This is a genomic window from Mesorhizobium sp. WSM4306, from assembly GCF_007003975.1.
Lineage (GTDB): Bacteria > Pseudomonadota > Alphaproteobacteria > Rhizobiales > Rhizobiaceae > Mesorhizobium.
In genome coordinates this window covers 55,834-109,881 of the sequence record NZ_VFTC01000010.1, presented here as the reverse complement: position 1 = coordinate 109,881, position 54,048 = coordinate 55,834, and the positions used below count along the sequence as shown (strand labels likewise).

The following is a 54,048-nucleotide window of genomic DNA, read 5'->3' as shown; positions in this document are numbered from 1 at the left end:
CGGATAGCTCGCCGCCCGCTTCAGAAGCTGCGTGTGCATCGGCTTCCACAGCCTGTCCTTTACCAGATGCGTCTTGTCGTCGACCATCAACGTGGCGCTGATGTTTTCGCGCTCCTGGGTGGTAAGCTTGCGGCCGGGCATCGGCGTCAGCCAGATGTCGGCGTCGAGGCCGATCTGGTGTGAGGCATGCCCGGTCAGCATCGGGCCGCCGCGCGGCTGCGAGATATCGCCGATCAAAAGCCCCGGCCAGCCGTCGGCTGCGGCGTCGCGCGACAGTTTCTCGATCAGCGCGATCATCGCCGGATGGCCCCAGCGCCGGTTGCGCGAGGGGCGCATCACTTCCCAGTTCGAGCCGTCCATGGGCAAAGCGACACCGCCGCTAAAACAGCCCTTGGAATAAAAGCCGAAGGATTGCGCCGCCGCCACCGCCGGCAGCTTCTTGGCGCCAAACAGCTCTTTTGCCCGCGGCTCGGCCGTGATGGCGGCTGCCGCCAGCCCGGCCAGCGCCACGATCGCCAGCGCCGCCGTCAGGAACGGCCGTCTGCCGGCCAAGGATCGCATCGAAATCGTCATGAGCCCCCTCTGCACAAGCCGCGCAACTCGGCGAATCATACCACGCCCGACGCCGCGTTTCGATTATCCACCCTTCATCGGACTGCGCGGCTCGCCGTCGCGCCACGTGCCGTCAGCCCACATCCGGTCGAAGGCCTGGCGGTAGTCCGGAAAGCGGAACCGATAGCCCACCGTCTTGATCGCCGTGTTGGCGACGCGCTTGTTCTCGCCATAGAAGGACCGCGCCATGGGCGAAAGTTGGGCGGTCTCGAAAGGAATTTCCGGCGGCGGCTCGATGCCCATCAGTGAAGCGGCATAGGTGACGACATCCTGCGGCGGCGCCGGCTCGTCATCGGTTACGTTGAAAATGCCACCTTTATTGCCGCCGATGAGATGCCACAGCGCGCCGGCAATATCGTCGCAATGGATGCGGTTGAACACCTGATCGGGCTTGACCAGCCGCCGTGCGGTGCCGTTCTCCAGATTGACCAGCGCATTGCGGCCCGGCCCGTAAATGCCGGACAGCCGCAGGATTGCCACCGGCGTGCCGATCTCGCGGCCAAGCTCCAGCCAATCCTGCTCGGCATCCACCCGCATGACGGACCGCTTCGACACCGGCCGGCATGCCGCCGTCTCGTCGACCCAGCCGCCGCCATAGTCGCCATAGACACCGACGGTGGAGAGATAGCCGATCCAGCGAAGGGCAGGCATCGCCGCAATCGCCTGGCGCGCTGCATTTAGCACGGGGTCACCGGCCTCCTCCGGCGCCACCGAGATGATGAGATGCGTGGCTTTCTCCAGCGCATCGCGGATCTCAGGGGTCAGTGCGCCGTCGAACAGTAGCGGCGCGATGCCAGCCTGTTTCAGTGATTCGAGTTTTTCAGGCGAGCGCGAGGTGCCGAAAACCGTCGCCTTTTCCTCGTTGGCCCGAGCAAACGCCTTGCCGGAATAGCCGGCGCCGAAGATAAAGATCTGCTTTTCGCTCATGCATGCGCCTCAATTGGCAGCGCGGACAGCCATTCGTCGCGCACTGTCGCGTCGGTTTCGGTGTTCGAGCCGATGGCGGCCAGCTCCCTGAATTCGGCCTCCGCCACCAGCCGGGCCAGTGCCCATATGGCAGCACCCCGCACCAGCGGCGAGGCATCGTCCAGCAAAACGCGCACCGAACTGGCCAGCGAAACATCGCCGGAATTGCCAGCTGCGATCAGCACGTTACGGACAAAGCGGTCGCGGCCGATGCGTTTGATCGGCGAGCCCGAGAAGAAAGTGCGGAACGTGGCATCGTCCAACTGCAACAGCTCCGCCAGCGATGGCTCGCGCAATTCGGCGCGGGCGGCGAGTTTTGCCTCGGAAGCGGCGCGGGCGAACTTGTTCCAAGGGCAGGCGGCCAGGCAGTCATCACAGCCATAGATGCGGTTGCCGATCTTTTCGCGGAACTCGTGCGGGATCGGACCTTTGTTCTCGATGGTCAGGTAGGAGATGCAGCGTCTGGCATCGAGCCGGTAGGGCGCCGGAAAGGCGTCGGTCGGACAGGCATCGAGGCACGCGCGGCAGGAGCCGCAATGGTCCTCTTCGGCCGCGTCAGGCTCGAGTTCGGCGGTGGTGAAGATGGTGCCGAGAAACAGCCACGAGCCATGCTCGCGGCTGACCAGATTGGTGTGCTTGCCTTGCCAGCCGAGCCCGGCGGCCTCGGCAAGCGGCTTCTCCATCACCGGCGCGGTGTCGACGAACACTTTGACGTCGCCGCCGGCCCGCGCCACGATCTTGCCGGCGATCTCCTTCAGCCGGCCCTTCATAATTTCGTGATAGTCGCGGTTTTGCGCATAGACCGAGATCGCGCCGCGGTCGCGCTTTTCCAGCACGCCGCGCGGATCGTGGTCGGGGCCGTAATTCATCGCCAGCACGATGATCGAGCGCACGTCGGGCCACAGCGTCGAGGGCTCGCTGCGGCGCTCTAGCGTCTCGGCGATCCAAGCCATCGAGCCATGAAAACCGTCGGCGACGAATTCGGCGAGCCGTCCCGGCGCCAGAGGGATCGCGTCAGGCCTAGTGACGGCGACGGCATCGAAGCCGGCGCGCCGCGCCTCTGCGTCGATCAGCGCGCGCAGGGTTTCGCGTTTAGAAGTCGAGGTCCGCATAATGCGACACCGGCGACAGGCCGCGCACCCGGTCGGAGAGCAGCGGCCTAAACGAGGGCCGCGATTTCACCCGTGTGTACCATTCGCGCGCCGCGGCATGCTCGCGCCAGTCGATCTCGCCGAGATAATCCAGCACCGACAGCGTCGCCGCCGCTGCCAGGTCGGCATAGGTCACCTTGCTGCCGGCCAGCCAGTGGCGGGTGCCGGCCAGCCAGTTGGTATATTTCATGTGCTGGCGAATGTTGGCGCGTGCGGCACGGATCGCGCCCGAATCGGGCGAGCCGCCGCCCGCCGTTTCCGGCATGATAGGCTTAAGCACGCGTTCGCGCACCAGGTGCCGCGTTACCTCGCTCTCGGCTTTGTTGAGGTACCAGTCGGTCAGCCGACGGATTTCGGCGCGCTGCATCGGGTCTTCGGCAAACAGGCGCTTATCGCGCTTCAAGACGCCGCGCGTCTCGTCGAGATATTCGGCGATGACCATGGCGCCGACGATCGGCACATCCCCTTCGGCCAGCAGGATCGGCAGAGTACCGGCCGGGTTCAGCGCCAAAAACTCCTTGCGCCGCGTCCACGGCTTTTCCTCGATCAGCGCCAGCTCCTCGCCATATTCGCCAAAGGCGAGGCGAACGAAGCGGCAGGTGGCAAACATCGGGTGATGGAAAAGCGTCAGCATGGTTCCGCGATAATTCAGCGCACTGGCCAATCGCAGGGCGCACCGGTAAGTCTTGGCGGCCCGTCATGCGGCCGTCACGGTGTTGCGACCTATAGGGGGACTTCCGCGCCGTGACAAGCAAGCCATTTGCAAGCCGTTTCCTTCCGTCACTTGAATCCTGAGGTTGCCATGGATAGCCACACCATTGTCGAAGCCCTGCTGCTCGGCCTGCTGGAGGGGCTGACCGAGTTCATCCCGGTGTCCTCCACCGGCCATATCCTGCTTGCCGGTCATTTCCTCGGCTTCCATTCCACAGGTAAGGCCTTCGAGATCCTGATCCAGCTTGGCGCCATCCTGGCGATCCTCAGCGTCTATTTCCGCCGCCTGTGGCAAATGCTGCTCGACCTGCCGCATGACCGGCTGACACGGCATTTCGTCATCGGCATCTTGATCGCCTTCCTGCCGGCGGCCATCATCGGCGCGCTGGCGCATGATTTCATCAAGACCATCCTGTTCGAATCGCCACGGCTGATCTGCATCATGCTGATCATCGGTGGCGTCGTCCTGCTGGCGGTGGACCGCATGAACCTCAAACCGGTCTACCGCGACGTCGAACGGTTCCCGACCCGGCTTTACCTGCAGATCGGCCTGTTCCAATGCCTGTCACTGATCCCCGGCACGTCGCGTTCCGGCTCGACCATCGTCGGCGCGCTGCTTCTGGGCGTCGACAAGCGCGCGGCGGCGGAATTCTCCTTCTTCCTTGCCATCCCGACCATGGTCGGCGCCTTCGCCTTCGACCTGTTCAAGAACCGCAACGTCCTGACGACAGCCGACCTGCCGATCATCGCCATCGGCTTCGTCGCCGCCTTCGTCGCCGCACTGATCGTCGTCCGCTTCCTGCTCGATTACGTCTCGCGCAACGGCTACTCGCTGTTCGGCTGGTGGCGGCTGGTGGTGGGTGGCGTCGGGCTGGTGGCGTTGATGATTTGGGGGTGAGGAGCGGTCCGCGTAGCGGACGGAAAGCCAACTGCTTGGCTTTCCGAGCGACGAACGCCCTGAGCCAGCGAAGGGCGAGCAACGCTTGTCAGTAAGCCGCCCTCAACTCCGCCCATAAAACGCATTCTCGACATGCACCGGCCAGCGCCACGGCAGCACCGCAACCATGTCGAAACGCATCGACAACCGCCCGTAGTCCGGCTGGCGCGACAGCCAGATATCTGCAGCACCCTCGATACGCCGCTCGGATTCATGGCCGATCGCCTCCATCGCCTCCATCAGCGTGCGCCGCGCCTTGACCTCGACGAACAGCACCAGGTCACCGCGCCGCGCGATCAGGTCGATTTCACCGAAGCGCGTGCGATGACGGCGCGCGAGAATACGGTAGCCCTTCAGCATCAGCGCCGCTGCCGCCAGCCATTCGCCGCGATGGCCGCGCCGATTGGCCCTTTGGCGGCTGGCGCTCGGGCGCTCAGCCACCTTCGCCTTCTCCAGCGGCATCCCTGAGCTCAAGCAGCCGGCGGTACAGCGCCTGCTTCTGCCCGCCGGTCATCTTTGCGGCTTCCGCCGCTGCCTTCGAAGCCGGCATTTCGGCGGCTAGTGACAAAAGCAGCCGGTCGATGTCGGCGGGTTGGTCGGCCTTGACCTCGGCGGGACCGACGCAAATGACGATCTCGCCCTTCGGCGTGTCGGCCGCCGCATAGTGGTCGGCCAGAACCCGCAGCGTACCGGTGCGCATCTCCTCAAAGGTCTTGGTCAGCTCGCGGCCGATGGCTGCCTTGCGCTCGCCACCCAGCGCCTCGACCATGGCGACCAGCGTCTCGGCCAGCCGGCGCGGCGATTCGAAGAAGATCAGTGTTGCCGGCACCGTCTTGAACGTCTCCAGCTTGGTCAGCCGCTGCCCCGCCTTCACCGGCAAAAACCCGGCGAACAGGAAGGCGTCGGACGGCAGGCCCGACGCCGTCAACGCCGCCAGCGGCGCCGACGGGCCGGGGATCGGCACGACGCGCAGGCCGCGTTCCTGTGCCTCGCCGACCAGCCGGTAGCCGGGATCGGAGATCAGCGGCGTGCCCGCATCCGAGATCAACGCCACACTCTGCCCGGCCTCAACCGCTGCGATCAGCTTCGGCCCTGCCTCTTGCGCATTGTGCTCGTGATAGGCGGTGGTGCGGCGGCGGATGCCGTAGCGGTCGAGCAGCACGCGCGAGACGCGGGTGTCCTCGCAAGCGACGATGTCGGCGGCGGCCAGCGTTTCCAGCGCGCGCAGCGTGATGTCGGCGAGGTTGCCGATCGGCGTCGCCACCAGATACAGCGCCGGCTCCAGCGGCCGGGCCGGCATCTCGGTCTGGCCGATCACATAGCTGCGTTTTTCGCCGGTCACCGCTCATTCTCCGTTCGGCCCTGTTTGGCACGGCGCAGGCCCGGTTGCAAAACGCCTGGCGTCCAGGTCCGAACCTCACGCCCCAAATCTCACGCGGAAGTAATCCGGCCGCCATGTCTTTGCCATAGTGGGGAACGAAACCGTGGCCGGCGGATTGAATACCTGAGTCTCTTGAGGAGGAGGACAGGATGGACAGCCTCAAATTGCAGGACGTTTTCGAGCCCTACTATGCCGGGCGCAAGCGCGTGCCCGCGCCAAAGGACAAGCGTCTGCTTGCCAAGAGCGACACCAGCCTGACCAGGCGGGCCATCACCCCCTTGCCGACGAATGTCAGGCTTTCCGACAATCAGCCCCAGCCAAGCAGCACGACGGAGCACTGACCGGACGATGCCCAATCGCTTCGATATCTTCATCACCCGTCTTGAAACCAAGAGCGCCAGAGAAGGCGTGCCGCCGCATCCGATGAACGACCAGCACAGCGTCCGCCGCGACAAGGCCGACGCCAAGCCAGTTCGCGCCGGTCAGTCGCTCGCCGAGAAAGATCGCACCAAACACCGCCACAAGCACGATGCCTAGAGCACGCGGTAGCTAAGCAATTTCAAGAGGACGTTTCTCAAGGGTTACCGCGCCAGATCCGCCACCACGGCATCGAGCACGATCATGCCGGCCGGCGTGGCGCGCAGCCTTGCATTGCCGATCGGCGCCACCAGCCCCTCGTCCTGCAGCACCGACAGCCGCGCGCTGGACAGGCCGCGCCCGGAAAACGCCTCGTAACGGGTGAGGTCGATGCCCTCGGCCAGCCTGAGCCCCATCAACAGGAACTCGTCGGCCTCCTCCGAACGCGTCAAGACTTCGCCGCCGGTGACGCCATGGCCCTTGGCCTCGACCAGATTGGCCCAGGTCTCCGGCATCCGCTCGGCGATGGTGACGGTGCGGTGGCCGTTCTCAATGAAGCGGCCATGCGCGCCCGGCCCGACGCCGACATATTCGCCATAGCGCCAGTAGGTCAGATTGTGCCGGCTCTCGGCGCCCGGCTTGGCGTGGTTGGAAATCTCATAAGCTGGCAAACCATGCGCCGCGGTGACCTCCTGCGTCAGCGCATAGAGGTCGGCCGCCCGGTCATTGTCGGGAATGGTGAATTTGTGTGCCGCATGCAGTGCGTGAAATGGCGTGCCTTCCTCGATGGTCAGCTGGTAGAGCGACAGATGGTCGGCGGCGTGGCCAATCGCCTGTTCGAGCTCCGCCTGCCAGGCGTCCAGCGTCTGGCCGGGACGGGCATAGATCAGATCGAAGGAGAGGCGCGGAAAAATCTCCCGCGCCAGGCCAATGGCATGCAGCGCCTCGTCGACATTGTGCAGCCGGCCGAGAAAACGCAAATCCTTGTCGTTCAGCGCCTGCACGCCGAGCGACACCCGGTTGACGCCGGCGGCGCGATAGCCGCGAAAACGCTCGGCCTCGACCGAGGACGGGTTGGCTTCCAGCGTCACCTCGATGCCATCGGGCACGGTCCAGTTCTTGGCCACCGCATCAAGCACCGCCGCCACCGTCTGCGGCTGCATCAGCGACGGCGTGCCGCCGCCGAGAAAAATGCTGGTCACCTCGCGCGGTCCGGTGCGCCCGCGCATCGTCGCGAGCTCGGTCTCGAAGGCGTGGGCAAAGCGCTGCTGGTCGACCGGCTGGTGGCGGACATGGCTGTTGAAGTCGCAATACGGGCATTTGGCCGCGCAGAACGGCCAGTGGACATAGACGCCGAAGCCCGGGCTGCGGTCCAGCGGCATCAGGTTGAGCCTAACCTGGCGCGGGCGAATTTCTGGAAGGCGCGGGCGCGATGCGACAGCGCGGTCGGCTGGCCGGGCTTCCAGCCATGCTTTTCCTCGGCGCTCATCTCGCCGAACGTCTTGTCGAAACCGTCGGGCAAAAACACCGGGTCGTAGCCGAAGCCGAGCTCGCCGCGCGGCGGCCAGACCAGCGTGCCCTTGGCCTCGCCGCGATAATATTCAGCCTCGCCGTCGGGAAAGGCGAGGCAGATGACGGCAACGAAGTGGCCCTTGCGCTGAGCCGGCTCGGCCGCGCCGACCTCCTGCAGCGCCACTTCCGTGCGCTGCATGGCCATGCCGAAATCGCGCGTGCCTTCCGGGGTTTCGGCCCAGTTGGCGGTGTAGACACCCGGCGCGCCGTCAAGCGCGTCGACGCAAAGGCCCGAATCGTCCGACAGCGCCGGCAGGCCTGTGGCTTTAGCCGCCGCAACAGCCTTGATGTAGGCGTTTTCCTCGAAGGTGGCGCCGGTCTCGTCCGGTTCCGACAGCCCGTAGTCCTTGGCCGATTTCGCCTCGAATCCGAACGGACCCATCAAATCGGCGAATTCGCGCAGCTTGCCTTCATTGTGGCTGGCGACGACGATCTGCTTTCCATCGAGAGAATGCATCAAAGGCCCCAGATCCGTGGCTCGGCGAATTCGATCGAATTGCCCGAGGGGTCGCGTATATAGATCGAACGCCCACCTTGCGGCCATTCGAATTCGCTTTCGATGGCGATGTTTTTCGCCTCAAGCTGCGCCTTCCAGCGGGCGAACTCATCAGCGCTTGCGGCAAAGCAAAGATGACCCTCGCCGACCGTGCCATGCGGCGGCACTTTCAGCCGCGCATCCGGCGCCGGCGGGATTTTTGTGGCTTCGGCGTTGAAGAGGAGGAGAACGCCAGCGCCGCAGCGGAAGAAGACGTGACGGTTTTCGACCTTGCCGAGTGGTTCGAGGCCGATCACATCGCGGTAGAAGATTTCGGCCGCATGCAAGTCGGTGACATAAAGCGCGGACTCAAGAATAGCGGAGGGAGTCACGAGGCGCCCCCCTCTGCCCTGCCGGGCATCTCCCCCACGAGGGGGGAGATCAGGCTCCATCGCGGATTTTGCCAATCACTTGCGCTGGACGCGTGAACGGAGCGCCGAAGCTGCCAATCTCCCTCCTTGTGGGGGAGATGTCCGGCAGGACAGAGGGGGGCACTCAAGCTCGACATTTCGAAATTACGCCACAGCCATCTGTTGCAAACTCACCAGCCGCTGGATGCCCTTCTTCGCCAGCCCCATCAACTCCGCGAACTGGCCTTCCGAAAAAGGCTCGCCCTCGGCGGTGCCCTGGATCTCGACGATGCCGCCCTTGCCGGTCATGACGAAATTGGCGTCGGTGCCGGCGGACGAATCCTCGACATAGTCGAGATCGATGACCGGCTGGCCGTCATGGATGCCGCAGGAAATCGCCGCGACATGGTCTTTCAGCACTTTGGCAACGCTGGCCATCTGCCGCGCTTCCATCCAGCGCAGGCAATCGTAAAGCGCCACCCAGCCGCCGGTGATCGAGGCCGTGCGGGTGCCGCCATCGGCCTGAATGACATCGCAGTCGACGGTGATTTGCTGTTCGCCGAGCGCCTGCAAATCGACCACGGCGCGCAAGCTGCGGCCGATCAACCGCTGGATCTCCAGCGTGCGGCCGCCTTGCTTGCCGGCCGAAGCCTCGCGGCGCATGCGTTCGCCGGTCGAGCGCGGCAGCATGCCGTATTCGGCGGTCACCCAGCCCTTGCCGGAATTGCGCATCCAGCCCGGCACCTTTTCCTCCAGGCTCGCCGTGCACAGCACATGCGTGTCGCCGAATTTCACCAGGCACGACCCCTCGGCGTGTTTGGACACGCCACGCTCGAAGGAGATGGCGCGCATTTCGTCGGCTTGGCGCTTGGAGGGGCGCATCGAGGCCTCTTTCTGTTCTTTTTGCGGTTGCGTCGGCGGCTTGTAGACGCATGCAGCCCATGGCGCAAAGGAAAATGGCCGCAAACGCGGCAGCCCGCGATCGCAAGAGCGACGCCGGGTTGCGCGGGGGTGATGGAAGTCTATATCCTTGGGACGGAGGTTTTTGGCCCGAATGACCAAGGCAGTCACCGAACCCAGTCTGCTGGCGCCCGCGCTGCAGTCGCTCGACATGCGCTCGCGCGACATTTTCCGGCGCATCGTTGATTCCTACCTCAAGGATGGTGAGCCTGTGGGATCGCGCAGCCTGTCGCGCATCCTGCCGTCGTCGCTGTCGCCGGCCACCATCCGCAACGTGATGAGCGATCTCGAACATCTCGGCCTGATCTATGCCCCGCACATCTCGGCCGGGCGGCTGCCGACACAGACCGGCCTGCGCTTCTTCGTCGATGCCTTCATGGAACTCGGCGATCTCTCCGACGAGGAACGCCGCGTCATCGAGGCCCAGGTGCGCGCCTCCGGCTCGGGCGCGACGCTGGAACACATGCTGACCGAAGCCAGCCAGATGCTGTCGGGCATGTCGCGCGGCGCCGGGCTGGTGCTCGCCACCAAGAACGAGGTGGCGCTGAAGCATATCGAATTCATCCAGCTCGAGCCGACCAAGGCGCTGGCCGTGATGGTGTCGCAGAACGGCGACGTCGAGAACCGCGTCGTCGACCTGCCGGCCGGCATCACCGTGTCGCAGCTGCACGAAGCCTCGAACTTCCTCAACGCTCATATCAGGGGCCGCACGCTGGCCGAGGCGCGCATAGAGATTGCCCGCATCAAGGACGAGACCCGGGCCGCCCTCGACACGCTGTCGCAGGATCTGGTCGAGAAAGGCCTGGCGGTATGGGCCGGCGCCGACAGCGGCCTGCCGGCGCGCCTTATCGTGCGCGGCCGCGCCAACCTGCTCGAAAACGTCACCGCCCAGGCCGACATCGAATTGCTCAGGCACCTGTTCGAGGATCTGGAGACGCAGGACGGGCTGATCCAGCTGCTCGACCTCGCCGAAGAGGGGCCTGGCGTGCGCATCTTCATCGGTTCGGAAAACAAGCTGTTTTCGCTGTCGGGCTCGTCGCTGGTGGTGGCGCCCTACCGCGACAAGGACGCCCGCGTCGTCGGCGCGCTCGGCGTCATCGGCCCGACCAGGCTGAATTATGCCCGCATCGTGCCAATGGTCGACTACACTGCCCAATTGATTACCCGGATGTTGAGATAAGTACGAAGCCGGGATCACCGCAAAGGAGGGCGCAGAATGGCGCTTGAATCGTTCAAGGCCCAGATCAGCCTGCTGCTCGAGGAAATGGTCAACCAGCCGGAAGACGAGCACGAGATCCAGGAGCAGCTGCGCGAAAAACTCCGCGAAATGCGCGCCATGGGCCTGCCGCTGCCGGACGATCTCGTGAAGCTGGAAAAGCGTCTCGATGACGATCTGGACGTCGAAGAGGAAGGTTGAGCGGTTCTGCCTTGAATCTGTGCCCGCACGCTTCTCTTTTGCGGCACGCGCACAATATCTCCTCTGTGCACCACGCGCCGAGCGGCGTGAATTCGAGGAGAACAGCATGGTTCGGATTGCCGGCTTGGCGGGCCTTGCCCTGCTTGTGGCCACCAGTGCCTTCGCACAGCAGGCCGATCAGCCGCTGCTAACGGGCAAAGACGCCTTCGGCGATTGGAAAGCCGACAAACCGGGCGTGCGCCGGCTGATCAAGCCGGATGATCTGCAAAAGCCCTATCTCACCGAATCCGCCTCCAACGGCGCCGGCCTCGGTGATCGGCCGGAAGGCACCAAGCCTGTCCTGCCGCCCGGCTTCTCGGCCGAAATGGTCGCTTCCGGTATCGCCAATCCGCGCGTGGTGCGCGTGGCACCCAATGGCGATCTGTTCGTCGCCGATAGCGACGCCAACCAGATCCGCGTCTATCGACTGACCAAGGGCAGCGCTAAGCCTGCCGAGCAAGGAATCTTTGCCGGCGATCTCAACCAGCCCTACGGCATCGCCTTCTACCCGCCGGGTGACAAGCCGCAATGGGTCTATGTCGCCAACAACGACAGCGTCGTCCGCTTCGTCTATCGCGACGGCGACCTGAAGGCCTCAGGCGAAGCGGAGACGATCGTGTCCAGCATCCCATCGGGTGGCCACTGGACCCGCGACATCGCCTTCTCGCCCGACGGCAAGGCGCTGTATCTCTCGGTCGGTTCCGGATCGAATGTCGCCGAGGGCATGGAGAAGGAACCGGATGGCGGCCTCGATACCTGGGCCAAGTCCATGCCGCTCGGCGCCGCCTGGGGCGACGAAGACGGCCGCGCCGACGTCCTCGCTTTCGACCCCGACGGCAAGAATGGCCGCATCCTCGCCACCGGCCTGCGCAATTGTTCAGGGATGACCGTGCAGCCGGCGACCGGGGCGCTCTGGTGCGTCGTCAACGAGCGCGACGGGCTGGGTGACAATGTCCCCTTCGAATACGCCACGTCAGTCAAGGACGGCGCCTTCTACGGCTGGCCCTGGTATTACATCGGCGCCAACGAAGACCCGCGCCACAAGGGCGCGCGGCGTGACCTCGCCGGCTCGGTCACGGTGCCGGACGTTCTGATGCAGGCGCATTCGGCGCCGCTCAACATCGCCTTCTATGACGGCGGCAATTTTCCCGCCGAGTATCGGGGCGATGCCTTCGTCGCCCTGCACGGCTCCTGGAACCGCGGTGTACGCACCGGCTACAAGGTGGTGCGGTTGAGATTCAGCGATGGCAAGCCGACCGGTGAATACCAGGATTTCGCCACCGGCTTCGTCCTCTCCGATGACACCGTCTGGGGCCGGCCGGTCGGCGTCGCGGTGGCCAAAGACGGCGCGCTCATCCTCACCGAGGATGCCAATGGCACCATCTGGCGCATCATTCATGTCGACGGACCGTCTTGAGCCCACCGATTTGGCAAAGAGCTGCCCCAGTGCACGTCCCGATGTATCACCTTGGGATAGGTATGGATGACCTCGGCCGCTGAAGCGCGGTCGTCGAAACCGGTATCCCTGAGATTGAAGAGGCCGACCGAGCCGAAGGACTTCTTCGCCCCTTGCGCGAAGCGGCTGTCGCTGAAGTCGTGTTCGTAAAGCGTCACCGTGACGTGGCCGGCATTGAGCTTCGGCACGTAAACGCTGCTGATCGTGTCGTTGGCGACGCCCAGCTGGTTGACGTTGAAGCGATAGACGTCCTGCACCATGCGCCGGGCCGCATTGCCATTGATCATCCAGTATTCGCGGCGCGATGCGCGGTTCTGGTCGACAAGCTTGAGCGCTGCCTTGCGGCCAAGCCCGAGCCAGTGTTCGAACACCATCACTTCCGCGCCCCATGGATAGGGATAATTGGACTTGTCGATGATGCGCGGCACGCCGGTGTCGGGGATCTCGTTGGTGTCGACATAGTCCAGCCATTGCAGCTGGAACGAGGCTTCCACGTTGAGGTCGCTGTTGCGCGGATCGGCAGCAATGATGCGCCAGTCGGAAACCGGCGGATATTTGGTGTCGAGGTCGATGGTGAATTCGCCCTTGGCCGTGTCGTCGGGGTCCGGGGAGTCGCGCCCCAACGCGACCAGCCGCACCTTGAAGCGGTTGTTGACGACCAGCGGATAGATCATCGGATGAACCGGGTGAGCGCCGGGGTTCCGGCTGTCGGTAAAGTACCCAGGCGCTGGGACGATATCGCTCGCGCCCTTGTCGAACAGGCTGAAGGCCTGCCGCCCCTCGAACCACAGATACCATTCCAGCTCGTGCCCGCGCGCCTCGGAATAGGGCTTCCATTGCATAAGCTGGATGTGAAGTCGTTTCGCTAGCATGGGCAGCTCCTGTCGGTGTAGCTGCGCAAGAACGCAGCTATTAGGGATTGCAACGTGCGGTGGGGCGGATGGGGGATAGCCGCTCTTCCTCGGCGCGTAAGTGAACCATCTCTCGTTTTCGGCCATGCCCTGACGACCGTCCGAACCCCTGGCGCAATCGAATCCGTTTTACCCCTGCCGGCTTTCATGGCATCAGGGGCCCTTCACGGGGTGCAACCGTCATGACCCTCACCGGCTTTCTCGCCTATAGCGCCGCCCTTGGCATCGCCGCCGCCATTCCCGGCCCTGGCGTCACCGCGCTTGTGGCGCGGGCGCTCGGCTCCGGCTTCCGCTCGTCGCTGGCCATGTCCTTCGGACTGATGCTCGGCGACCTCACTTATCTCACCGCGGTGGTGCTCGGCCTTGCCTTTGTCGCGCAGAGCTTCGGCATGGTCTTCCTCGCCATCAAATGGCTGGGCGTCGCCTATCTCGCCTTCCTCGGCTGGCGGTTCTGGACCGCCGGGATCACGCCGGAGACCGTCGAGGCCAGAAAAGGCAAGGGTGGTCTCGTATCGAGCTTCCTTGCCGGCCTCACCGTGACGCTCGGCAATCCGAAGACGATGATCTTCTATCTCGCCATAACGCCGACCATCGTCGACCTGAAGACCATCACCCTCGCCGATTACGGCATTCTGGTCGCGCTCACCGTCATCGTGCTCTTCGTGGTGCTGGTGCCTTATCTGGCGCTGGCCGCCAAGGCGCGCTGGTTTCTGAAATCGCCGCGCGCGCTGAAGGCGCTGAACCGCACCGCCGCCGGCTTCATGGTTGGAGCTGCGGCAGCCATTGCGGCGCGTCAGTAAGCTTTCGTCATCCCTGGGCGGAGCGACGCAAAGCGGAGCGCAGACCCTGGGATCCATGCCGTGACGCTTGTCTAGGAATGCAGCGGCGGGGAATGACATTCCTGCGGGAACCATGAATGACAACGGCACTACAAAATCTCCTGCCGCCGCGGCGCTCGGCGGTCACGGCATGGATCCTAGGGTTCTCCGCGACGTCGCTTCGCGACTGCTACGCCCCAGGATGACGAAGCTGAGGAGCATCGGCTAATCTCCAACAGTCCGTTGAAAGGAAATAAGTTTCCAGGTGCGGGGTTGGTTCAGCAAGCGCCCCACTCGATATTTTCGGCCGGCAGCCTATCTTGCGCGGTCGAAAGCCCTATTCTGTCCGCCGATGTCAATTGCCTGATCTGGGAGCGAAACCAATGAACAAGCCCGTCTCTTCGCCGCGCGTGCCCGGCCGCGGCCGCGTCTACAATTCGATCACCGAGACGATCGGCGACACGCCGTTGGTGCGGCTCGACAAATTCGCCAAGGAGAAAGGCGTCGTTGCCAACCTTCTGGCCAAACTCGAATTCTTCAACCCGATCGCCTCGGTCAAGGACCGTATCGGCGTTTCGATGATCGAGGCGCTTGAAGCGTCGGGCCGCATCAGGCCCGGCAAGACGACGCTGATCGAGCCGACCTCCGGCAATACCGGCATTGCGCTCGCCTTCGCCGCCGCCGCCAAGGGCTACAAGCTGATCCTGACCATGCCTGAAACCATGTCGGTGGAGCGCCGCAAGATGCTGGCGCTGCTCGGTGCCGAACTGGTGCTGACCGAAGGTCCCAAGGGGATGAAGGGCGCCATCGCCAAGGCCGATGAACTGGCCGCCACCTTGCCCGACGCCGTCATTCCGCAGCAGTTCGAAAACCCGGCCAATCCGGAGATCCACCGCCGCACCACGGCCGAGGAGATCTGGAACGACACCGATGGCGGTGTCGACATCTTCGTCGCCGGCATCGGCACCGGCGGCACCATCACCGGCGTCGGCCAGGTGCTGAAGCAGCGCAAGCCTTCGGTGCATGTCGTCGCCGTCGAGCCTGAGGCATCGCCGGTGCTGTCGGGCGGCCAGCCCGGCCCGCACAAGATCCAGGGCATCGGCGCCGGCTTCGCGCCAAAGATCCTCGACACCTCCATCTATGACGAGATCGTCAAGGTCTCCAATGAGGATTCGGTCGCCAATGCCCGCCTCGTCGCCCGCCTCGAAGGCGTGCCGGTCGGCATCTCGTCGGGCGCCGCACTCCAGGCGGCCATCGTCGTCGGCTCGCGGCCGGAGAACAAGGGCAAGAACCTGGTGGTGGTCATCCCGTCCTTCGCCGAGCGTTATCTCTCGACCATCCTGTTCGACGGGTTGGGGGCTTAGGCCTCGCGTCTGCGAACGACCGTCCGCGCTGGACCGCTGAAAAACCGCTGGTGGCTTCAGCCGCCGGCTTGAGCGGAGGACGGCTTCCGGGTCAAATCGCCCCGGCCTGCTTCGTGCGGCCAGGGAGGATTTTGATGTACAGACTTTATACGCGCCCGGGCAGCGGCGGCTTCGTTGTCGAGGCGGCTTTGGCGCTGGCAAACGCGCAATTCGACCAGATCGATGTGCGGAAGAAGGACCCGCCGGACCCGGCTTTCCTCGACATCAGCCCGCTGAACCAGGTTCCGGTGCTGACCTTGCCCAACGGTCAATCGATAACCGAATCGGCGGCGATCTGCATCCTGCTTGCCGAGCGCCACCCGCAGGCGGGTCTGGCGCCGGCCGCCGGATCGCCGGACCGCGCCGACTTCCTGCGCTGGATGGCGTTCATGTCGTCGGCGCTCTACCCCGCCATCCTGCGCCTCTACTATGCCCATCGCTACACCACCGATGCCGATGGCAAGAAAGCCGTCAAGCAGGCAGCCATTGCCGAGATGGACCGCGGCTTCGCCGTTCTCGATGCAGCACTTGAGGGGCGCGACTGGCTGGTCGGCAACGCGATGTCGCTGGCCGACATCTATCTCGTCATGCTGGTCGCCTGGCACCCTTATATCGACAAGGCGCGGTCCGACTGGCCGAACGTCGAACGCCTATGGTCGGCGTTGCGCGCGCATCCGCTGATGAAGCGGCTCAACACTGCGCACGAGATGTGGCCGGCCTGAGCGGACGCTTCAATTTCGCAATATCGCCCGCTTGGCCTGCAGGAAACGGCGCACGGCCGGGTCGCGTTCGAGGCCGATCGCCCGGTCGTAGGCTTCGCTGGCCTGTGGCACGTTGCCGAGCCTTGCCAGCAGGCCGGCGCGGGCGGCCCAATAGGGCTGATAGTCGTTGAGCCGCTTGTCGTCGCCCAGCACGTAAAGCGCCGCCAGCCCCGCCGCCGCCCCATCGGCCTCGGCGATCGCCACGGCGCGGTTGATCGCCACCACCGGCGAGCCTGATATCACCGACAGCGCATCGTAGAAATTGCGGATCGCCGCCCAGTCGGTCTGGCCGGTCCGCCGCCGTGTCGCGTGCACCGACTGCACCGCGGCTTCAAGCTGGTAGCGGCCGATGACGCCCATGGTCGCAGCGTGGCCGAGCAGCGCCTCGGCTTCATCGATCAGGGCGTGATCCCAAAGCCGGCAATCCTGATCGGCCAGCGGCACATAGTCGCCGTCGTCGCTGCGCCGCGCCGCGCGCCGCGCCTCCGCAAACAGCATCAGCGCCAGCAGGCCGAGCGCTTCCGGCTCGTCCGGCATCAGCGACGCCACCAGCCGTCCGAGCCAGATGCCTTCCGTCGCCAGATTGCGTGTCCGAGTCTCCGTGCCGGCGGGATCGGTCCAGCCTTCGGCGAAAGCGGCGTAGATCGCCTCCAGCACCGTATCCAGCCGCTCGCCGAGTTCGGCCCGCTCCGGTACGCGAAACGGAATGCCGATCTCGCGGATGCGGCTCTTGGCGCGCACCAGGCGCTGGCTCATCGTCGCCGGCGAGACCAGGAAGGCCGAGGCGATTGCTCCTGCGTCGAAACCCAGAACCGTCTGCAGGATCAGCGGCGCCCGCACGCTGGCTTCGATCGCCGGATGCGCGCAGGCAAACATCAGCCTGAGCCGCTCGTCGGGCAGGTCTTCGTCTTGCATGCTTGCCTCCATCTCCTCGGCCATCAGCTTGAGATGGTCGCGGCTCGCCTCGCTGGTCAGCCGACGGCGCACCGCATCGACGCCACGGCGGCGCGCCACGGCCAGCAGCCAGGCCTCCGGCTTTTCGGGCACGCCGGCTTTCGGCCAGCGCTCAAGGGCCGCCGCGAAGGCATCGGCCAACGCATCCTCCGCCCCCGCGACATCGCGCGTGCGCGCAGCGAGCCAGGCGACGAGCTTGCCGTAGCTTTGCCGGGCGGCCGCCTCGGCCGCCGCGCGCGCGATCTCCGGTCGACTGTCCATCACGGGGTCATTTCTGAGAGGGGTACTCGGTCATTTCCCAGATCGGCCGAACCTCGATGGTGCCGGCGCTGGCGCCTGGACAGCGCGCTGCCCATGCGATCGCCGCGTCGGCGTCCGCGGCCTCGATCATGTAGAAACCGGCAAGCTGCTCCTTGGTATCGGCGTAGGGGCCGTCGAGCACATTGGTCTTGCCGTTGGCCGTCCGCACTGCGGTGGCAAGCTGGGTCGGCTTCAGCCGGTCGCCGGCGAGCCACGCTCCGGATTTCTTCAACGCTTCGGTGTAGGCGCCGTAGGCGGTGCTGATCTCGTAGGTCTTGTCGCTCGGTGCGGCCGCCATCGCGGCTTCGTTCGCGTATATCAAAAGCATGTATCGCATGGGTCTTCTCCCGTTTTTAGGAAGGCCGCGTCGTTGCGTGCCGGACGTATGTCGTGCGGCCATGCCCGATTTCGACAGGCTTCGGAAAAAACTTTCGCCTTCGCCGGGAGATTTCGCAAGCACCCGCCTCTGCCTCGTCGGCTGGACGACGGCTGGCGCAGCACTATCCTCTGCCATGGCGGGCACGTCACGCGAGAGATGGGAGAAGCGAATGAACCTCGTGACTCACAAGAAATTCAAGAACGGCCGGCTGATGCCATGGGGCAAAGGCACCGTCGTCAGCGGCGCGAAAGGCACCGTCTATCTCTGCGGCAACACCGCGACATCGGCCGACTACGATCCAGCCGGCAAGAAGGGCGGCGGTTTCGCCGGCGATGCGGCGGCGCAGTGGCGTGAAGTTCTCGGCAACATCAAATCGGATCTGGAGGAACTTGGCAGTGGCCTCGACCACCTCATCAGGCTGACCTTCTTCGTCAGGGGTCCATTTCCGGACGGTGGCGTTCTCAACTCTCCCAATTTTCGTCTCGACGTGCTGGACGCGTTCTTCGCCGAGCATTGTCCGAAGCATTGCAGCTACAACAATCCGCCGCCTTCGGAGGTGATCGGTGTCGCAGCGCTTGCCCAGGCCGACATCCTCATCGAGATCGTCGCCGTCGCGGCGCTGCCGGACTGAGGGGGGCCGGATGGATTAGCCTTTTGGCGCGGCTCGCTCTCCAGCAATTGCACGATGCGGCCGCCGAAAATGCCGTAGCCGCCGACGACCAGAAGCCTCATCGCGCGGTTGCCTCCATGCATGTCGTTTCCCCAAAACCGAGGTCACTTTTGGGCGACATGGGATCAGCCGATCATGCGCGCACGCATCGCGGCGGACGGGATCTCGCAACTGTCCTTGCGGCCGAAGATGGCGTAGCGGTTTTTGGCGATGCGTTCGTAGAGCCAGTCGCGCAAGGGGCGCGGCAACAGCAGCAGGGCTTTGGCCGCCCGCCACGGCCAGCCGAGTTCGGCCATCACGGTAACAAAACTGTCCAGCCGTATGAAAGGAGCGCCGTTGATGAGGACCAGATTGGTCTCGTAACTGTCGGTGCGCAGTCCATGCTTGTGGAACAGCGCCTCGCCGAAGGGCGACTGCGCCGTGGCGAAGCGGAAGCGGCTTTTGCGGTCGAGCCTGACCACCGTGCGCACGAAGCCCGAGCAGAGCACGCAGACGCCATCGAAAACGATCAACGGCTGGCTGGCATCGAGGGAGTCAGGAGAAGAAGTCACGGGACATCCGGCAGCTTGCGTCAGGCGACACTAAGCCTGCCGGCTACGGGATCAAAGCCGCGGCGTTGTCGCACGGCTTCTCGCGGCCAGCGCAGGGCGCTCGGCGCGATAGGTGGTTGCGCGGTGGTCGGCGGCCGGTCTGCAGATCCGGCTGTCGTGACGGCTTTCGAACGTCATGATCAGTGCGCGCCGAGCGAGCTGCCGCGACGGGCGCAGGCCGGGCCTGGTCCGCGCATGTAATAGCGCTCCGGCCGATAGGTCGGCGCGATGAATTCGCGGATGGCGGCGGCATAGCCGGCGATGTGGCCCCAGAATTTCATTTTACTTAAGTCCCTGTCCCGATTTTCGGATGTCCCGTCCGATTGCGGGGATCATAGCGTCGAGGCGTGAATAGTCGGTGAACACGATGTTAATCTTCGGTCGAAAACCCGTCGCTTCGTGGCCGGAATGCGGCGGTTTCGGGGTCTTTAAGAGCCTTTTGAGCCCTTTCCGGCCAATGTGACTTTTGCATCACATATGTTTCGTCTGGATGTCGCTTCGGCGCGGTTCTGTTTCAATTTCGGTGACCCCCGCGAAATTTCCGTGCGCACGGCTGGAAAGCCGACAGGCAGCGTTCGGAACCGGAATCGGCTTTACCCGTTCTCGGTTGAACCGTATCGCGCAGGAGTTTCGCCATGGCACCCCGCCCCGCCTGGAAGGGCTATCTGAAACTGTCGCTGGTCACCTGCGCCGTCGAACTGACCAACGTCGTCACCCACACCGAAAAAGTCTCGTTTAGGGTGCTGAACCGCAAGACCGGCAACACGGTCAAGCGCATCTATGTCGATGCCGAAACCGGCAAGCCGTTGGAGGAAGGCAACGAGATCAAGGGCTACGAACTCGATGACGGCGACTTCGTCCATATCGAGGAAGACGAGATCGCCGCGGTGCAGATCGAGTCCTCGCACACCATGGCGCTGGACGGCTTCGTCGACAAAGCCTCGATCCAGCAGATCTATCTCGACACGCCCTACTATGTCGCGCCGGCCGACAAGGTGTCGGAAGAAGCCTTTGCCGTCATCCGCGACGCCATGGCCGGCAAGAAGATGGCCGGGCTGGCGCGCATCGTGCTCTACGCCAGAGAACGTCCCGTCGTCATCGAACCGCTCGGCAAAGGCATGGTGCTGACCACTTTGCGCTACGACAACACGGTGCGGCAGCCCGACAGCGTCTTCGGCGACATCAAGGCGGTGAAGACCGACCAGGAGATGACCGATCTCGCCGAACTCATCATCGACAAGAAGAAGGCGAAGTTCGATCCGTCGAAATTCGAGGACAAATATGAGGACGCGCTGCTCGAACTGATCCGCGCCAAGAAGGCCGGCAAGAAGGCGCCGAAGCCACAGGCCGCGCCCAAGCCGTCCAACGTGGTCAATCTGTTCGACGCGCTGAAGAAGAGCCTGTCGGATGGCGGCGCGGCGACAGGCCCGGCCAAGAAGGCCAGGCCGGCGGCCAAAAGCGGCAAGGTGAAAGCTTCCGCGCCCAAACGCAAATCGGCGTGAGCACCATGGCCAGCCTTGAACAGTATCAGTCCAAGCGCGATTTCAAGAAGACGGCCGAGCCTGCGGGCAAGGTTACGCGCGGCAAGCAGCCCGGCGGCATCTTCGTCATCCAGAAGCACGATGCGACCAGGCTGCATTACGATTTCCGCCTCGAGCATGACGGCGTCTTGTGGAGCTGGGCAGTAACGCGCGGCCCAAGCCTCGATCCGCACGAAAAGCGGCTGGCAGTGCATGTCGAGGATCACCCGATCGAATATGCCGGCTTCGAGGGCACCATCCCCAAGGGCGAATATGGCGGCGGCACCGTCATCGTCTGGGACGAAGGCACATGGACGCCCGAGATCGACCCCGCCAAGGCGATGAAAAAGGGCCACATCTCGTTCGAGCTCAAAGGAAAGAAGCTGAACGGCCTGTGGCACCTCGTCAGGCTAAAACCCCGCGCGGGCGAAAAACGCGACAACTGGCTGCTGATCAAATCCGACGATGCCGCTGCCCGCCCGGGCGAAGACATTCTGAAGGACGCACCGAAATCGGTAAAATCCGGCCTCACCATCGAGCAGGTCGCGGAGGGCAAGACCGCCGACGGCAAGAAGCCGAAAGTCTGGCATTCCAACAAGCCTGCCGCCTCAAGCAAGGCGAAGGCCGGCAAGCGTCTCGATTTTGTCGAACCGCAGCTGGCAACGCTGGAGCGTGAGGCGCCGCCCGGCAAGGACTGGCTGCACGAGGTCAAATTCGACGGCTACCGCATGCAGGCGCAGATCGCCGGTACCGAGGTGCGATTGCTGACCCGCACCGGCCTCGACTGGACGGAAAAATTCGGCGCAGAGATCGTTGCCGAGCTGGCCCAGCTGAAATGCAGCGACGCCATCATCGACGGCGAGATCGTGGTGCTGGCCGACAGCGGCGTTTCGTCCTTCGCGCTGCTGCAGCAGGATTTGTCCGCCAATCGCACCAGCCGCTTCACCTACTACGTCTTCGACATGATGCGGCTCGACGGCAAGGATTTGCGCCGCGAGCCGCTGGTCGAGCGCAAGCAGGCCTTGCAGGAGCTGCTCGGCGAGCCGGGTGAGAATGCCGCCGTTCGCTTCAGCGATCATTTCGCCGAGCCTGGCAAGATCATGCTGCAGCATGCCTGCCGCATGGGGCTTGAAGGCATCGTCTCCAAACGCGCCGACGCACCCTACCGCAGCGGCCGTGGTCCCTCCTGGGTGAAGTCGAAATGCACGGAGCGCCAGGAATTCGTTATTGGCGGCTATCTGCCGTCGGAAAAGACCGGCCGCGGCCTGCGCTCGCTGCTGGTCGGCTATTTCGAAGGCGGCAAGCTCAATTATGCCGGCCGCGTCGGCACCGGCTTTTCGGTCAAGGGCGCGACGGACCTGAAGAAGAAGCTCGATGCTCTGAAGGCAAAATCATCGCCTTTCGCCGCCGCTGTGCCGAAGGGCAAAGGCCTGGTCTGGGTCAAGCCTGAACTTGTCGGCGAAGTGGAGTTCCGCAGCTGGACCTCGGACCGTATAATACGCCATGCGTCGTTCCAGGGACTGCGCGAGGACAAGCCGGCGGAGGAAGTCGTGCAGGAAAAGCCATCGAAGGCCGGCAGCAAGGCAAAGCCCGCGGCAAGCAGCGCCGGCAAGGCCGGGTCCAAAGTTTCCGGGACGGTCACGACCAGCGTAAAACTCTCCCATCCGGAAAAACTGCTGTGGCCCGAGGAGAAAATATCCAAGCAGGCCTTGCTCGAGCACTACGCGCTGGTCTGGCCGCGCATGGAGCAGTTCATCATCAACCGGCCGCTCAGCCTGGTCAGAGCGCCGGACGGCATAGGCGGGCCGCGCTTTTTCCAGAAACACGCCTCGGCCGGAATGAGCGACAAGATCGCCCGGATGAAAGACCCGACCGATGGCGAGGAGATCCTGTTCATCCGCGATTTCGACGGCCTTGCCGCTCTGGTCCAGTACGGCGTCGTCGAGGTCCACATCTGGGGTTGCACGACCGACGCGCTGGAAAAGCCGGACCAGATCATCTTCGATCTCGATCCCGACGAGGGCGTCGACGTCAAGGCGGTGCGCGAAGCCGCCCTCGACATCCGAGGCAAGCTCGACGATCTGTCGCTCCCCAACTTCGTCAAGCCCTCGGGCGGCAAGGGCTATCACGTGCTGGTGCCGCTGAAACCGTCGGCGGATTGGGAGGAAGTCAAAACCTTCTCGCATGATTTCGCCAAGGCGCTGGAGCAGGCAGCCCCCGACCGCTACACGGCGACGCTGTCGAAAAAGGCGCGCACCGGAAAGATCTTCGTCGACTATCTGCGCAACGGCAGGGGTTCGACGACGGTGGCGCCGTACTCCTCACGCGCCAAGAAGGGGGCGACGGTGTCCATTCCCGTGACATGGGCGGAGGTGGAAGCGGGGCTGGCGCCGAATTCTTTCCCGATCGGCGACAAGACGACGCTGAAGGAGTTGGAGAAGGCCGATCCGTGGGCGGAGTTTTTCAAGCAGGCGAAGGTGCTGAAGCGGGGGTGAGGCCCCCCAGCCTTCGTCATCCTAGGGCGTAGCGACGCGAAGCGGAGCGCAGACCCTAGGATCCATTCCGTGACGTTTGACGAAGCGCACGGCGGCTCAGAAATGGCGGTCTTCTCACTGGTTTCCGAGGTTCTGCATCGTTGCGGCGCACGAAGGTCACGGCATGGATCCTCGGGTCTGCGCTGCGTCGCTGCGCTCCTTGCTCCGCCCGTGGATGACGAAGGCGGAGTGGCAGCGCCAAACCTTCACCCCAAAAACACCCGCTCAAAAGCCTGTTTCCCCGGCGGTGAAAACACCACGGCCCGACTGTCCTTCTCCCGCCTTGCCCATTTCTCCGCCAGGATCTTGTCGAGGATCGCCGCGCCCAGCGTTCCCGCGAGGTGCGAGCGGCGCACGCTCCAGTCGAGGCAGGCGCGGCACACCGGGCGGCGCGGCTTGGCGCCGACATCGATGCCGATGGCCGAAAAATGCGAGGCCGCCGACGGCCCGAGCCGGATCTCGTTGTCGTTGCGCAAAAGAATGTCGCGCGCCACAAGCCGGTCCAGCATCGCCACGGCCTGCTCGCCGGCGAGGTGGTCATAGCAGACGCGGGCAACGCGCATCGCGCCGTCGCGCGGCCCCGGCCGCACGCGCTTGGGGCCGACCGCCTCCGCCACGCCCGTGATCGCTTCGATCATGCCCGCCACCTGCGGCCCGGCGAGGCCGTAATAGCGATGCCGGCCCTGGCTGGCCAAAGTCAAAAGCCCGCCCTCCATCAATTTGGACAGATGCGACGACGCCGTCGGCAGCGACACGCCGGCCTCCAGCGCCAGTTCGCTTGCCGTCAAAGCCGTGCCGCCCATCAGCGCATTCAGCATGTTTGCTCGCGCCGGATCGCCGACCAGGCTGGCGATGCGAGCGATGTCTGGTCCTTCACGCATAGTTCGGTCTCCATCGAAGCATTCTTGCGAGATAATCACTAATGTCGGCTGAGATCAAGGAGAACGCCATGCCAACCGCTTCCGCCCCACTCGCCAGCCGCCAGCCGTTCCCGTTCGTCACCTGGCTGCATCGGCGGCTGCTCGCCCGCTGGTACGACCGCCATCTGCAGCGGCTCAACCTCGACGAGATCGACGACCATTTGCTGCGCGATCTCGGCCTGACCCGGGAGGATGTGCGCCGCGAGTGCGCGAAATCCTTCTGGCAGGCCTGACCGCCAGCACTTTTGCTTAGCAGGCCCGGCGGCACAACGTTTCGACGCCGCTCGAACCATCCACGCAGAAACCCAAGGAGACCGACATGACCATCACCTGCTTCATCCGCTACGAGATCGACCCGTTCGGCAAGGCGGCGTTCGAGCAATATGCCAAGGCCTGGGGCCAGGCGATCCCGCGCTGCGGCGCCGACCTGATCGGCTACTACGCCCCGCATGAGGGCTCGGCCACCACGGCCTACGCCGCCTACAACATCGACAACCTGGCCGCCTACGAAGCCTATCGCGCCCGGCTCGCCGCCGATCCCGCCGGCAAGGCCAATTACGAATTCGCCCGCCGCGAAAAGTTCATCTTGAAAGAAGACCGCATCTTCCTGAAGCTGGTGTCCGGGCCGCATGGACCGCGGCAGCTGTTCCAGACCGCGGTCAAGGAGGAAGCATGATCGCAGTCATTTTCGAGGTGCAACCGGCGGAGGGAAAGCGCGATGCCTATCTTGGCATCGCCGCGGAGCTCAGGCCGCTGCTCGACGGTATCGACGGTTTCATCTCGATCGAGCGGTTTCAGAGCCTGGTCGACCCGAACCGCATCCTGTCGTTGTCGTTCTGGCGCGACGAGGAAGCGGTGAAAGCCTGGCGCAACACCGAGGAGCACCGGCAGGCGCAAAAAGCCGGCCGTGGCGGAATCTTTGCCGGCTACCGGTTGCGCATCGCGCATGTGGTGCGGGATTATGGGCTGACTGAGAGAGACGAAGCGCCGGCGGATAGCCGGGCGGTGAATGGATAGAGCAGTGACGATGTCGGACGGGGTTCATAACCGTCGACCATCGCGCCGCCCCTCATTGTCCTGCCGCACATTTCTCCCCGTATAGTGACGGGGAGAAAGACGCTGTTGCAAATGGTTTCGCCAATCGCCAACGGCGCAGAACAAGTGCCGAAATTCGCGATAGCCCCCTTCTCCCCGTTTACGGGGAGAAGATGCCGGCAGGCAGATGAGGGGCAGCGCCGACTTTTCGTCCACCTAGGCATTCCCGATCAGCACCCCCGCCGCGAACACCAGCGCGCCGCCCAGCACCACCTGAAACGCCGCGCGCAGAAACGGTGTCTGCATGTAGCGGTTCTGGACGAAGGCGATCGTCCACAGTTCGAAGAACACCACCACGGCCGCCACCGCCGTTGCCGTCCAGAAATGCGGGATGAGATAGGGCAGCGCGTGGCCGAGCCCGCCCAGTGTCGTCATGATGCCGACGGTCAGCCCCCGCTTGATCGGCGAGCCGCGACCCGACAGTTTGCCGTCGTCGGAAGCGACTTCGGTGAAGCCCATCGAAATGCCGGCGCCGATCGAGGCGGCAAGGCCGACCAGCAGCGTCTGCCAGGTGTCATGCGTGGCAAACGCTGCGGCAAAGATCGGCGCCAGCGTCGACACCGAGCCGTCCATCAGCCCGGCCAGCCCCGGCTGCACGTAGGTCAGGATGAACTGGCGCTGCTCCGCATTTGCCTCTTCGTCCTTCACCTCGCCCGGCACAAGTTTCTGCTCCAGCCGATGCGCTGAATTCTCATGGCTCTGTTCGGCAGCGGCCAGCTCGCCGAGCAGCTTTCGGGTCGAAGCGTCGCTGGTGCGCTTGGCCGCCTCGACATAGAAACGATAGGCCTGCCGCTCCATCTCTTCGGCTTGGCGCCGAACATGTTCGACGCCCAGCGGCCGCACCAGCCAGTCGGGCTTGCGCTCGTAATAACCCTTTACATGTTCGCGTCGCAGCAGCGGAATGCGCTCGCCGAAACGCTTGCGGTAAAGCTCGATCAGGGAATCGCGATGCCCGTCTTCCTCGAGCGCCATCGCCTCGAACACTTTTGCCGATTGCGGAAAGCTTTCGGCCAGTCCCTCGGCATAGGCGCGGTAGATGCGCCCGTCATCTTCCTCCGACGAAATCGCCAGCGCCAGGATTTCCTGTTCCGACAGCGATTCGAAGGAACGGCGGCCGAAACCGAAGACACGGGAAAGCATGATAAATTCACCCAAGTTTAGAATAATTCTAAACTAGGGGCTGCGGCCGCTCCGGTCAATCGCCGGTCAACAAGTGTTGAAGCACCGCGCCTGCCCGCGCCCTTCATTATTAGCGAATGTTCGCCTATATAGGCGGTAACACGCAAATCGAAAGGAACCCCTGGAGATGACGGCAAAGCCGCACGACCATTTCGACCCCAAACCCGTCCTCGATCTCATCGCCAGCATCGAGGCCGACCTGCAGCGGCTGAAAGGCCTGGTCGAACAGCAGGTCGAAAAATTCGACCCCGCCAATCCGCACAACAAGGCTCCCGACGGCAAGCTGACCGAGGAGGGCGTCGAGTGCTGCTACCGCATGTTCGACGAAGGCAAGTCACGCTATTCGGTCGCCCAGCAGATGAAGATCTCGTTTGCCGCCGCCACGCACAGGTTCAACGCCTGGCGCAAGGCGGGTGGGTCGAAGCGGCAAAGGGCGCTGCTGGGGTGAGAGCCCGGTTCGCCGAAGGCGAATTCATCGTGCCGGTGGCACGATGAAAGGGCTCGAACGCCGGGGAGTTGCCGAAGGCAACGGGCCCCCGGCCGGGCGGTTGTGAGATGTCGGCGGCTGTCTAACGGGCCTAACAGAACTTGGGTTCCTCGCCCCCGCAAAGCGGGGGAGAGGTGGCCGCGAAGCGGACGGAGAGGGGCCTTTTCGTAGGGCGCAGCCCCCTCTCCGTCTCGGCTTCGCCGATCCACCTCTCCCCCACTTCGTGGGGGCGAGGAACCCAAGCTGGAACGGCAGCCGCGCCCGCCGCCCTACGGCACCAGTTCAATCTCTTCGGTCTCGCCGCCGCTGCAGGTGTAGCAGCAGTCTTCGCATTTTTCCTTGTTGTTGGGGCCGACGCCCCAATAGGTTTCCTCGTCGCCGTCTACCCAGGCGCCGTAGCAGATGGACTCGCCCTCGTTGCACGAGATCGGGATCTGCTTGGTCTCGCCATCGTCGAGATAAAAATCCTTGTCGTTGCCCGGCCAGACATAGTCGCGGTCCTGGCTATAGAGCTCGAGGCGCATGGCGTTGGGATGGCTGTTCTTGACGGCAAAGGTGATATCGGCGGCATAGGCCGATGGCGCCAGCAGAGCGGCAAGCGAGAATGCAACGACGATGCGGCGGGTGATGGTGAAAGACATGACGTTCCCCGGATTGAGAATCGGCCCCCTCGGCCGAGAGGGCGAGCATGGCATGATGCGGGGTGACATTGAAGGGCAGTCCCTGACTGATTTTGGGGTGATTGGCGAAGGCGGCGAAACTGCTGATCTCCCCCCTTGAGGGGGAGATGGCCGGCAGGCCAGAGGGGGTCCTTGCGCATGAAGCGCCGACGTGCTCTGCGCCGAGACGTCGTCGGCGCTTCACGCGAGGCGACCCCCTCTGTCGCCTGCGGCGACATCTCCCCCTCAAGGGGGGAGATTATCTTCCGCTACCCCACAAACCCAACCCGTTTATGCGATCCATCGCAAAACGGCTTGTTGGCCGAGTGGCCGCAGCGGCAGAGAAAGGTGCGGGTGGTGCGGTCGATCGTGTGGCCGGTGCCGGTGACGATCTCGGCATTGCCTTCGACCTTCAATGGCCCGTTGGTGGTTGGCGTTATGGTCAGCGGGCCGTTGCGCGCCTCCAGCGTTGCCGGCGCGTCCTTCAGCGGCGGCTCGCCGGTGGCTGTGAAGCCGGCCTTGATGTGGCTGTTGTCGCAGAACGGCTTGTTTTGCGAGGCGCCGCAGCGGCAGAGCGTGGCGCGAAAGGAGGTCTCGCCGCCGAGCACGATCTCGGCATGGACGGCCAACGGCCCGTTCTCGCGCAGCCGCACGGTGTTGACCATCGGCGGCTTCTCCTGCGGCCCGCCATCCTTCCTGAAGTAGCCGATGGCGCCGGACGGACAGTTTTCGGCCAGCGTCACCACTTGCTCGACGCTCGCCGCCTCGGGGTGGATCCACTCGCCGGGCGCATTGGGCACGAAAACATGCGGATTGCCGAGCACGCAATTGCGCGAATGGATGCAGCGCTTGCCGTTGAAGGAAACGTCGATCTTCTCGCCTTCGACCGTGCCTGCCATGGAGCTTCTCCTCGTGGTGGGTGACAAGAGGCTAGGGCGGTAGCGGCAAGGGCGTCAAGCTCGCTTGGGGGCGGCTGATCTCCCCCCTCGAGGGGGAGATGTCGCCAAAGGCGACAGAGGGGGTCGGTGCGACCGGGCTCGACGTCCCGCGACAGAGAAGGCCGGCGCTCCACGCGAGACGACCCCCTCTGGCCGCTTCGCGGCCATCTCCCCCTCAAGGGGGGAGATAAATGGCGCTACTCCACCAGATCGATCGTCTCCGTCGTCTTCTCCACGCAGATGAAGCAGCAGGTATCGCATGGCTGGTCATTGTCCGGCCCGACGCCGGCCGAAATCGCATCGTTGCCGTTGACCCAGGCGCCGTAGCAGATGTTTTCGCCCTGAGAGCACGAGATCGGCACCGATTTCTGCGAGTTGGGCTCGATCAGAAACACCTGGTCGCCGCCCGGCCACGACATCTTGCGGTCGCGGCTGAACAACTCCACCGCCACCGCCTGCTTGCGCAGGTTCTTGACGAAGAACGCCATATCGGCGGCATGCGCCGGGGTGGCGATGATGAGGGCGGCAAGGGTGAGGCGGAGCATGGCGGTGGGTTTCCGAATCGGAGACGGGAACTAGAGCATGAGCGGAGAAGCGGCGGTAGAGCGGGTAATCTCCCCCCTCGAGGGGGAGATGTCGCCAAAGGCGACAGAGGGGGTCGGTCCGACCGGACTCGACCTCATTGACGCTGAGGAAGGCCAGCGCTCGACGCGAGGCGACTCCCTCTGGCCGGCCGGCTTTCGTCGCTCGGAAAGCCAAGCAATTGGCTCCCCGTCCGCTACGCGGACCACTCCTCAACCCCCTCAAGGGGGGAGAGCCCTACCGCCTCACGACCACATGCGGCGCGAATTTTCTCACCGCCTCGATAAGGTCTTGGCCGCTCATGTCGAGCGAGTTGATCTCCATGTGCACGGTGTTCCCGCCAATGAGCAGGATCCGGTTCAGCGCATTGGCCGATGCGTATTTGATCTCGTCGGGCGGCTCGCCGGTCAGTTCGAAATTGACCATTCCCGAGCCCTTGCCGGGGGAGGAGAGGTGCACGCTCTGAACCTTGTCCCATGGCACCAGCACGTCGCCGAGGCGGCGATCGCGGAAGCCGTTTTCGTCGAGCACCACCTTGACCGAGGTGTCGAAGGCGCCGCGCGCGCTGTAACCGGCGAGCCCGAGGAAGCCCAGCGCCAGCAGCGCCACCAGCAACACCCGCCCGCCGTCGGCGCCGCCGGCCAGCCCCTTCAGCGTGTAGAAGCCGAAGATCGCCGCCATCAGCAACGACCCGGCGACGGAACTGAACTTGTTGGTGGGACTGTTGCGGAGTTCCATCGGCGCGGACATTTCGGTGGTTTCCGAGTGTTGAGCATCGGCGGGCGGAGCGATTCCTCCATCTTGCCTGAGTGAGAAGGAAGAATCAGCGCCTCACCACCACATGCGGCGCGAATTTCTTCACTGCATCGACCACGTCTTGGCCGCGCACGTCGAGCGAGGAGATTTCCATGTGGACGATGTTCCTGCCGAAGGGCAGCACTAGGTCCAGCGCATTGGCGGGCGCGTATTTGATTTCGTCGGGCGGCTCCCGCGTGAGCTCGAAATTGAGCATCGCCGAACCCTTGCCGGAGGTCAGATGCACGCTCTTCACCATCGCCCATGGCACCAGCACGTCGCCGGCGCGAGCATCGCGGAAGCCGTGGCTGTCCAGGGTGACCTGGACCGAACTGTCGAAGGCGCCGCGCGCGATGACATAGCCGAGCCCAAGGCAGCCGAACGCCACCAGCGCGATGACAAGCACATGCCCGCCATCGGCGCCCGCCGCCAGCCCGCTCAGCGCGCCGAAACCGAAGATCGCGCCGATCAGCAACGGCCCGATTGCCGGGAAGATCTTTCCGGTGACGCTGTTGCGGAGTTCGAGCGGCGCGGACATTTCTGCCAGCCTACCGCTTCAGCAAGGTCCAGATCCAGCCGGCAAAGGTCAGAACCAGGAACGGATAGCCGGCGGCGGGCAGTGGCGCCGAGGTCGGCAGCAAGGGCGCGCCCCACAGCACCATGCCCACCGTCACGACAAACAGGACTGCGGCGATGAGGCCGGTGAGCCGCATCCACACCGCAAATGTGTTCGCCGCGCCGATCAGGACGAGCGCCGCCGCCCACAGCGAGATGCCGCCGACATAGGAGGGCACACTGGCCTCGAGCCCCGCCGCATTGCCGGCCAAAAGCTGGCTCTCGCCGGCAAGGAAGGTGAGGAACCCGGCCGCGACGAGGTCATTGCCCAGTCGCTGGTATTTCATGGTCAGCAGCGCGGTCGCTACGACGAGCGCCACGCCGTCGATCGCCCAGAGTGTTTCGCGCAGCGGAGCGCTCGAAACGAAAGTGCCGGCCAGGCCGAAGGCGCCGCCGATGGCGAGGCCGGTTGCGGCGATGGTGTCTGATGTGGTGCGCATGTGATGTATCCCCAAGGCGGGGAGAAGGATACTCCAGAGCCTTGCGTTTTCAATGGATGGGCCCAGGCGCGCGCCGGCCTCACTAGCCGCCGTAACCGCGATTCGGAGAGATGCGTCGTATTGCCCCGAATCTTCCGTTAGGAGGGTAGGCTTAAACGTGATGTTGTCTCGATGGGTTTGTTACTGAGACGAAGTCTAAAGATTTTTATCAGCAATTACAAGTGGTTGGTGTCTGTACCAGAATACCAGATGGCTGCCGAACCCGACATTGACACAGGCGGTACTTTGGTTCAATGTCAGGATACTGATTCTTTTGGGGGTCTTTAGCATGTCTGTTACCACGGATAAGCCAGCACCATACGCGCCTGCGTCGGCCATCATTGGTTTGATCGAGAAGCACCGGAGCCGGGGGCTTCCGGCGACCGTGGATTCGGAAGCGCTTACAAGGTCGAGTGTACCGGAAAGCCTTATACCGCGCACCCTTCAGGCACTTCAGACGCTAGATTTGATAGATGCAGACGGCAAAGTTACCCCTACAATGGAAGGCCTCCGCAAGGCCCCGGAAGCGGAGTTCAAGGCGCGGATGGCGGAATGGTTGAACACCGCGTACCACGACGCTCTACAATTCATTGATCCGGCGGTTGATGACGAGACCAGTATCCGGGATGCATTCCGGAGTTACGTTCCAACCGGCCAGCAATCCCGCATGGTAACAACTTTCGTTGGTCTCTACTCCGCAGCCGGGGTTCGTGCTGACCGCCCGCGCGCCGCGGTCCGCGCTAGCGGTCGCGAGCGGACGCCCGCCAAAACCAGAGCCCAATCGAAGCCGGCAAAGCGAAATACCCCACCACCGCCTCCTCCACAGCACAAACCACAAATCGACAATGGCTTGCCACCTGCTCTCGCCGGCTTGCTAACCAGCCTCCCGTCCGCCGGCCAATCTTGGACGAGTGCGGAGCGCGATAGATTTGTGGTGACTTTTGGAGCGGTCCTTGACTTCTGCTTTCCGGTCGATGACCGGCCTAAGTCGAAGGTGGAGCAAGAAAACGACGACGGAGATGACGAATGAGAGTTGTCTAGCCCCTCACGTTCTGGCCATCGGCATCAGAGGGGAGACTATGAGAAAGCCGCCAATCCCGTTTGCAGCGGGACGGCGGCTCTAGATGACCAAGCAATCGGAGAGAGGCGGTAAAGCCTCGCGACGCTAGGACCTCTCCATCCCTAGAATCGCACCTTTGCCGCGCCTTTTCAAGGCCCACCGCCTTAAAGGGGTGATGTCATGGTCTGGGTGAACCCTTACCAGCGCTTCCGCTTTGGTCGCACCGAGTCGGTGTGCGGCCATTTCCGTAGCCGCTAACTAGGCGTCGGCGGCGTAGCCGCTTCGCTTTAGCCGATCAACCGAACTATGCCGGGACCTGGTCAGGTTCCCGGCTTTTTCTTGCGCTTTCCGGATCGATGACTTGGCGCGCTCAGCGCACCAACCGGCTTCTTAATCGCCCATCTTCAGCGCCTGGATAAACGCCTCCTGCGGAATATCGACCTTCCCAAATTGCCGCATCCGCTTCTTGCCTTCTTTCTGCTTGTCGAGCAGCTTGCGCTTGCGCGAGACGTCGCCGCCGTAGCATTTGGCGGTGACGTCCTTGCGGAGCGCCGAGATGGTTTCGCGGGCTATGACCTTGCCGCCGATGGCGGCCTGGATCGGGATCTTGAAGAGGTGGTGCGGGATCAGCTCTTTCAGCTTCTCGCACATCTGGCGGCCGCGCTTTTCGGCGGCGGTGCGGTGGACCAGCATGGACAGCGCGTCGACCGGCTCCTCATTGACCAGGATCGACATTTTCACCAAATCGCCCTCGCGGTAGTCGGTGAGGTGATAGTCGAACGAGGCGTAGCCCTTGGAGATCGATTTCAGGCGGTCGTAGAAATCGAAGACGACTTCGTTGAGCGGCAGATCGTAGGTCAGCATGGCCCGCTTGCCGACATAGGAGAGGTCGGCCTGGATGCCGCGCCGGTCCTGGCAGAGTTTTAGAATACCGCCGAGATAGTCGTCGGGCGTCAGGATGGTGGCGCGGATCCACGGCTCCTCGATGGCCGAGATCTTCACCACGTCGGGCATGTCGGCGGGATTGTGCAGCTCCTTCATCGAGCCGTCATTGAGCAGCAGCCGGTAGACGACCGAGGGCGCCGTGGCGATGAGGTCGAGGTTGAACTCGCGCTCCAGCCGCTCCTGGATGATTTCGAGGTGCAGCAAGCCAAGGAAGCCGCAGCGATAGCCGAAGCCGAGCGCGGCCGAGGTTTCCATCTCATAGGAGAAGCTGGCGTCGTTGAGGCGCAGTTTGCCGACGGCGGCGCGCAAATCCTCGAAATCGGCGGCGTCGACCGGGAACAGGCCGCAGAACACCACCGGCTGCGCCGGCTTGAAGCCGGGCAGCGCATGCGCGGTCTGGCGCTTGTCCTCGGTGATGGTGTCGCCGACGCGGGTGTCGGCCACTTCCTTGATCGAGCCGGTGAAGAAGCCGAACTCGCCGGGGCCGAGCTCGTCGACATTGATGCGGGCCGGCGTGAAGACGCCGGTGCGCTCGACCAGATATTTGGCGCCGGTACCCATCATGCGGATGGTCTGGCCCTTTTTCAGCACGCCGTCGATGATGCGCACCAAAACGATGACGCCGAGATAGGCGTCGTACCAGCTGTCGACCAGCATGGCCTTCAGCGGGGCGGTGGCGTCGCCTTCTCGCGGCGGCGGCAATTGGTGGACGATCGCCTCAAGGACATCGGGAATGCCAAGGCCGGTCTTGGCCGAGATCAGCACGGCGTTGGAGGCGTCGATGCCGATGACTTCCTCGACCTGCTCGCGAATGCGCTCGGGCTCAGCGGCCGGCAGGTCGACCTTGTTCAGCACCACGACGATCTCGTGGTTGTTGTCAATGGCCTGGTAGACATTGGCCAGCGTCTGCGCCTCGACGCCTTGCGAGGCGTCGACCACCAGCAGCGAGCCCTCGCAGGCCGCCAGCGACCGCGACACTTCATAGGCGAAGTCGACATGGCCGGGCGTGTCGATGAGGTTGAGGATATAGTCCTCGCCATTGTTGGCGCGGTATTTCAGCCGCACCGTCTGCGCCTTGATGGTGATGCCGCGCTCGCGCTCGATGTCCATCGAGTCCAGCACCTGCTCCTTCATGTCGCGCAGCTCCAGCCCGCCGGTGGACTGGATCAGCCGGTCGGCAAGCGTGGATTTGCCATGGTCGATATGGGCGACGATGGAGAAATTGCGGATGTGGTCGAGAGGCGTGCTCATGTCGCGCGCTTTAGCAGGGGCAGGGTTGAGGGGCAAGCGGGTGGCGGAGGGCCTTCGACCACTCAAAGCGTGGCGATCCTTCGCGCCCCCCTCTGTCCTGCCGGACATCTCCCCCACGAGGGGGGAGATCAGAGCTCCGCCGGCGCGGCCTTTCTGAAATGGACTGACGGGGATCTCCGCCGAAGGATTGGCGAGGCAGCGACGCTGCTGATCTCCCCCCTCGTGGGGGAGATGTCCGGCAGGACAGAGGGGGGCGCTGTCCCTCCAGCCTCTCCGCCCCCAATCACGAAGCGGTGAACCATGTAACGAAGCCTTGGGGAGCGACGAAGTGTGGGATGAACCCGCCGCAACGGAGACCCCCGATGACTGGACTTAACTCAAAACGAGCCGGCATGCTGGCTGCCGCAGGCGCCGCGTTGATGCTGCTTGGCGGCACCGCCTTCGCCCAGCCGCTCACCGTGGTCGAACTCTTCACCAGCCAGGGCTGCTCGTCCTGCCCGCCGGCCAATGCCAATCTGATCAAGGTCAAGGATCAGCCGGGCGTGCTGGCGCTGTCGTTCAACGTTACCTACTGGGACTATCTCGGCTGGAAGGACACGTTCGGCCGCGAGGAATTCACCCAGCGCCAGGTGCGCTATGAGCCGTCGCTGGGCCGCTCAGGCCCGTTCACCCCGCAGGTCGTGGTCAATGGCGGCGCCGATGCGGTGGGTGCTGCACCGGGCGAGATCGAGCAGCTGATCTCCTCGAGCGGCCACGCAGCAGGTCCATCGCTGTCGCTCGACGGCGGCAAGATCAGCATCGGCGCCGGCACCGCACCGGGCGGCAAGGCCGATGTCTGGCTGGTTCGCTACAACAAGGGCGTCATCGAGGTGCCGGTGGCGCGCGGCGAGAACACCGGCCGCACCTTACCGCATGCCAATGTCGTGCACTCGCTGACAAAACTCGGCAGCTGGAGCGGCGATGCCACCACCTTGCCGCTGCCGGCGGCCTCCGGCGGCTTGAGCACCGCGGTGCTGGTGCAGACCCCCGGCGGCGGGCCGATCCTGGCCGCAGCCGCCAACTGATCTTTTTTCCACCTCACGCCGCAACAGCGGCACAACCGGGCTCGCATCCGCGCGCCCTCATCACAGAGGAAATACAAATGACCAAGACCCTGACGGCACTCGCCTTTGCGCTTTCGATGACGGCCTTCGCCGCCGGCGCCCGCGCCGAAGACGCCATGAAGCCGGCCGATCCGATGGCCACCGAGGCGATGAAGCCCGCGGATGCCATGGCACCGGCGACCGATGCCATGAAGCCGGCCGACCCGATGGCGACAAATGCGATGAAGCCCGCCACGGACGCCATGAAGCCGGCCGATGCGATGAAACCCGCAACGGATGCGATGAAGCCGGCGGACGCGATGGCGCCTGCGAACTAATCGTCGCGCAGCCCCCTCTCCGACTCCGCGAAGCCGCGACCGAGAGGGCGAAGGCGCCCGCCCCCCCCAAATTGAGAACCTTGCGGCGGCTTTCGTCGTATAGTGTTAGAGAGCAATAGGAGATCAGACATGACCGGCATTGCAAAGACGAGAACGCCGATCGTCAAGAGCGCGCTTGCCGCGCTCATCGTCGCCGCGGCGGCGGCTGCCTTCTGGCAGAGCCCGGCGCGTTCGGCCGAGGACGCGGTGGTGATCCCGCCGCCCGCTATGGACGAGAAGGCCGCCAGCGGCAGCGAGAAGGCGATCTTCGCCGGCGGCTGCTTCTGGGGCGTGCAGGGCGTCTTCCAGCACGTCAAGGGCGTGACCAAGGCCGTCTCCGGTTACACCGGCGGCGCCAAGGATGACGCCGTCTACGAGACGGTCGGCAGCGGCCGCACCGGCCACGCCGAATCGGTCGAGGTCACCTACGATCCGTCCAAGGTGACCTACGGCCAGCTGCTGCAGGTGTATTTCTCGGTCGCGCACAACCCGACGCAGCTGAATTTTCAGGGTCCCGATTCAGGCACCCAGTATCGCTCGACGATCTTTGCCGAGAATGGCGAACAGCAGAAGATCGCCCAGAGCTACATCGCCCAGCTCGATCAGGCGAAGGTGTTCGACAAGCCGATCGTCACCACGCTGGAGACCGGCAAGACCTTCTATCCGGCCGAAGAGTACCACCAGGACTTCCTGACGCTGAACCCGACCTACCCATACATCGTCTACAACGACCTGCCCAAAGTGGCGAATCTGAAGTCGCTGTTCCCGGCGCTGTACAGCGAGAAGCCGGTGCTGGTGTTGGCGGGCAAGAGCTGAGCACCTAATCTCCCCCCTCGAGGGGGAGATGTCGCCGAAGGCGACAGAGGGGGTCGGTCCGACCGGACGCGACCTCCTGCGGCAGAAGAAGGTTAGCGCTCCACGCGCTGCGACCCCCTCTGGCCTGCCGGCCATCTCCCCCTCAAGGGGGGAGATCAGCTACTCCTCAATCATACGTCAAATCCGTCGCCTTCCCGCCAAACACCCTATACGCATAGAACGAATAGAAAATAATCACCGGCAGCACGACGACCGTGCCGGCGAGGATGATGGCGAGGCTTTCCGTTGCTGACGCCGCCTGCCAGATGGTCAGCTTGTCGGGCACCACGAAGGGGTAGAACGACCACGCCAGCCCGGCAAAGCCGAGCGCGAAGATGGTGGCGAGCGTCAGGAACGGCCGCAGCGCATGGCGGTCGTCGGGCTTCGGCAGATGGAAAGTCTGCCGCCACAGCCACAGGAAGAGCAGCGCCGACAGGATAGGCAGCGGCGACAGATAGAGCATTTCGGGCCAGACGAACCATTTTGCGAAAATGCGCGGGCTGGCGAAGGGCGTGGCCAGCGACACCGCCGCCATGCCGAGCGCGGTCAGCACCAGCGTGGTGCGCAGCCAGGCCACTGCTTTCTTCTGCAATTCGCCTTCGGTCTTGTAAATCACCCACGCGGCGCCCATCGCGGCATAGGCCGCCGACAGGCAAAGCGCCACCAGCCCGCCAAAGGCGATGCCGCCAAGGCCGACATCGAGGCCAAGCACGTAGACGCCGAGCATATAGCCCTGCGCCAGCGAGGCGATGATGGAGCCGAGGAAGAAGATGCGGTTCCAGCGATGCTTCTTGCCAGACGGCACCTTGGCGCGGAAGTCGAAGGCGACGCCGCGCAGGATGAGGCCGACCAGCAGCACGAAGACCGGAATGTAGAGCGCGGTGAGGATGACGCCATGCGCCATCGGGAAGGCGACCAGCAGCAGCCCGACGGCCAGCACCAGCCAGGTCTCGTTGGCGTCCCAGAACGGGCCGATGGCCGCAATCATCGTGTCCTGCTCTGCATCTTCCGCGACCGAGAACAGGATGCCGATGCCGAGATCGAAACCGTCGAGAATGACGTAGATCAGGATGGCCAGGCCCATCAGCCCGGCGAAGATGAGGGGGAGCGCGGTTGGCCAGTCGAAGGTCATTTTGGTCTCCTCACGCGCCAGAGCCGTTCAATTGGAATGCGGGCTCTATCTGCCAACCTATTGCCGAGGTCGGCGCTGCCCCTCATCGCCCTGCCGGGCACTTCTCCCCGTATAGTGACGGGGAGAAGGGGGCTGGCCGCAACTTCGGCACCCATTCCGCAACGGTGGTGACTGGCGAAATCGTCGGTGACAGCGCCCCTCTCCCCGTCTCTATACGGGGAGAGGATGCCGGCAGGCAGGTGAGGGGCGGCGCTGACCGTGAAAGTGTGCATTCCTCACTCCCCTGCCGCCGGTTGCGACATGGCCGTCTTCATCACGCCCGGCAGCGGCGAGGTGTCGCCGTCCTTGGCTGCCTTCAGCGCCAGATGCACCAGCACGCCGAGATAGGCGATCAGCAAAAGCACATAGAGGATGAGATAGACGGCAAGCGTCAGCGCGACATGGCTGCCGGCGACCGGGCCAACGGCGTCCGCGGTTTTCAAGACGCCGGTGACCAGCCAGGGCTGGCGGCCGATCTCGGTCGTGTACCAGCCGGCGAGCGTCGCGAGCCAGCCGGACAGCGCCATCGGCACCATCAGCATGGCCAGCGGCCTGGGCAGGCTATGGCGGCGCTTGAGGAAGAAGGTCGCCGACCACGAGACGATGAGCATCAAGATGCCGGTGCCGACCATGATGCGAAAGCCCCAGAACAATGGGAGGACCGGCGGATGGAGGCCGGGATAGTCATTCAGCCCCGGCACGATGCCGCGGGTCGAGTGCCGCAGCACAACACTGGCGCCATCGGGAATGGCGACCTCGAACCTGTTTTCCTTCGTCGCCTCATCCGGCCAGGCGAACAGCACCAGCGGCACGTTGGGGCCGGTGTTCCAGTTGGCCTCCATGGCCGCGATCTTCTGCGGCTGGTGCTCCAGCGTGTTCAGCCCGTGCTGATCGCCGGCAAGGATCTGGATCGGGATCAGGATGGCGGCGGTGAAGACGCCGGTGCGCAGCGCCTTCCACATCGATTCCGAACGGTCGCCGGTGAGATAGCGCAGCGCCGACAGGCCGGCGATCAGGAACGAGACGGTGAGCCCCGAGGCAAGCAGCATGTGCGTCAGCCGATAAGGCATGGACGGGTTGAAGACGATCGCCCACCAGTCGACAGGATGCGCCTTGCCGTCGATTATCTCGAAGCCGGCCGGCGTCTGCATCCAGGAGTTCAGCGCGATGATCCAGAAGGCGGAGAGCGTGGTGCCGCCGGCGACCAGCACGGTGGCCAGCGTGTGGACGCGGTTGGAGACGCGGCGGAAGCCGAACAGCATGATGCCGAGGAAAGCCGCTTCAAGGAAGAAGGCGGTGAGGATTTCGTAGGCCAGCAGCGGGCCGGCGATGTTGCCGACCTTTTCCATATAGCCCGGCCAGTTGGTGCCGAACTGGAAGCTCATGGTGACGCCCGACACGACGCCCATGGCGAAGGACAGCGCGAACACCTTCACCCAGGTGAAATAGGCGCGCATCCAGGCGGAATCGTTGGTCGCGTTGTAGCGGAGCTTGAAGAACAGCAGCACCCAGCCAAGCGCGATGGTGATCGTCGGAAACAGGATGTGGAACGAAATGTTCGCCCCGAACTGCATTCGCGACAAGATGAGCGGGTCCATGGCGGGCTCCGGCTGCTGTTGTTGGCGCAGGATAGGCCGCCGATGCGGTCCGGTCAAAGCGGCGTGGCGCCACGCGGGGCGCGTTGTCGCAGCAGATCGGGCCAAACCGTCAGCGCCGCCATAAGGCCCCCCACAACGTCCCTGGCGTGGCCGCGAAAAGAGAACGTTTGTCCAGAATTGTCAGCAATGGCATTGACTTCCGGGAGCGCGAACCGACATTCAGCGCAATAATAATCCTCCCGCCTCTTTCAAGCAGTCGTTTCCCGCCCCATGCCTTCCACCAATTCGCCTTCCATCATTTCGATTTCCGGCGTCACGAAGACCTACGCCACCGGCTTCAAGGCGCTGAAGGAAATCAACCTCGACATCGAACGCGGCGAGATCTTCGCGCTGCTGGGGCCGAACGGCGCCGGCAAGACGACGCTGATCTCGATCGTCTGCGGCATCGTCAACCGCTCGTCGGGTACCGTCACCGTCGACGGCCATGACATCACCAGAGACTACCGCGCCGCGCGCAGCCTGATCGGGCTGGTGCCGCAGGAATTGACCATCGATGCTTTCGAGAGCGTCTGGGCAACCGTCAATTACAGCCGCGGCCTGTTCGGCAAGGCGCCCAATCCGGGCTTCGTCGAAAAGGTGCTGCTCGACCTCTCGCTGTGGGACAAGAAGGACGCCAAGGCGATCACGCTGTCGGGCGGCATGAAGCGCCGGCTGATGATCGCCAAGGCGCTGTCGCATGAGCCGCGCGTGCTGTTCCTCGACGAGCCGACCGCCGGCGTCGATGTCGAGCTGCGCCAGGACATGTGGGCGATGGTTCGCCGGCTGCGCGACGACGGCGTCACCATCATCCTCACCACGCATTACATCGAAGAGGCCGAGGCGATGGCCGACCGCGTCGGCGTCATTAACAAGGGCGAGATCATCCTGGTCGAAGGCAAGGCCGAGCTGATGCACAAGCTTGGACGCAAGCGGCTGCTGCTGGAGCTGCGCACGCCGCTGACCGTCGTTCCCGATGCTTTCTCGCGCTATAAGCTGGAGCTGTCGCCGGATGGCGCGCAGCTGACTTACACCTATGACAATCAGAGCGAACGCCCCGGCGTCGCCTCGCTGCTGCGCGAGCTCGAGGCGGCCGGCATCCAGTTCCGCGACATGGACACGCAAAACTCTTCGCTCGAGGAGATCTTCGTCAACCTGCTGAGGCAAGAACCATGAACTGGCGCGCAGTCTGGGCGATCTACCGGGTCGAGATGGCGCGTGCGTTCCGCACCGTGCTGCAGAGCATCGTCTCGCCGGTGATCTCGACATCGCTCTATTTCGTCGTCTTCGGGTCGGCCATCGGCTCGCGCATCACCGAGATCGACGGAATCAGCTACGGCGCCTTCATCGTGCCCGGCCTGATCATGCTGTCGCTGTTGACGCAGTCGATCTCCAACGCATCCTTCGCCATCTATTTCCCGAAATTCGTCGGCTCGATCTACGAACTTCTGTCAGCGCCGGTGTCCTATCTGGAGATCGTCATCGCCTATGTCGGCGGCGCGGCGACCAAGTCGATCATCCTTGGCCTGATCATCCTGGCGACGGCCTCGCTGTTCGTGCCGCTGCACATCCAGCATCCGTTCTGGATGCTCGCCTTCCTGGTGCTGACAGCGATGACCTTCAGCCTGTTCGGATTCATCATCGGCATCTGGGCAAAAAGCTTCGAGCAACTGCAGCTGGTGCCGCTGCTGATCATCACGCCGCTGACCTTCCTCGGCGGCAGCTTCTATTCGATCAACATGCTGCCCGAGGTCTGGCGCACGGTGACGCTGTTCAACCCGGTCGTCTACCTGATCAGCGGCTTCCGCTGGAGCTTTTATGGCAAGTCGGACGTCTCGGTCGGCATTAGCCTCGGCATGACGGTGGTGTTCCTGGCGGTCTGCATCGCCATCGTCGGCTGGATCTTCCGGACCGGCTACCGGCTGCGCAACTGAACGACAGCCGGCAAAGCCTACGCGGACGGTAGAGGCTAAGGCACATTCGATCGCAGGTCAGAGGCAGCGGCAGCATCACGCGACGGGCGGCTCCGGAACCTGATTGCCCAGTCCGCGCAGATCGAGATTCGTGGCAGCGGCGACGCCGAGGTGACAACGCAGGCAGATGCCGATGTCACGATTTCCGGCAGCGGCGATGTCGATCTCTACGGCCATCCGACGATGAAGCACCGCCTGGGTGTTGTCGGTCAAATCTACATTATGCTGAGGGCAGATCGGCCGGGCTCGCCGTCACGGATCTTGCTAGACCGCCTTGATCAGGCGCAGCAGGCCCAGCATCTCGACCAGCGTCCCTTTGCGGAAGGCGATATAGGTCGGCTCCTCGACGCCATGGAAGCGGCGCTTGAACGCCGCCTGGCCCTTGAGGTTGAACTTTGAGCGGTTGACCCAGGGCGATTCATAGGCGCGCTCGAAGGCGTTGCGCCAGAAGCTCGATTCGGCAAAGTCATTGGCCCCGACATCGAGCATCGGCGACAGGCCGAGCGTGACGACGGAAATGCCTTCATTGCGAAAGCGGTCGACGGCGAATTTGGTCAGCCCGATCTCGGCATGCGGCGAGGCATCGATGTGCTTGCGCTTGAACGAGGTGGTGTAGCCGATCACCTTGCCGTCCCTGAACAGCGGATCGAAATCGAGCAAGGCGACAAGCTCGCCTTCCGGGCTGTAGAGCACGAAACGGCGCATATCGATGCCGAGATGATCGGCAAAGGGGCGGTTGAGGAAGGCCATCTCCCAGCGCTTGACGATGCGGTCGGCCCGCCAGTTCTGCGACAGGCGCTGGACCTCGTCGAGGTAGACCGCTCCCTCGCCAAAGGAAAACCCCTTCTTCAACAGCCAGCGTTCGGAATAGCGCACGGTTTCGTTGCGCTTGCCGGAAAAGTCGTGCGCGGGAAGCTCCAGCCGGGTGTCGATTCCGAGACGGTTGACCTGGTAGCCGAGCCCGGACAGCACGCGCGCCGTCGGTTCGCCGATCTGCACGAACCACGGGCTGCCGGCGGCTTCGACAAAGCGTCTTATGTAGCCGGGGCGGTCGGGCGTATGGGCCACCGGGTCGCCGAGCGCGAAATGGTGCTTCATCTTGGTGCCGAAGGCGATATAGCCGTCGGCGTCGCCGAAATAGGACAGTTTTTGCTGCACGGCGGTCGAATAGGCCAGCGAGAAATCGCCGTGCTGGCGGACCAGCGCCAGCCGCTCGACATGCGACAAATCCTGGCGCGGCACCTTGGCTGCGGCGCCCTCCAGCAGTCTGTCGAGAAAGATACGCAAGGAGGGCATGGTCGAGCTTCCGCGTGCCGATGATAAACAGAGGCCTGCCCCCAAGGCCTCGAATCAGTCGCATTGACGCGACCTCATTATCGATCATATCGCCCATGTGCCATACAGGACGTGCCATCGGGTCCCCATGGCGCAGCTAAAAGGGAATCTCGACCGAATGGCGGCAACGACAAGCGAAACGATCCCTATCGTCCCGGGGCCGAAACGCTCTGATGAGACGGTGATCGTCATCGGCGCCGGGGCGGCCGGCTTGGCAGCTGCCGACGCGCTTGGCCGGCGCGGCATGGCGGCGGTTGTGCTGGACAAGGAACAGCGGATCGCCGAACCGTGGCGGCGACGACACGAGAAGCTGACCCTCAATACGCATCGCGCGCTGTCGGCCCTGCCTCGTCTCGCCTATCCGCTGCGCACCGCAGCCTTTCCGAACAAGGATGTCATCGTTGGCTATCTCAATGATTTTGCCCGCGCCCGCGGCATAAAGGTCGAATTCGGCACTGCCGTCGAACGGATCGAGCGCAACGGCGGCCACTGGCTCGTCCATACCAGTCAAGGAGTGCTGAGCGCACGTCACGTCATCGTTGCCACCGGCCGTGACCGCTTGCCGTGGACGCCGGACTGGCCAGGCAAGGCGACTTTCACCGGCAAGCTCGTCCACGCCGCCGATTTCGGCACAGCGGAAGACTATGCCGGCAAAAAAGTGCTGGTGGTCGGCGCCGGAAATTCCGGCTTCGACGTGCTCAACCATCTCGCCCGCGCCGACACGGAAGCCGTGTGGCTGTCGGCCAGGCAAGGTCCTTCGCTGATGCCGAAGCGGATCGGCAAGGTTGCCGTGGCGCGCTTCGGCGGCTTCATGGCGATGCTGCCGACGTGGGTTGCCGACGCCCTGATCGCTGCGACGCAACGGCTGGTGTTTGGCGACCTCACCCGCTTCGGCCTGCCGCCGGCGCCGAAAGGCGGCGCCAGCCGGCTCGGCGTCGAGCAGATCGCGATCGCCGTCGATGATGGCGCCGTTGCTGCGTTGAAGGCCGGACGGATTTCGGTGGTGGCGCCGGTGACGGCCTTCGAAGGCCCGGGCGTGCGGTTGAACGACGATGCGGTTGTCGAGCCGGATGTGGTGATCGCAGCGACCGGCTATCGCACCGGCTTGGAGGCCATGCTGGGCGATCTCGGCGTGCTCGACGCCAAGGGCGTGCCGAAAGCCAATGGCGGCACGCCAAGCGGCCAGCCCGGCCTGTGGTTCATCGGCATGCGCCCAAGCCTGACCAGCTATTTTCATAGCGCCGGCCTGCAGGCTGAGGCGATTGCCAGGCGGATCGTCAGAGAGTCGTAGCCGCTGCGGCCTCGGTGATTGGCCGAGGCACTCATGCCGTCGTCATCCACGGGCGGAGCAAGGAGCGTAGCGACGCGGCGCAGACCCGAGGATCCATTCCGTGCCGTCTGTGCGATGCTACGGTGCAGGTTCTGCTTCGCCGCGTCCACGGCCAAGGTCCCGGCATGGATCCCTGGGTCTCCGCGACGGAGCTTCGCTCCTGCTTCGCCCAAGGATGACGAAGCTGAGATGCTTGCGGCGAACCTCCAGAGCAGGCTCTTGAACTTGTTCGTTGCCTTGTTATATAACATGTAATGAATAGGCGGACAGACCCACCATGGAAGACGTCATCCGATCCCTCGGCTATCTCACCCTCGGCAGCAGGCTGAAGCGCATCGGCGAGCAGCTGCAGGCCGATACGCAGCGCATGCTCGATGGCCTAGAGGTGCCGGTCCAGTCGAGCCAGTACCCTCTGCTGGCCGCGCTTGATCGGCTCGGGCCGCTGCCAGTCGGCGAGCTGGCGCAGTCGCTCGGCATCACCCAGCCTGGCGTGACGCGCAGCGTGGCGCTGCTGGCCGAGTTGGGGCTGGTCGAGGTTGTCCAGTCGGACGGCGATCAGCGGCGGCGAATGGTCTCGCTAACAGGGAATGGCCAGCGCCTAGTCGACAAGGCCAAGCGGGACGTGTGGCCGCGCATAGAGAATGCCGTCGCCGACCTATGCAAGGGCCTTACAGGGCCCCTTCTAGAACAGCTCTCCGCACTAGAGGACGGCTTGGCGGCGGCCCCGCTTGATCGCCGTGTGAAACAAGGTGTCGCGCCATGAGCCATGTCCTCGACCGGCCCGTCTGGAGCGCGCTCGACACGCGGCATCGCATCTTTGCCTATGGCGACAAGCTCGCCAGGCGCTATCCCACGTCGATCGCCCCCTTCGCCGCCACCGCGACGGACGATGCCGAAAGCCTGGAGGCCTTCGGCAGGCTCGTCCCTCCAGGCGAAAGCGTGATCATGGCGCAGGTCGACGCCATTGCCCTTCCGGACGGCCTGTCGGCAATCTCGACCGCCGATGCCGTGCAGATGGTCGCTGAGAAGCCCATGCCGGCCGTGTCGGACGAGCGTGTGCAGCAGCTGACCCTGGACGATGCGGCCGAGATGCTCGCTCTGGCGTCGCTGACCAAACCGGGCCCGTTCACGCTCAAGGCGTTGAGCCTAGGCGAGTTCTGGGGCGTAAAGATCAGTGGCAGGCTGGCGGCGATGGCCGGCGAGCGCATGAAGCAGCCCGGCTACAGCGAACTCAGCGGCGTCTGCTCGCATCCGGACTTTCGCGGCGGCGGCCTCGGCAGGCTGCTGTCGGTGTTCGTGTCCAACCGGATCATGGCGCGCGGCGAGGTGCCCTACCTGCACGCCTATGCCAACAATGCCAGCGCGATCGGATTGTACGAATCCATCGGCTTCCGGCTGAGGTCAAAGATGAACGTGGCCGTCGTGCAGCGCGCTGGCTAGGCCGCCCTTTGGGGCCTTAAGCTGATTTCGGCTCCAACCGGCGGAAACCGACGGTTTCCATAAGCATATCCTCTTCGACCATGCCGGCATTGTGGAGCGCGAGCACGTTCAGCGCGATCTCCCGCGCCTCGGCCGAATCGGGATGCACGTCGCGCCTGCGGCAGGCCTCGTCGAACACACGTTGCAGCTTGGCGATGTCATCGGGCCTGAGCAGGCCACGGTCATAAACAGACTTCGGCATGGCAGCCTCCTCCGGAAGACCTAGGGCGACAAGAATAAATGTCCAATCTTTCCCGAGGCTTGAGTGGATCAGTCGCCTGGATTTGGGGTGAATCCGGCCCGAGCGTGGCAATCAGACCGCGATCTTGCTGCCACCATCCCGCTACCTCTCATCACGGTCAGGCTTGTTCCGCCGCAGTCCGCTTGACGTACCGGCACGCTTGCGAAACAAGGGCTCCCACAAACGACAGCGAGGGACAAAGTGAGCTTCTGGGGACTGGCGCAGCTCGTCATTTCGACGGTGATCTTCCTGCTGGCGGCAACCGCGGCCAAGCAATGGGGGCTGGCGCCGAGCCTCGGCAAGATCGTGGTGACGCTGGCGCTCTACACGCTGGGCAATCTGATCATGTTGCGGCTGGTGCGCGAGTTCGGCATGTCGGTGTCGTTCAGCCTGTCGGCGGTGATCCAGCTGGTGTCGGTCAATGTCGTGGCGCTGGTGTTCTTCGGCGAACGCGTCAATGCGTTGCAGGCGACCGGCCTCGTCCTGGCGATCGCTGCCGTGGCGCTGATCACGCTCGGGCCCTATCTGCAAGGGCGACTGTAGGACCCCGATGAAGATCTCCTCAAGCACGCTCACCAACTGGTTTGAATTTCCGGTACTGCTGGCCGGGTTGGTGATCGCCGGCGGGCTTTGGGGGTTCGAGGAGCTGATGGAAGTGGCGCGCGACACCACCCCGCATGCTTTCGATACCGAAATCCTGCTCGCCTTCCGCCAGGCCGGCCACCCGGACGTCCCGCTCGGTCCGCTCTGGCTGGAAGGGGCGATGCGCGACATCACCAGCCTTGGCAGTTCCGCGGTGGTGACACTGATCGTCACAGCGGTGATCGTCTACCTCCTGCTGATCCGCAAGGTGGGAACGGCGCTGTTCGTCCTGGTGGCGGTGGCCGGCGGGCAGCTGCTGTCGACCTCGATAAAGGTCGGCATCGACCGACCGCGCCCGGACCTTGTCTCCCACCTCGTCAACGAGACGTCGCTGTCCTTCCCGAGCGGCCACGCAATGCTGTCGGCAGTAACTTATCTGACGCTCGGCTCGTTGGCGGCGCGCTTCCTGCCGGGACGCACGACCAAGATCTATGTTCTCAGCCTCGCCGTTCTGACGACGCTCCTTGTCGGCGTCAGCCGCGTCTATCTCGGCGTCCACTGGCCTTCTGATGTGCTCGCTGGCTGGTGCGCCGGCTTCGCCTGGGCGATGCTGTGCTGGCTGGCAGCGCGGCTGCTGCAGCGACGGCATGCGGTGGCCGATAGTGGCAGCGAGCTTGAAGACTGACGGTTCGGAGCGACAATCAGATCAGCCGGTTGATCAGCCCATGTCCGCAGCCTGCCAGCAGAAAAACCGCCGACAGCAAGGCTGCCGATGTCATCATGGTCTTGAAAATCTTCAACTGATATCTCCCCGCCAATGAGAACCAAGGCGTTAGCGTAGCATGCTTATCCCGTTTTCCCACCGTCCGGCTCCACAGACGGATCATGTTTCATGTATGCATCATGATGGTTGAAACATCACAATGATTATACTATACCTCGACCCCGCAGACTCAGACGGGGGTTCCGGCCGATGATCACTGCCGCGCAGATGCGCGCCGCGAGGGCGCTGGCCGGCATCGATCAGAAGACGCTCGCCGAGCGCGCCGGGGTTTCGCTTCCGACCATTCAGCGCATGGAAGCGAGCGACGGCGTGGTCAGGGGCTGGTCGACACGCTGATGAAGGTCATCCAGGCTCTCGACGAGGCCGGGGTGGAATTGATCAGCGAGAACCAGACCAGCGATCGCGGCGGCCGCGGCGTACGCCTCAAGCCGGTCGCGCCGAACCCGTAAAGCTGAGCCGGCATACAGTCGCGACGGCGACCGCCGACAGTCCTGCCGACGATCCCGCCGCCTTCACGCAAGCGGAAGGCAGTCCATGGATCAGATCCGGCGATCAGCGCATCAACCGGCCCAGAAGTCGGCCCAGAAATCGGCAAAGCCGACATTTTCCGAGCTGTTTACACCCAAGCTGGTGACGGTCTGGCGCGAGGGTTACCACCTGCCGCAGTTCAAGGCCGACTTCGTGGCCGGGCTGACCGTCGCCATCGTGGCACTGCCGCTGTCGATGGCGATTGCGATCGCGTCGGGGGTGACGCCAGAGCGCGGCCTGTTCACGGCCATTGTCGGCGGCTTCATCATCTCGGCATTCGGCGGCAGCCGCTTCCAGATCGGCGGCCCGGCCGGCGCCTTCATCGTGCTGGTGGCGGCGACGGTGCAACGCGAAGGCGTCGACGGGCTGCTCTTGGCAACGATGATGGCCGGCGTCTTCCTGCTCGCCATCGGCTATCTCAGGCTCGGCACCTACATCAAATTCATCCCCTATCCGGTGACGGTCGGCTTCACCGCCGGTATCGCCATCATCATCTTTTCCGGCCAGATCGTCGAACTGTTCGGGCTGACGCTTGCCGGGCCGGAGCCCGGGCCGCTGCTTCCGAAGCTGATGGCGATCGGCGCGGCGGCCGGCACGATCAACATCTCGGCGACGCTGGTGGCGGTGCTGACCATCGCCACCATCGTCGCGGTGAAGCGCTGGCGGCCCGGCTGGCCGGGCATGCTGATCGCCGTCGGGCTGGCCTCGCTTGTCGTGGCGCTGCTTTCCTTGCCGGCGGAAACGATCGGCACCCGCTATGGCGGCATTCCGCGCAGCCTGCCGTTTCCGGCGCTGCCGGCGCTCAGCCTCGACAAGGCGATTGCGGTGCTGCCGGACGCCGTGGCCTTTGCGCTGCTCGGCGCCATCGAATCGCTGCTCTCGGCCGTGGTCGCCGACGGCATGACAGGGCGGCGGCACCGCTCCAATTGCGAGCTTGTCGCGCAAGGCTTTGCCAACATCGCGTCTGCCCTGTTCGGCGGCATCTGCGCCACCGGTACCATCGCCCGCACCGCCACCAATGTGCGGGCCGGCGCGCATGGCCCGGTTTCGGGCATGCTGCACTCGCTGTTCCTGTTGGTCTTCATGCTGGTGGCCGCACCGCTGGCCAGCTACATCCCGCTTGCCGCCCTCGCCGGCGTGCTGGCGGTGGTGTGCTGGAACATGTTCGAGAAGCAGGCCTTCGTCACGCTGCTGCGCGCTTCGCGCGGCGATGCGCTGGTGCTGATGGCGACCTTCCTGATCGTCGTCTTCCGCGACCTCACCGAAGGCATCGTCGTCGGCTTCGCGCTGGGCTCGATCCTGTTCATCGACCGCATGGCCAAATCGATCGCCGTCGAGGCAGACCTGCCGCTGGTGCAGGACGACGTCGCCGACAGCAGCGGCGCCTACGATGCCAGCGAGGCGAGCGATGCCGACACCGTCGTCTATCGCATCTCCGGTGCCTTCTTCTTCGGCGCCGCCTCGACCGTCGGCACGGTGCTCGACCGTATCGCCGACCAGCGCAAGAACTTCATCCTCGATTGCTCGGCGGTGCCGTTCTTCGATTCCACCGCGGCCAATGTCATCGAAGGCGCGGCGCACAAGGCGAAGCGCGCCGGGGTGCGATTCATCATCGCCGGCGCCTCGCCGCAGACACGGCGCACGCTCATCAACCACGGCGTCAAGCGGCCGCTGGTGACCTTTGCTGCCTCGATCAACGATGCGCGGGCGCAACTCAAAGCCGCACCCGCTGACTGAGCAGGCAAGTGTGCGTTGTCAGTCCAGGCTCAGCACCGCGATCTCGCCCTCGTTCATTAGTGGCACGAAGATCCGCGTGCCGTCGGTGCCGATATCGGCGCTGCCCGGCTTGAACTGCGCCACTGCTTCCGGCGTGCCGCCGACCTTGTAGCGATAGAGCGAGCCGGTCATGTAGGCGGTGGCGTAGATGCTGTCGCCGATGGCGACGACGCCGTCGAGGTCGGCAAAATTTTGCGCGCCGGGCAATGGCGTGACGGCTTTACTCGCGATATCCACCGACAACAGGCCGCCGGGCTCGGCGGTGCTGAAGTCGGGCTTGATGCCCTTGCCCCAGGACGCCACGATCAGCCGATCGCCATCGGCAAAGACACCGTTGGGTGACGCCAGCATCGCGTCCTTGACGAACAGCTCGGGCTTGTCGCCGTCGATGCGGTAGATCGCGTCGGCCAGCATGTCGGTGACATAGAGTTTGCCCGACCTGTCCGACGTCACGTCGTTGAGGAAGACGGCGCCAGGCACATCGATGGTCGACACGAGCTTGCCGCTGGCGAGATCGACGACGCGCACCTTGGTTATGTCGGCGACGTAGAGCTTGCCGCCGGAGATCGCCGAGCCCTTCGGCGCATCCATGCCGTCGGTCCAGTGTTGCGTTATCGTCTTGCCGTCCGGCGACAGCACCGAGAGATAGCCGTTGCCGTCGGCTTCGCCGGGATTGCCGACGATGTTGGAGACGATGATGCGATTGTTGGCGGCGTCGAACAGCGCCGATTCCGGCTGCTGGAAGCCGGAAACGCGCCAGACTTCGCCGGCCTGGGCGACTGGTGCAAGCGCGATGCCGAAGGCGGCGAAACAAATCGAGGTGATGAGGGTTTTCATGGCCGGGTCTCCTGTGATGACAAGCGCAGAGCTAGAGTTTTCGATACTTTCCGGGAAGACCGATTGCCGCTAGTATCGGAACCCGATACCAAATGGCGCAAAAGAGGTGCATCCCATGAATGGCCTGATCTTCGAGGCGCTGAAGCGGACGCTGAAGGCCAAGGGCGTCACCTATCGCGACCTTGCCGAGCGCATGGGCGTTTCCGAGCCGACGGTGAAGCGCATCTTCCATGAGCGCAATTGCAAGCTCGACCGGTTGGTGGAGATTTGCGCTGCCGCCGGCGTCGAGCTGGAAAACGTGCTGGGTTCGATGAACAGGGGACCGGGACCGGTCAACCGCATCGCGCCGGAGATTGAGCGCAAGCTCGCCGGACGGCCGGCGCTGCTGTTCATCTTCGTCATGCTGTCGGAGAAATTCACCCCCGAAGGCGTCATGCGCTCGCAAGGCCTGAGCGAAGCCTCGATGTTTCTCTATCTGCGCGATCTCGAAGCGCTCGGGCTGATCGCGCTGGGCAGCGGGCTGTCGGCACGGCTGCTGGTCGACACGCCGATCCAGTGGAATTTCGAAGGGCCGCTCAGGCCATTGTTCGAGATGACCAACAAGAATTTCATCGGCTGGGCGATCGCCCATCTGGAGCGGGAAGCGACCTTTGTCTCGTTCTCGCGGCGGATGCGGCCGGAAACGGCCGAGATGGTGAAGCGCGAGGCCGAGGAACTGGCCGAGCGCGTCAAGCTGCTCGCCCATCACGACCAGCACACAACGCCCGAGGACGAGTTGACCGGCTACAAATGGACGTTTGCTTTCGGTGCGACGCCGTTTCCGGCGATCATGCCGATCGGCCCGCACCCCAGGGATGCCGGAGCGTTCGACCGGCCCGCGGCTCCTGCAAAGGGACGCCGTCCTTTGCCGGCCTGACACGGCCAAGCCTCCGCCCTGTCCTGCTTCGGTTTTCAACATGATCTTTTGTCTGGACGTTTTTGCCCTTTGCAGCCGCATTTCAAAAATGAAACCACATTCATGATAGAGTTCGCGCACTGATTTGCCGGACTGCAGAGGTCGGGTTTGCCGAATGCGTGACACGTCCCCGTGAAATCGAAGTGATCCCATGCCGACCGCGCCAACACTTGAACTTCGCCGCTATTCGCGCCTGAAAAATTTGCGGGCGCGCGCAGAACGCCAGGGTGCTGCATTGCAGTTCTGGGCGCGTACGGCATCGCTCGCCGTGATCTCCTGCTTCTTTTCATTGATCAGCCGCTGGGATGCCTCGCTTCTCTTCGTGCTGGCGGGCCTGTTGCTGTTCCAGCTCGTCGGCCTGATCCAGTTTCGCTTTGCGCGCCGTCGCACGGCGCGATGGTGGATCGGTTACCTGGTTGGTACGCTGGACATCATTCTATTGACCGTTCTCCTGGTAACACCCAACCCGTTTTCCCAGGAAGTCGCGCCGGCCGCGATGCAACTGCGCGAGGGCAGTTTCAAATTCCTGCTGATTTTCGTATGCCTTGGCGCGCTGACCCTTTCGACACGATTGGCGCTCTATCTCGGCGCGCTCGCGGCCTTGACGTGGGCGATCGGCGTGGGATGGGTGATTCTTCGTCCGGGAACCGTCATTCCGGCGACGAACCTCTATTCGATGCCGGTGACAGAGCGACTGAACCTCTATCTCAACCCCAATTTCGTCGATACATTCGCGCAGGCGACCAACGTGTTGGTCGTGCTGATTATCGGCGCAATCATGGCGCTGGTCGTCTCTCGTTCCCGACATCTGTCGGAAGACTATGTCAAGGCAGAGCGCGCCCGCGCCAATCTCGCCCGGCATTTTTCGCCCAATGTCGTGGACCAGCTCGCCACGGATGACGAGCCCTTCGGCCCGGTCCGCCGGCAGGATATCGCGGTGCTGTTCGCCGACATCGTCGGCTTCACACACTATTCCGAGGATCATCCGGCCGAAGCAGTGTTCGAACTTCTGCGTCAGTTCCACCGTCGCATGGAGCAGGTCGTTTTCGACCATCATGGCACGGTCGATAATTATATCGGCGATTGCATCATGGCGACATTCGGGGTTCCGCAGGCCAGCCACGACGACGCCACTCGGGCCATCCAGTGCGCTGAAGCGATGATCGCCGCTCTCGAAGACTGGAATGTGCAGCGGGTGTCCAGGGGATACCCGTCGCTGGACGTTCGGATCGGTGCACAATATGGCGCTGTCGTCATCGGCGCGGTCGGCAGCGAGCGCAATCTGTCCTTCGCGGTGGTGGGCGACACCGTCAACGTCGCCAGCCGTTTGCAGTCGCTCTGCCGTGAGCTTCAGGCGAATATTTGCTTTGGATCACGACTGATTGAGGCCGCGAAGGCGGAATCGCCCACGACACAGTTGAATGCGCGCGATCATGGTCCGGTGAGCATCCGCGGCCGAGATGAACCGGTCCATGTCTGGGTCGAACACAGAGCCGAAAACCAGGGCGCTATTGCGGTTTCGGCGTGATGCAGGCCAGACTTGTTTTGATGCATGTCGTTGTCTCAAAACCGGGCCACTTTTGAGCGACATGCATTGAGGCCATCACCTGTCTGAGGCGATTGCACCAGCCTTCGCGGCTGCGGCGTCTGTGCTTGCCTTGTCGTCCCATGTCACCGCCCGGTAGTCGAAGCCATATTCCAGCGTCGGTTTGACGATGCGGAAAAACGGCGACAGGTCGAAGTCGCGCGGCGTGTAGAGCGAGTGGTGGCGGATGTGCAGGATTTCCTTGCGCATATAGGTCGACTGCGCCGAGGCGCGGCCGGGCGCGCGGGTGATCTCGGGCAGGATCGGATAGCGGATCTCGCCATAGGCCTCGGCAATCAGCGTGGAGCAGATGGCGCGCGTCGGATCGCCCGAGCCGAAAGCCAGCATGCGGCGGCGCCAGCGCACCGGCACCGGCGGCGCCGGCAGGAAAAAGCGCAGCATGTCGAAGATGTTCTTGAGATCGTATTTCAGGCCGAGCTTGCCGATCATGAAGGCGACGACCTTGTCGCGGTCCTCCGGCGCCAGGCCGCTCGCCCGGCAGATGCGGGTGTTGTAGGTGCGGTAGCGCGACAGAGGCACGGCGACACAGCCTTCGCCGAGCGTAACCTCGATCAGGCGCGGCCGCTCCGACCCATCAGCGGGTTCGGACAAGGCATCGCCAACATAGAAGGCGGCGTGCGACCATGTCGACTGGGTCAGATATTTGATGACCGCGGAGATCTTCTGGTTGCCCTCGATGAGCAGGATGTCGCCGGGTTCGAGCGCGCGACGCAGCGTCTCGGCGTCGGACGGCGTGTAAGGCTCATAGCCGGAGGATTCGTCCTGCAGCCGGCCGGCAAGCCAGCGGCCAAGTCGGTCGAGAAGCGTTTCGGCGGGCGCGGTCATCGTAGAGCGTGACTAGCACGGGCCGACCGGCAAGGGCCAGCGCGCCGTCAACCGACCGGAACGCCCGTCTCTTCCTGCGGCGCTGGGCCGGCGAGGTCGTCGCGCGCATTGCGGGCAAGTTTCTTCGTCGAGCGCTTGGGGTTGTCGCCGAACAGGTCGGCGGCCCCGGCGAGACAGGCCTTCTTCAGGCTCTTTTCCGAGCGCTTCAAAAGCTTGCCCAGAAGCTTGGTGTCCTGGGCATCGCCGAGCGGTTCGTCGTCGGCTTCGAGCAGGGCGCGCATGACGAAGACATCGTGTAGTTCGCCGAGCTTTTCGCCCAGTTCGTCGACCGCCTTGCGCCGCACCTTGATCGGCGTTGGCCACAGCCGGCCGAGCAGCGACAAATGCAT

59 protein-coding genes and 3 pseudogenes (2 of these 62 cut by a window edge) are annotated in these 54,048 nt (G+C 64.0%); 30 read left to right on the top strand and 32 right to left on the bottom strand.

The window, feature by feature from the left end; all coding sequences use genetic code 11:
• From mepA to FJV77_RS14425, 4 genes are all read right to left on the bottom strand, one after another.
• Positions 1-573 carry the 5' portion of a penicillin-insensitive murein endopeptidase gene (gene mepA / locus FJV77_RS14440; protein ID WP_142867466.1) on the bottom strand. The gene continues 525 nt to the left of window position 1, outside the view, so the window shows 573 of its 1,098 coding nt (coding positions 1-573); the start codon lies at positions 571-573; its stop codon lies off the left edge, out of view.
• A 63-nt stretch (positions 574-636) separates the two neighbouring features.
• Positions 637-1,539 carry an SDR family oxidoreductase gene (locus FJV77_RS14435; protein WP_142867465.1) on the bottom strand — a complete coding sequence of 301 codons (903 nt, stop codon included), beginning with the start codon at positions 1,537-1,539 and terminating at the stop codon, positions 637-639.
• Entirely contained in the window at positions 1,536-2,690 is a 1,155-nt protein-coding gene (gene queG / locus FJV77_RS14430) for a tRNA epoxyqueuosine(34) reductase QueG (RefSeq protein ID WP_142867464.1), read from the bottom strand. The genes FJV77_RS14435 and queG overlap by 4 nt, the downstream gene beginning before the upstream one ends.
• Positions 2,671-3,363 (bottom strand): glutathione S-transferase family protein, encoded by a 693-nt coding sequence (locus FJV77_RS14425; RefSeq protein ID WP_112559120.1) that lies wholly within the window; start codon positions 3,361-3,363, stop codon positions 2,671-2,673. The genes queG and FJV77_RS14425 overlap by 20 nt, the downstream gene beginning before the upstream one ends.
• Positions 3,364-3,531: 168 nt before the next feature.
• Between FJV77_RS14425 and FJV77_RS14420 the strand changes: the two genes are divergently transcribed.
• Entirely contained in the window at positions 3,532-4,338 is an 807-nt protein-coding gene (locus tag FJV77_RS14420) for an undecaprenyl-diphosphate phosphatase (protein ID WP_142867463.1), read from the top strand.
• 102 nt (positions 4,339-4,440) lie between these two features.
• Here FJV77_RS14420 and FJV77_RS14415 read toward each other — a convergent pair whose 3' ends face one another.
• Together FJV77_RS14415 and rsmI are read right to left on the bottom strand one after the other, a co-directional pair.
• Positions 4,441-4,818: a YraN family protein gene (locus tag FJV77_RS14415; protein ID WP_185970316.1), complete on the bottom strand. Its 378-nt coding sequence runs from the start codon at positions 4,816-4,818 to the stop codon at positions 4,441-4,443.
• The gene (gene rsmI, locus FJV77_RS14410) at positions 4,811-5,719 is read right to left on the bottom strand and encodes a 16S rRNA (cytidine(1402)-2'-O)-methyltransferase (protein ID WP_185970315.1); all 909 of its coding nucleotides are present in this window, start codon (positions 5,717-5,719) and stop codon (positions 4,811-4,813) included. The genes FJV77_RS14415 and rsmI overlap by 8 nt, the downstream gene beginning before the upstream one ends.
• Positions 5,720-5,907: 188 nt before the next feature.
• On the opposite strand from rsmI, the gene FJV77_RS14405 reads away from it, so the two are divergent.
• Positions 5,908-6,099: a hypothetical protein gene (locus FJV77_RS14405; protein WP_142867461.1), complete on the top strand. Its 192-nt coding sequence runs from the start codon at positions 5,908-5,910 to the stop codon at positions 6,097-6,099.
• 79 nt (positions 6,100-6,178) lie between these two features.
• On the opposite strand, the pseudogene FJV77_RS32910 reads toward FJV77_RS14405, so the two are convergent.
• From FJV77_RS32910 to rph, 5 genes and pseudogenes are all read right to left on the bottom strand, one after another.
• Positions 6,179-6,295: pseudogene (locus tag FJV77_RS32910) on the bottom strand (transporter); the annotation flags it as partial.
• A gap of 44 nt (positions 6,296-6,339) precedes the next feature.
• Entirely contained in the window at positions 6,340-7,497 is a 1,158-nt protein-coding gene (gene hemW / locus FJV77_RS14395) for a radical SAM family heme chaperone HemW (protein ID WP_142867460.1), read from the bottom strand.
• Positions 7,497-8,144 carry an RdgB/HAM1 family non-canonical purine NTP pyrophosphatase gene (rdgB, locus tag FJV77_RS14390; protein ID WP_142867459.1) on the bottom strand — a complete coding sequence of 216 codons (648 nt, stop codon included), beginning with the start codon at positions 8,142-8,144 and terminating at the stop codon, positions 7,497-7,499. The genes hemW and rdgB overlap by 1 nt, the downstream gene beginning before the upstream one ends.
• Positions 8,144-8,554, bottom strand: a complete 411-nt coding sequence (locus FJV77_RS14385) for a VOC family protein (RefSeq protein ID WP_142867458.1) — start codon at positions 8,552-8,554, stop codon at positions 8,144-8,146. Before FJV77_RS14385 ends, rdgB begins: the two co-directional genes overlap by 1 nt.
• Before the next feature lie 183 nt (positions 8,555-8,737).
• Entirely contained in the window at positions 8,738-9,454 is a 717-nt protein-coding gene (gene rph, locus FJV77_RS14375) for a ribonuclease PH (RefSeq protein WP_023687552.1), read from the bottom strand.
• Between the two features lie 172 nt (positions 9,455-9,626).
• On the opposite strand from rph, the gene hrcA reads away from it, so the two are divergent.
• The 3 genes from hrcA (at position 9,627) to FJV77_RS14360 (ending at position 12,405) form a co-directional block, all read left to right on the top strand.
• The gene (hrcA, locus tag FJV77_RS14370; RefSeq protein ID WP_142867456.1) at positions 9,627-10,712 is read left to right on the top strand and encodes a heat-inducible transcriptional repressor HrcA; all 1,086 of its coding nucleotides are present in this window, start codon (positions 9,627-9,629) and stop codon (positions 10,710-10,712) included.
• A gap of 36 nt (positions 10,713-10,748) precedes the next feature.
• Positions 10,749-10,949 (top strand): hypothetical protein, encoded by a 201-nt coding sequence (locus FJV77_RS14365; protein ID WP_142867455.1) that lies wholly within the window; start codon positions 10,749-10,751, stop codon positions 10,947-10,949.
• 106 nt (positions 10,950-11,055) lie between these two features.
• A complete protein-coding gene (locus FJV77_RS14360) occupies positions 11,056-12,405 on the top strand; it encodes a sorbosone dehydrogenase family protein (protein WP_142867454.1) in 1,350 nt (449 codons plus the stop codon).
• On the opposite strand, the gene FJV77_RS14355 is transcribed toward FJV77_RS14360, so the two are convergent.
• Positions 12,384-13,316, bottom strand: a complete 933-nt coding sequence (locus FJV77_RS14355) for a hypothetical protein (RefSeq protein WP_142867453.1) — start codon at positions 13,314-13,316, stop codon at positions 12,384-12,386. The genes FJV77_RS14360 and FJV77_RS14355 overlap by 22 nt on opposite strands.
• Positions 13,317-13,537: 221 nt before the next feature.
• Here FJV77_RS14355 and FJV77_RS14350 point away from each other — a divergent pair, with 221 nt between their 5' ends.
• From FJV77_RS14350 to FJV77_RS14340, 3 genes are all read left to right on the top strand, one after another.
• Positions 13,538-14,155, top strand: coding sequence for a LysE family translocator (locus FJV77_RS14350; protein WP_142867452.1), 618 nt, complete (start codon positions 13,538-13,540; stop codon positions 14,153-14,155).
• A gap of 401 nt (positions 14,156-14,556) precedes the next feature.
• Positions 14,557-15,537 (top strand): cysteine synthase A, encoded by a 981-nt coding sequence (gene cysK, locus FJV77_RS14345; RefSeq protein WP_142867451.1) that lies wholly within the window; start codon positions 14,557-14,559, stop codon positions 15,535-15,537.
• 134 nt (positions 15,538-15,671) lie between these two features.
• Positions 15,672-16,298: a glutathione S-transferase family protein gene (locus FJV77_RS14340; protein ID WP_142867450.1), complete on the top strand. Its 627-nt coding sequence runs from the start codon at positions 15,672-15,674 to the stop codon at positions 16,296-16,298.
• Positions 16,299-16,307: 9 nt separating this feature from the next.
• Here the strand turns inward: FJV77_RS14340 and FJV77_RS14335 are convergent, their stop codons facing one another.
• Both FJV77_RS14335 and FJV77_RS14330 read right to left on the bottom strand, forming a co-directional pair.
• Positions 16,308-17,552, bottom strand: coding sequence for an RNA polymerase sigma factor (locus FJV77_RS14335; protein ID WP_142867449.1), 1,245 nt, complete (start codon positions 17,550-17,552; stop codon positions 16,308-16,310).
• A gap of 7 nt (positions 17,553-17,559) precedes the next feature.
• Positions 17,560-17,928, bottom strand: a complete 369-nt coding sequence (locus FJV77_RS14330; protein ID WP_142867448.1) for a YciI family protein — start codon at positions 17,926-17,928, stop codon at positions 17,560-17,562.
• 211 nt (positions 17,929-18,139) lie between these two features.
• Here FJV77_RS14330 and FJV77_RS14325 point away from each other — a divergent pair, with 211 nt between their 5' ends.
• Complete coding sequence (locus tag FJV77_RS14325) at positions 18,140-18,601, top strand: RidA family protein (protein WP_142867447.1); 462 nt, start codon at positions 18,140-18,142, stop codon at positions 18,599-18,601.
• A gap of 164 nt (positions 18,602-18,765) precedes the next feature.
• Here the strand turns inward: FJV77_RS14325 and FJV77_RS14320 are convergent, their stop codons facing one another.
• Positions 18,766-19,191, bottom strand: coding sequence for a DCC1-like thiol-disulfide oxidoreductase family protein (locus tag FJV77_RS14320; protein ID WP_246691257.1), 426 nt, complete (start codon positions 19,189-19,191; stop codon positions 18,766-18,768).
• Positions 19,192-19,370: 179 nt separating this feature from the next.
• On the bottom strand, positions 19,371-19,511 hold the full coding sequence (locus FJV77_RS14315) for a hypothetical protein (protein ID WP_023672040.1): 141 nt from the start codon (positions 19,509-19,511) through the stop codon (positions 19,371-19,373).
• 354 nt (positions 19,512-19,865) lie between these two features.
• On the opposite strand from FJV77_RS14315, the gene FJV77_RS14310 reads away from it, so the two are divergent.
• Positions 19,866-20,732, top strand: a complete 867-nt coding sequence (locus tag FJV77_RS14310) for a Ku protein (protein WP_142867445.1) — start codon at positions 19,866-19,868, stop codon at positions 20,730-20,732.
• 5 nt (positions 20,733-20,737) lie between these two features.
• Entirely contained in the window at positions 20,738-23,245 is a 2,508-nt protein-coding gene (gene ligD / locus FJV77_RS14305; RefSeq protein ID WP_142867444.1) for a DNA ligase D, read from the top strand.
• A gap of 245 nt (positions 23,246-23,490) precedes the next feature.
• On the opposite strand, the gene FJV77_RS14300 is transcribed toward ligD, so the two are convergent.
• On the bottom strand, positions 23,491-24,165 hold the full coding sequence (locus tag FJV77_RS14300) for a winged helix-turn-helix domain-containing protein (protein ID WP_142867443.1): 675 nt from the start codon (positions 24,163-24,165) through the stop codon (positions 23,491-23,493).
• A 68-nt stretch (positions 24,166-24,233) separates the two neighbouring features.
• On the opposite strand from FJV77_RS14300, the gene FJV77_RS14295 reads away from it, so the two are divergent.
• From FJV77_RS14295 to FJV77_RS14285, 3 genes are all read left to right on the top strand, one after another.
• Positions 24,234-24,437: a DUF1127 domain-containing protein gene (locus FJV77_RS14295; RefSeq protein ID WP_142867442.1), complete on the top strand. Its 204-nt coding sequence runs from the start codon at positions 24,234-24,236 to the stop codon at positions 24,435-24,437.
• Positions 24,438-24,523: 86 nt separating this feature from the next.
• Positions 24,524-24,880, top strand: a complete 357-nt coding sequence (locus FJV77_RS14290) for an NIPSNAP family protein (RefSeq protein ID WP_142867441.1) — start codon at positions 24,524-24,526, stop codon at positions 24,878-24,880.
• Positions 24,877-25,221, top strand: a complete 345-nt coding sequence (locus FJV77_RS14285; RefSeq protein WP_112559097.1) for an antibiotic biosynthesis monooxygenase — start codon at positions 24,877-24,879, stop codon at positions 25,219-25,221. Before FJV77_RS14290 ends, FJV77_RS14285 begins: the two co-directional genes overlap by 4 nt.
• Before the next feature lie 234 nt (positions 25,222-25,455).
• Here the strand turns inward: FJV77_RS14285 and mbfA are convergent, their stop codons facing one another.
• Entirely contained in the window at positions 25,456-26,439 is a 984-nt protein-coding gene (gene mbfA / locus FJV77_RS14275; protein WP_142867440.1) for an iron exporter MbfA, read from the bottom strand.
• Positions 26,440-26,605: 166 nt separating this feature from the next.
• On the opposite strand from mbfA, the gene FJV77_RS14270 reads away from it, so the two are divergent.
• A complete protein-coding gene (locus tag FJV77_RS14270) occupies positions 26,606-26,926 on the top strand; it encodes a hypothetical protein (protein ID WP_142867439.1) in 321 nt (106 codons plus the stop codon).
• A gap of 308 nt (positions 26,927-27,234) precedes the next feature.
• On the opposite strand, the gene FJV77_RS14265 is transcribed toward FJV77_RS14270, so the two are convergent.
• The 7 genes from FJV77_RS14265 to lepA all read right to left on the bottom strand — a co-directional run bounded on the left by FJV77_RS14265 (position 27,235) and on the right by lepA (position 34,289).
• On the bottom strand, positions 27,235-27,606 hold the full coding sequence (locus tag FJV77_RS14265; protein WP_142867438.1) for a hypothetical protein: 372 nt from the start codon (positions 27,604-27,606) through the stop codon (positions 27,235-27,237).
• Between the two features lie 287 nt (positions 27,607-27,893).
• Complete coding sequence (locus FJV77_RS14260; RefSeq protein WP_142867437.1) at positions 27,894-28,523, bottom strand: CDGSH iron-sulfur domain-containing protein; 630 nt, start codon at positions 28,521-28,523, stop codon at positions 27,894-27,896.
• A gap of 236 nt (positions 28,524-28,759) precedes the next feature.
• Positions 28,760-29,107, bottom strand: a complete 348-nt coding sequence (locus FJV77_RS14255) for a hypothetical protein (protein WP_142867436.1) — start codon at positions 29,105-29,107, stop codon at positions 28,760-28,762.
• A 274-nt stretch (positions 29,108-29,381) separates the two neighbouring features.
• Positions 29,382-29,894 carry a hypothetical protein gene (locus tag FJV77_RS14250; RefSeq protein ID WP_142867435.1) on the bottom strand — a complete coding sequence of 171 codons (513 nt, stop codon included), beginning with the start codon at positions 29,892-29,894 and terminating at the stop codon, positions 29,382-29,384.
• 73 nt (positions 29,895-29,967) lie between these two features.
• A complete protein-coding gene (locus FJV77_RS14245; RefSeq protein ID WP_142867434.1) occupies positions 29,968-30,477 on the bottom strand; it encodes a hypothetical protein in 510 nt (169 codons plus the stop codon).
• A 10-nt stretch (positions 30,478-30,487) separates the two neighbouring features.
• Positions 30,488-30,994 carry a hypothetical protein gene (locus tag FJV77_RS14240; protein WP_142867433.1) on the bottom strand — a complete coding sequence of 169 codons (507 nt, stop codon included), beginning with the start codon at positions 30,992-30,994 and terminating at the stop codon, positions 30,488-30,490.
• Between the two features lie 1,489 nt (positions 30,995-32,483).
• Positions 32,484-34,289, bottom strand: a complete 1,806-nt coding sequence (gene lepA / locus FJV77_RS14235; protein ID WP_142867432.1) for a translation elongation factor 4 — start codon at positions 34,287-34,289, stop codon at positions 32,484-32,486.
• A 419-nt stretch (positions 34,290-34,708) separates the two neighbouring features.
• Here lepA and FJV77_RS14225 point away from each other — a divergent pair, with 419 nt between their 5' ends.
• The 3 genes from FJV77_RS14225 to msrA all read left to right on the top strand — a co-directional run bounded on the left by FJV77_RS14225 (position 34,709) and on the right by msrA (position 36,564).
• On the top strand, positions 34,709-35,353 hold the full coding sequence (locus tag FJV77_RS14225; RefSeq protein ID WP_246691263.1) for a DUF1223 domain-containing protein: 645 nt from the start codon (positions 34,709-34,711) through the stop codon (positions 35,351-35,353).
• A 77-nt stretch (positions 35,354-35,430) separates the two neighbouring features.
• Positions 35,431-35,709, top strand: coding sequence for a hypothetical protein (locus tag FJV77_RS14220; protein ID WP_142867431.1), 279 nt, complete (start codon positions 35,431-35,433; stop codon positions 35,707-35,709).
• Positions 35,710-35,838: 129 nt separating this feature from the next.
• Positions 35,839-36,564 (top strand): peptide-methionine (S)-S-oxide reductase MsrA, encoded by a 726-nt coding sequence (msrA, locus tag FJV77_RS14215; protein WP_142867430.1) that lies wholly within the window; start codon positions 35,839-35,841, stop codon positions 36,562-36,564.
• A 166-nt stretch (positions 36,565-36,730) separates the two neighbouring features.
• On the opposite strand, the gene FJV77_RS14210 is transcribed toward msrA, so the two are convergent.
• A complete protein-coding gene (locus FJV77_RS14210) occupies positions 36,731-37,735 on the bottom strand; it encodes a cytochrome d ubiquinol oxidase subunit II (RefSeq protein WP_142867429.1) in 1,005 nt (334 codons plus the stop codon).
• A gap of 275 nt (positions 37,736-38,010) precedes the next feature.
• Complete coding sequence (locus FJV77_RS14200; RefSeq protein ID WP_142867428.1) at positions 38,011-39,372, bottom strand: cytochrome ubiquinol oxidase subunit I; 1,362 nt, start codon at positions 39,370-39,372, stop codon at positions 38,011-38,013.
• 270 nt (positions 39,373-39,642) lie between these two features.
• On the opposite strand from FJV77_RS14200, the gene FJV77_RS14195 reads away from it, so the two are divergent.
• The 3 genes and pseudogenes from FJV77_RS14195 to FJV77_RS33385 form a co-directional block, all read left to right on the top strand.
• Entirely contained in the window at positions 39,643-40,584 is a 942-nt protein-coding gene (locus tag FJV77_RS14195) for an ABC transporter ATP-binding protein (RefSeq protein WP_142867427.1), read from the top strand.
• Positions 40,581-41,342: an ABC transporter permease gene (locus FJV77_RS14190; protein WP_142867426.1), complete on the top strand. Its 762-nt coding sequence runs from the start codon at positions 40,581-40,583 to the stop codon at positions 41,340-41,342. The genes FJV77_RS14195 and FJV77_RS14190 overlap by 4 nt, the downstream gene beginning before the upstream one ends.
• 99 nt (positions 41,343-41,441) lie before the next feature.
• A pseudogene (locus FJV77_RS33385) lies at positions 41,442-41,501 on the top strand (hypothetical protein); the annotation flags it as partial.
• A gap of 144 nt (positions 41,502-41,645) precedes the next feature.
• Here the strand turns inward: FJV77_RS33385 and FJV77_RS14180 are convergent.
• Entirely contained in the window at positions 41,646-42,677 is a 1,032-nt protein-coding gene (locus FJV77_RS14180; RefSeq protein ID WP_142867425.1) for a phosphatidylglycerol lysyltransferase domain-containing protein, read from the bottom strand.
• A gap of 157 nt (positions 42,678-42,834) precedes the next feature.
• On the opposite strand from FJV77_RS14180, the gene FJV77_RS14175 reads away from it, so the two are divergent.
• The 3 genes from FJV77_RS14175 to FJV77_RS14160 all read left to right on the top strand — a co-directional run bounded on the left by FJV77_RS14175 (position 42,835) and on the right by FJV77_RS14160 (position 45,486).
• Complete coding sequence (locus FJV77_RS14175) at positions 42,835-44,007, top strand: NAD(P)/FAD-dependent oxidoreductase (RefSeq protein WP_142867424.1); 1,173 nt, start codon at positions 42,835-42,837, stop codon at positions 44,005-44,007.
• A gap of 316 nt (positions 44,008-44,323) precedes the next feature.
• Positions 44,324-44,809: a MarR family transcriptional regulator gene (locus FJV77_RS14165; protein WP_142867422.1), complete on the top strand. Its 486-nt coding sequence runs from the start codon at positions 44,324-44,326 to the stop codon at positions 44,807-44,809.
• Positions 44,806-45,486, top strand: coding sequence for a GNAT family N-acetyltransferase (locus FJV77_RS14160; protein ID WP_142867421.1), 681 nt, complete (start codon positions 44,806-44,808; stop codon positions 45,484-45,486). The genes FJV77_RS14165 and FJV77_RS14160 overlap by 4 nt, the downstream gene beginning before the upstream one ends.
• Positions 45,487-45,502: 16 nt before the next feature.
• Here FJV77_RS14160 and FJV77_RS14155 read toward each other — a convergent pair whose 3' ends face one another.
• Positions 45,503-45,727, bottom strand: coding sequence for a hypothetical protein (locus FJV77_RS14155; protein ID WP_142867420.1), 225 nt, complete (start codon positions 45,725-45,727; stop codon positions 45,503-45,505).
• A gap of 240 nt (positions 45,728-45,967) precedes the next feature.
• Between FJV77_RS14155 and FJV77_RS14150 the strand changes: the two genes are divergently transcribed.
• The 4 genes and pseudogenes from FJV77_RS14150 to FJV77_RS14135 all read left to right on the top strand — a co-directional run bounded on the left by FJV77_RS14150 (position 45,968) and on the right by FJV77_RS14135 (position 49,397).
• Complete coding sequence (locus tag FJV77_RS14150; protein ID WP_142867419.1) at positions 45,968-46,309, top strand: hypothetical protein; 342 nt, start codon at positions 45,968-45,970, stop codon at positions 46,307-46,309.
• Positions 46,310-46,316: 7 nt separating this feature from the next.
• On the top strand, positions 46,317-47,033 hold the full coding sequence (locus tag FJV77_RS14145) for a phosphatase PAP2 family protein (RefSeq protein ID WP_142867418.1): 717 nt from the start codon (positions 46,317-46,319) through the stop codon (positions 47,031-47,033).
• A 288-nt stretch (positions 47,034-47,321) separates the two neighbouring features.
• Positions 47,322-47,560 (top strand): annotated as a pseudogene (locus FJV77_RS14140) (helix-turn-helix transcriptional regulator); the annotation flags it as partial.
• A 106-nt stretch (positions 47,561-47,666) separates the two neighbouring features.
• Positions 47,667-49,397 (top strand): SulP family inorganic anion transporter, encoded by a 1,731-nt coding sequence (locus tag FJV77_RS14135; RefSeq protein WP_142867417.1) that lies wholly within the window; start codon positions 47,667-47,669, stop codon positions 49,395-49,397.
• A gap of 18 nt (positions 49,398-49,415) precedes the next feature.
• On the opposite strand, the gene FJV77_RS14130 is transcribed toward FJV77_RS14135, so the two are convergent.
• Positions 49,416-50,273: an ATP/GTP-binding protein gene (locus tag FJV77_RS14130; protein WP_142867416.1), complete on the bottom strand. Its 858-nt coding sequence runs from the start codon at positions 50,271-50,273 to the stop codon at positions 49,416-49,418.
• Positions 50,274-50,388: 115 nt separating this feature from the next.
• Here FJV77_RS14130 and FJV77_RS14125 point away from each other — a divergent pair, with 115 nt between their 5' ends.
• Positions 50,389-51,189, top strand: coding sequence for a helix-turn-helix transcriptional regulator (locus FJV77_RS14125; protein WP_142867415.1), 801 nt, complete (start codon positions 50,389-50,391; stop codon positions 51,187-51,189).
• A gap of 190 nt (positions 51,190-51,379) precedes the next feature.
• A complete protein-coding gene (locus FJV77_RS14120; RefSeq protein WP_142867414.1) occupies positions 51,380-52,756 on the top strand; it encodes an adenylate/guanylate cyclase domain-containing protein in 1,377 nt (458 codons plus the stop codon).
• Positions 52,757-52,831: 75 nt separating this feature from the next.
• On the opposite strand, the gene FJV77_RS14115 is transcribed toward FJV77_RS14120, so the two are convergent.
• Both FJV77_RS14115 and FJV77_RS14110 read right to left on the bottom strand, forming a co-directional pair.
• Positions 52,832-53,659: a lipo-like protein gene (locus tag FJV77_RS14115; protein ID WP_142867413.1), complete on the bottom strand. Its 828-nt coding sequence runs from the start codon at positions 53,657-53,659 to the stop codon at positions 52,832-52,834.
• A 47-nt stretch (positions 53,660-53,706) separates the two neighbouring features.
• A protein-coding gene (locus FJV77_RS14110) for a CHAD domain-containing protein (protein WP_142867412.1) crosses the window boundary here: on the bottom strand, positions 53,707-54,048 show its 3' portion. The gene runs 603 nt beyond the window's last position; the window shows 342 of its 945 coding nt (coding positions 604-945); the start codon falls outside the window, past its right edge — the gene reads right to left on this strand; it ends in the stop codon at positions 53,707-53,709.

Bases quoted from the DNA above. Each gene is read 5' to 3' on its own strand.
- FJV77_RS14435 (WP_142867465.1), bottom strand. From the start codon at position 1,539: ATGAGCGAAAAGCAGATCTTTATCTTCGGCGCCGGCTATTCCGGCAAG.
- queG (WP_142867464.1), bottom strand. From the start codon at position 2,690: ATGCGGACCTCGACTTCTAAACGCGAAACCCTGCGCGCGCTGATCGAC.
- FJV77_RS14425 (WP_112559120.1), bottom strand. From the start codon at position 3,363: ATGCTGACGCTTTTCCATCACCCGATGTTTGCCACCTGCCGCTTCGTT.
- FJV77_RS14420 (WP_142867463.1), top strand. From the start codon at position 3,532: ATGGATAGCCACACCATTGTCGAAGCCCTGCTGCTCGGCCTGCTGGAG.
- FJV77_RS14405 (WP_142867461.1), top strand. From the start codon at position 5,908: ATGGACAGCCTCAAATTGCAGGACGTTTTCGAGCCCTACTATGCCGGG.
- hemW (WP_142867460.1), bottom strand. From the start codon at position 7,497: ATGCCGCTGGACCGCAGCCCGGGCTTCGGCGTCTATGTCCACTGGCCG.
- rdgB (WP_142867459.1), bottom strand. From the start codon at position 8,144: ATGCATTCTCTCGATGGAAAGCAGATCGTCGTCGCCAGCCACAATGAA.
- rph (WP_023687552.1), bottom strand. From the start codon at position 9,454: ATGCGCCCCTCCAAGCGCCAAGCCGACGAAATGCGCGCCATCTCCTTC.
- hrcA (WP_142867456.1), top strand. From the start codon at position 9,627: ATGACCAAGGCAGTCACCGAACCCAGTCTGCTGGCGCCCGCGCTGCAG.
- FJV77_RS14365 (WP_142867455.1), top strand. From the start codon at position 10,749: ATGGCGCTTGAATCGTTCAAGGCCCAGATCAGCCTGCTGCTCGAGGAA.
- FJV77_RS14360 (WP_142867454.1), top strand. From the start codon at position 11,056: ATGGTTCGGATTGCCGGCTTGGCGGGCCTTGCCCTGCTTGTGGCCACC.
- FJV77_RS14355 (WP_142867453.1), bottom strand. From the start codon at position 13,316: ATGCTAGCGAAACGACTTCACATCCAGCTTATGCAATGGAAGCCCTAT.
- FJV77_RS14350 (WP_142867452.1), top strand. From the start codon at position 13,538: ATGACCCTCACCGGCTTTCTCGCCTATAGCGCCGCCCTTGGCATCGCC.
- cysK (WP_142867451.1), top strand. From the start codon at position 14,557: ATGAACAAGCCCGTCTCTTCGCCGCGCGTGCCCGGCCGCGGCCGCGTC.
- FJV77_RS14340 (WP_142867450.1), top strand. From the start codon at position 15,672: ATGTACAGACTTTATACGCGCCCGGGCAGCGGCGGCTTCGTTGTCGAG.
- FJV77_RS14335 (WP_142867449.1), bottom strand. From the start codon at position 17,552: ATGGACAGTCGACCGGAGATCGCGCGCGCGGCGGCCGAGGCGGCCGCC.
- FJV77_RS14330 (WP_142867448.1), bottom strand. From the start codon at position 17,928: ATGCGATACATGCTTTTGATATACGCGAACGAAGCCGCGATGGCGGCC.
- FJV77_RS14325 (WP_142867447.1), top strand. From the start codon at position 18,140: ATGAACCTCGTGACTCACAAGAAATTCAAGAACGGCCGGCTGATGCCA.
- FJV77_RS14315 (WP_023672040.1), bottom strand. From the start codon at position 19,511: ATGAAATTCTGGGGCCACATCGCCGGCTATGCCGCCGCCATCCGCGAA.
- FJV77_RS14310 (WP_142867445.1), top strand. From the start codon at position 19,866: ATGGCACCCCGCCCCGCCTGGAAGGGCTATCTGAAACTGTCGCTGGTC.
- ligD (WP_142867444.1), top strand. From the start codon at position 20,738: ATGGCCAGCCTTGAACAGTATCAGTCCAAGCGCGATTTCAAGAAGACG.
- FJV77_RS14300 (WP_142867443.1), bottom strand. From the start codon at position 24,165: ATGCGTGAAGGACCAGACATCGCTCGCATCGCCAGCCTGGTCGGCGAT.
- FJV77_RS14295 (WP_142867442.1), top strand. From the start codon at position 24,234: ATGCCAACCGCTTCCGCCCCACTCGCCAGCCGCCAGCCGTTCCCGTTC.
- FJV77_RS14290 (WP_142867441.1), top strand. From the start codon at position 24,524: ATGACCATCACCTGCTTCATCCGCTACGAGATCGACCCGTTCGGCAAG.
- FJV77_RS14285 (WP_112559097.1), top strand. From the start codon at position 24,877: ATGATCGCAGTCATTTTCGAGGTGCAACCGGCGGAGGGAAAGCGCGAT.
- mbfA (WP_142867440.1), bottom strand. From the start codon at position 26,439: ATGCTTTCCCGTGTCTTCGGTTTCGGCCGCCGTTCCTTCGAATCGCTG.
- FJV77_RS14270 (WP_142867439.1), top strand. From the start codon at position 26,606: ATGACGGCAAAGCCGCACGACCATTTCGACCCCAAACCCGTCCTCGAT.
- FJV77_RS14265 (WP_142867438.1), bottom strand. From the start codon at position 27,606: ATGTCTTTCACCATCACCCGCCGCATCGTCGTTGCATTCTCGCTTGCC.
- FJV77_RS14260 (WP_142867437.1), bottom strand. From the start codon at position 28,523: ATGGCAGGCACGGTCGAAGGCGAGAAGATCGACGTTTCCTTCAACGGC.
- FJV77_RS14255 (WP_142867436.1), bottom strand. From the start codon at position 29,107: ATGCTCCGCCTCACCCTTGCCGCCCTCATCATCGCCACCCCGGCGCAT.
- FJV77_RS14250 (WP_142867435.1), bottom strand. From the start codon at position 29,894: ATGTCCGCGCCGATGGAACTCCGCAACAGTCCCACCAACAAGTTCAGT.
- FJV77_RS14245 (WP_142867434.1), bottom strand. From the start codon at position 30,477: ATGTCCGCGCCGCTCGAACTCCGCAACAGCGTCACCGGAAAGATCTTC.
- FJV77_RS14240 (WP_142867433.1), bottom strand. From the start codon at position 30,994: ATGCGCACCACATCAGACACCATCGCCGCAACCGGCCTCGCCATCGGC.
- lepA (WP_142867432.1), bottom strand. From the start codon at position 34,289: ATGAGCACGCCTCTCGACCACATCCGCAATTTCTCCATCGTCGCCCAT.
- FJV77_RS14225 (WP_246691263.1), top strand. From the start codon at position 34,709: ATGCTGCTTGGCGGCACCGCCTTCGCCCAGCCGCTCACCGTGGTCGAA.
- FJV77_RS14220 (WP_142867431.1), top strand. From the start codon at position 35,431: ATGACCAAGACCCTGACGGCACTCGCCTTTGCGCTTTCGATGACGGCC.
- msrA (WP_142867430.1), top strand. From the start codon at position 35,839: ATGACCGGCATTGCAAAGACGAGAACGCCGATCGTCAAGAGCGCGCTT.
- FJV77_RS14210 (WP_142867429.1), bottom strand. From the start codon at position 37,735: ATGACCTTCGACTGGCCAACCGCGCTCCCCCTCATCTTCGCCGGGCTG.
- FJV77_RS14200 (WP_142867428.1), bottom strand. From the start codon at position 39,372: ATGGACCCGCTCATCTTGTCGCGAATGCAGTTCGGGGCGAACATTTCG.
- FJV77_RS14195 (WP_142867427.1), top strand. From the start codon at position 39,643: ATGCCTTCCACCAATTCGCCTTCCATCATTTCGATTTCCGGCGTCACG.
- FJV77_RS14190 (WP_142867426.1), top strand. From the start codon at position 40,581: ATGAACTGGCGCGCAGTCTGGGCGATCTACCGGGTCGAGATGGCGCGT.
- FJV77_RS14180 (WP_142867425.1), bottom strand. From the start codon at position 42,677: ATGCCCTCCTTGCGTATCTTTCTCGACAGACTGCTGGAGGGCGCCGCA.
- FJV77_RS14175 (WP_142867424.1), top strand. From the start codon at position 42,835: ATGGCGGCAACGACAAGCGAAACGATCCCTATCGTCCCGGGGCCGAAA.
- FJV77_RS14165 (WP_142867422.1), top strand. From the start codon at position 44,324: ATGGAAGACGTCATCCGATCCCTCGGCTATCTCACCCTCGGCAGCAGG.
- FJV77_RS14160 (WP_142867421.1), top strand. From the start codon at position 44,806: ATGAGCCATGTCCTCGACCGGCCCGTCTGGAGCGCGCTCGACACGCGG.
- FJV77_RS14155 (WP_142867420.1), bottom strand. From the start codon at position 45,727: ATGCCGAAGTCTGTTTATGACCGTGGCCTGCTCAGGCCCGATGACATC.
- FJV77_RS14145 (WP_142867418.1), top strand. From the start codon at position 46,317: ATGAAGATCTCCTCAAGCACGCTCACCAACTGGTTTGAATTTCCGGTA.
- FJV77_RS14135 (WP_142867417.1), top strand. From the start codon at position 47,667: ATGGATCAGATCCGGCGATCAGCGCATCAACCGGCCCAGAAGTCGGCC.
- FJV77_RS14130 (WP_142867416.1), bottom strand. From the start codon at position 50,273: ATGAAAACCCTCATCACCTCGATTTGTTTCGCCGCCTTCGGCATCGCG.
- FJV77_RS14125 (WP_142867415.1), top strand. From the start codon at position 50,389: ATGAATGGCCTGATCTTCGAGGCGCTGAAGCGGACGCTGAAGGCCAAG.
- FJV77_RS14120 (WP_142867414.1), top strand. From the start codon at position 51,380: ATGCCGACCGCGCCAACACTTGAACTTCGCCGCTATTCGCGCCTGAAA.
- FJV77_RS14115 (WP_142867413.1), bottom strand. From the start codon at position 53,659: ATGACCGCGCCCGCCGAAACGCTTCTCGACCGACTTGGCCGCTGGCTT.